A 57,671-nucleotide genomic window follows, 5' to 3' on the forward strand; every position below is an offset into this window, starting at 1 on the left:
GCACCCCCGAGCGGGCTGGATCGTATCGCGTTCGCGCCCTCGGCGGGCACCTCTCACGCCGCCACGGCCGTGGCAACAGCCGGATCTCGCGATTCGGCGGGCACCCGGGCTCAGCTCAGCAGGGGACCCAGCGCGTCCAGGACGCGACTGGCCAGCAGCGCCTTGGATCCGTGGTCGAGCGCCTGTTCGCTGCCGTCCGCGCGCAGCAGCCAGCCGTCGTTGGTGTCGACCTCGAACGCCTTACCGTCGCCCACCGCGTTCACCACCAGCAGATCGCAGCCCTTACGGGCCAGTTTCGCCCGTGCGTGGGTGATCACGTCGCCGTCCGCGTCGCCGGTCTCGGCGGCGAATCCGACGATGGCCGTTCCGGGCAACCGGCCCTCCCGGCGCTCCTGGACCAGACCGGCGAGGATGTCCTCGTTCTTGGCCAGGGCGATGGTGGCGGGTTCGTCCTTGCCCTTCTTGATCTTGGCGGCGGCCACCGTGGCGGGCCGGAAATCGGCGACCGCGGCGGCCATGATCACCGCGTCCGCGCCGACCGCATGCTTGTCGACCGCGGTCTTCAGCTGTTCGGCCGTGGTGATGTGGACCAGCTCGACCGCGGCCGGCGGTGCCATCTCGATGGTGTTGCCGGCGATGAGCGTGACCTGGGCGCCGCGCTGGGCGGCGACCCTGGCGAGCGCGTACCCCTGCTTACCGGAGCTGCGGTTGCCGAGGAAACGGACCGGGTCCAGCGGTTCGCGGGTGCCGCCCGCGGTGATCACCACCCGCCTGCCCACCAGGTCCCGCGGTATGGCGTCGGGGCGTTCGAGCAGCAGTGACGCGAGGCCGAAGATCTCCTCGGGTTCGGGCAGGCGGCCCGGGCCGGTATCGGTACCGGTGAGCCGGCCGGACGCGGGCTCCATCACGGTGGCGCCGTGCGCGCGCAGAGCCGCCACATTCGCGACGGTCGCCGCGTGCTCCCACATCTCGGTGTGCATGGCGGGCGCGAACAGCACGGGACATCGGGCCGTGAGCAGGGTCGCGGTGAGCAGATCGTCGGCGCGCCCGTGGGCGGCCCGCGCCATGAGGTCCGCGGTGGCGGGCGCGATGACGACGAGCTCCGCCTCCTGGCCCAGCCGCACATGCGGCACCTCCGGCACATCCGAGAAGACCCCGGTGTGCACGGGATGGCCGGACAGCGCCTCGAAGGTCGCCGTGCCCACGAACTGCAGTGCCGCCTCGGTGGGGATCACCCGGACGGTATGACCGGTCTCGGTGAACCGCCGCACCAGCGCGCACGCCTTGTACGCGGCGATTCCGCCGCCCACCCCGACAACTACCCGCGCCATCGCGCGCCTCCTGCCCTATCGGCCCATCACCGGCCGGCGGTCATTCGCCTTCGGTGTGCTCGAGCAGATCGCTGTGGATCTCCCGCATCGCCACCGACAGCGGCTTCTCCTGCGGCAGCGGCTCCACCAGCGGGCCGACGTATTCGAGGATGCCGTCACCCAGCTGGTTGTAGTAGTCGTTGATCTGGCGGGCCCGTTTGGCCGCGTAGATCACCAGGCTGTACTTGGACGAGGTGCGGTCGAGCAGCTCGTCGATCGGCGGATTGGTGAGGCCGACCGGGGTGTCGTAGGCGGGCGTAGCGGTATCCGTACTGCTCACTGAGGAAGCTCCTGCGGGGTCGGTGGCTCGGCTGCGCGGCGGCTCTCCGGCCGCGCAACTGGCTACGAATTGGAATTCGTGCTGACGAACAACGATACCAACTGCGCGCAGGCGCTGGTCACGGTGTCGTTCACGATCACAGTGTCGAACTCGTCACGTGCGGCCAGTTCCACCCGTGCCGTCGCCAGGCGGCGTTCGATGACCTCCGGCGATTCGGTGCCGCGGCTGCGCAGCCGGTCCACCAGTTCCTCCCAGCTGGGCGGCGCGAGGAACACCAGCACGGCCTCCGGCATCACCCGCCGGATCGAGCGTGCTCCTTCGAGATCGACCTCGATCAGTACCGGCAGCCCCTCCGACAATGCGGCGCGCACCGGCGCGGCCGGCGTACCGGACCGCTGCAACCCGCCGTGGATATCCGCCCATTCGAGCAGATCGCCGGACTCGATCATCGCGTCGAACTCGGCCCGGCTGACGAACCGGTAATCACGACCGTCGACTTCACCGGGACGCGGGTCCCGGGTCGTCGCCGAGACACTGAAAACCAGTTCCGGCAGCCGTTCGCGGACACATCGCACCACGGTGGATTTGCCCACGGCCGAGGGGCCGACCAGTACAACCAGCCGACCCTTCGTCATGTTCTCGATCACCGAGGGTGTCAGGCGCCGAGATCGAATTTGGCGAGCAGCGCCTTGCGCTGCCGGTCACCGAGACCACGCAGCCGGCGGGTCGGCGCGATCTCGAGCTCGTTCATGATCTCCTCGGCCTTGACCTTGCCGACCTTGGGCAGGGCTTCCAGCAGTGCGCGCACCTTCATCTTGCCGATGATCTCATTGCTCTCGGCCTGGCCGAGGACCTCTTTGAGGTCGGTGCCGCCGCGCTTCAGGCGATCCTTGAGTTCTGCCCGCTCACGGCGAGCGGCAGCCGCCTTCTCCAGAGCAGCGGCGCGCTGCTCATCAGTCAGCTGGGGAAGGGCCACGGTTCCTCCGTCTCATCATTCCTGCATCAAAACCTGCCGAACTACCCGGCAGTCTCAGCGACCGTACCCACGACGCCCCCGGATTGCGAACCCACCCCCCAGGTCAGGGCATGAATCGGACCCGGTATCGCCCCCTTGCCGACCCGCCCGCATCCCTGCTTGCCGTAACTGCGGCCCGCACCCCCTTGCGCACGAAACAGCCTGCCATCAGCGGCTTTTCGAGCAAGAACCGGAGTTGCGGCGCGATAACCACACGTGCGATCGACCTGCTGGCTACCGCCCAGCCGCCCTACCAGGAATTTTCTGGGAAATTTTCGCCCGAGCCCCTGCTGAGCGAGCGGAAGCGGCTCCGGCAACAAGAAACGAGCCCTCCCGGACCCCGCGAGACAACCCATGAGGCGCCCGTATCGTCCGTATATGTACAGCGTACAGCGGACGGCCGGGTGGGCATATGTGAATGATCCGGATCGAAGGCGAGTACCAGATGCCGGCCCCCTCCGGCGTCTGTCGACATCCGATCCAGCCCTCGAGTGCCGACGCAACCCGCATGCGTCGAGTTTTACGAGACACCTCGAAGGGTTGAGGCCCGTCTCGCCCCTTGGCCGAAGGTGCTCAACGGTCGCCCGCTATGGACGGCCCACCGCACATCGCATGAGCCGAAGGCTCGAGTCCCGAGGCCGAAACGGCGAGATCGAGGGGGCCTCGACCCCGCGCCGCCGCAGGCGGCGCCAAAAACACAGCACCTTCACAAACAAGCCCACACATCTGCCTCCCCGTGCGAGCCCACTTCTCCCCTACGAAACGGCCGCCACGCCGTCACAAAGCAAGCCCACGCCGCCGCCTGCACGGGCAAGCCCGTTTCGCACCCTCGCGCGAAGCCCACAGCCCGTCTCGAGCACGCACGGCACCCCCTTCACCGGAGGAAGGCGAACTCCTCCTGAAACTCGGCCAGGCGGCCGCGTAGCGCTTCGACCGAGGGTCCCGCCCGGAGCACGTCCCGGGACACATTGGGTACCGCCGCCCGCCACAGCGGACGCGGCAGCAGTGCCCGGACCTTCTCCGCGGTGCCGCCCTGCGCCCCGACTCCGGGGAGCAGGATCGGCCCGTTGAGCATGGTGAGATCCGGGGTCTCGGTGAGTGTGGCGCCGACCACCACCCCCACCGAACCCGGCTGCCCGGCCGGATTGAGCTGGGCGGCGTCGTCGACCACCGTCTGCGCGACGGTGCGGCCGCCGACCGTCGCCTGCTGGATCTGGGCGGCTTCCGGGTTGGAGGTGGCGGCCAGGACGAACACGCCGCGGTGGTTGGCGTGGGCCAGCTCCAGGGCCGGGCGGAGGGCGCCGAAGCCCAGGTAGGGCGATACGGTGACCGCGTCCGCGCCCAGCGGGCCGTCGGCGAGCCAGGTGCGGGCGTAGGCGTCCATGGTGGAGCCGATATCGCCGCGTTTGGCGTCGGCCAGGACCAGGGTGCCCGAGGCGCGCAGCACCTCGATGGTGCGTTCGAGCACCCCGATCCCCGCGGCGCCGCAGGCCTCGAAGAAGGCGACCTGTGGTTTGACCAGCGCCACCGTTCCGTCGAAGGCTTCGACGCAGCGCTCGGCGAAGGCCTCGAGCCCGTCGGCGTCCTCGGACATACCCCAGGCCGCGAGGAGGGCGGGATGGGGATCGATCCCGACACAGATCGGCCCGTGGGTGTTCATGGCGGCGGCCAGCCGCTCACCGAACGTCGTGGTCGTCATCGCCCGCGCCCTCAGCCGCGCAACGCCGAGTGCAGTTCCTGCAGCGACCGCACGCCCAGCCCGCCGTTGATACTGGCCTCGATGCCCTGCACGGCTGCCGCGGCGCCCTGGACCGTGGTGATACAGGGGATGTTGACCCCGACCGCGGCACTGCGGATCTCGTAACCGTCCACCCGGGGCCCGGAGTTGCCGTAGGGGGTGTTGATGACCATATCGACCTCCCCGTCGCGGATCTGGTCCACGATGGACGGCTGCGGGGGTGTATGGCTGCCACCCGCGGGGGAGACCGGATCCGAATGCTTACGGACCTGCTCGCAGGGGATTCCGTTGCGGCGCAGCATTTCCGCGGTTCCGGCGGTTGCCAGGATACGGAAACCGAGATCGTGGAGGCGTTTCACCGGGAACACCATGGCGCGTTTGTCCCGATTGGCGACGGAGACGAACACGGTGCCCTCGGTGGGCAGCGACCCGTACGCCGCGGATTGGCTCTTGGCGAACGCGGTACCGAAGTCGGCGTCGATGCCCATGACCTCACCGGTGGATTTCATCTCCGGTGAGAGCAGCGAATCCACCTGGCTGCCGTCGGCACTGCGGAAGCGGTGGAACGGCAGTACCGCTTCCTTGACCGCCACCGGAGCGTCCAGCGGGACATGCCCGCCGTCGCCCTCGGGCAGCATGCCCTCGGCGCGGAGTTCGGCGATGGTGGTGCCGAGCATGATCCGGGCGGCCGCCTTGGCCAGCGGTACGGCGGTGGCCTTGGAGACGAACGGTACGGTGCGGCTGGCGCGCGGATTCGCCTCGAGGACGTAGAGGACGTCGTCCTTGAGCGCGTACTGCACGTTCAGCAGACCTTTGACGCCGATCCCCTTGGCCAGCGCGACGGTGGAGCGGCGCACCGCCTCGATATCGCTGCGCCCCAACGTGATCGGCGGCAGCGCGCAGGCGGAGTCACCGGAGTGGATACCGGCTTCCTCGATATGTTCCATGACGCCGCCCAGGAAGACCTCGTGGCCGTCGCAGAGCGCGTCCACGTCGATTTCGATGGCGTCTTCCAGGAACCGGTCCACCAGCACCGGATGTTCGGGACTGAGTTCGGTGGCCCGGGAGATGTAGCCCTCGAGGGACTGCTCGTCGTAGACGATCTCCATACCGCGACCGCCCAGTACGTACGAGGGGCGCACCAGGACCGGGTAACCGATATCGGCCGCGATCTTGCGGGCCTGCTCGAAAGTGGTGGCGGTGCCGTACTTGGGCGCGGGCAGCCCGGCGGCGATCAGGACGTCACCGAATTCGCCACGGTCCTCGGCGAGATCGATGGCGGCGGCGCTGGTGCCGACCACCGGCACCCCGGCGGCGGTGAGCCGTTCCGCGAGCCCCAGCGGGGTCTGCCCGCCGAGCTGCACGATGACCCCGGCGACCGTGCCGGACTCGGATTCGGCGTGGTAGACCTCGAGCACGTCCTCGAAGGTGAGGGGTTCGAAGTAGAGGCGGTCGGCGGTGTCGTAGTCGGTGGACACCGTTTCCGGGTTGCAATTGACCATGACGGTCTCGTAGCCGGCCGCCGACAGCGTCTGCGCGGCATGGACGCACGAGTAGTCGAACTCGATGCCCTGGCCGATACGGTTGGGCCCGGAACCCAGGATGATCACCTTGTCGCGATCGGGCTGCGGGGCGACCTCGGATTCGGCCGCGGGGTCGAGTTCGTAGGCCGAATAGTGATACGGCGTCTTGGCCTCGAATTCGGCGGCACAGGTATCGACCGTTTTGAACACCGGCCGCACCCCGAGCCGGTGCCGCAGGGCGCGCACACCGCTCTCACCGGCCAGTTCCGGCCGCAGTGCGGCGATCTGGCGATCGGAGAGGCCGTGGTACTTCGCCCGCCGCAGCAGCGATTCGTCCAGGACCGGGGTCTCCAGCAGTTCCGCGCGCAGGTCCACCAGTCCGGCGATCTCGGCGACGAACCACGGGTCGATCCCGGAGGCGGCGGCGACGTCCTCGATACTCGCCCCGAACCGCAGGGCGCGCTCCACCTGGTAGATCCGGCCCTCGGTGGGGGTGCGCAGATCCGCCAGGATCTCCGCGATCACGGCGTCGATATCGGCCTGATCCGTGGAGGCCGGTGCCCACCTGCCGTCCGCGGCGGTCCAGAACCCGGCCGCTTTGGTTTCCAGCGAGCGCAGCACCTTACCGAGCGCCTCGGCGAAATTGCGGCCCAGCGACATGGCCTCGCCCACCGATTTCATGGTGGTGGTCAGGGTGGGATCGGCGCCGGGGAACTTCTCGAACGCGAACCGCGGCGCCTTCACCACGACATAGTCGAGGGTGGGTTCGAAACAGGCCGGGGTCTCCTTGGTGATGTCGTTGACGATCTCGTCGAGCGTGTAACCGATGGCCAGTTTGGCCGCGATCTTGGCGATCGGGAAACCGGTGGCCTTGGACGCCAGCGCCGAGGACCGCGAGACACGCGGGTTCATCTCGATGACGATGAGCCGGCCGTCGGCCGGGTCCACCGCGAACTGGATATTGCAGCCGCCGGTGTCCACCCCGACCTCACGCAGAATCGCGATACCCAGATCACGCATCTTCTGGTACTCGCGGTCGGTGAGGGTGAGGGCGGGGGCGACGGTCATGGAGTCGCCGGTATGCACACCCATGGGGTCGACGTTCTCGATCGAGCAGACGATCACGACATTGTCGCGCCCGTCACGCATCAGCTCGAGTTCGTATTCCTTCCAGCCGAGGATGGACTCCTCGATCAGCACGTTCGCGGTCGGCGAGGCGGCCAGGCCGCCACCGGCGATCCGGTCGAGATCGGTATCGTCGTAAGCCATCCCGGACCCGAGCCCGCCCATGGTGAACGAGGGCCGCACCACGACCGGGAAGCCCAGTTCCGCGACGGTGTCGCGGACCTCGTCCATGGTGTAGCAGACCCGGGAGCGGGCACTCTCCCCGCCGACCCGCGCCACGATGTCCTTGAATTTCTGCCGATCCTCACCGCGCTGGATCGCCTCGAAATCGGCGCCGATCAGCTCGACCCCGTACTTCTCCAGCACCCCGCGCTCGTGCAGCGCGACCGCGGTGTTCAGCGCGGTCTGCCCACCGAGGGTGGCCAGCAGCGCGTCGGGACGTTCCTTCTCGATGACCTTTTCGACGAATTCCGGGGTGATCGGCTCCACATAGGTGGAATCGGCGAACTCCGGGTCGGTCATGATGGTCGCCGGATTCGAGTTGACCAGCGAGACGCGCAGCCCCTCGGCGCGCAGCACCCGGCACGCCTGGGTGCCCGAGTAGTCGAACTCGCACGCCTGACCGATGACGATCGGGCCCGAACCGATGACCAGAATATGTTCGAGGTCGGTACGGCGTGGCATCAGGCTCCCTCCATAAGACCGGAGAACCGGTCGAACAAGTACGCGGCGTCATGGGGCCCGGCGGCCGCTTCCGGGTGGTATTGCACGGAGAAGGCGCGGCCGTCGATCAGGCGCACCCCCTCGACGACGCCGTCGTTGGCGCAGACATGGCTGACCTCGGCTTTGCCGAACGGGGTGTCGAACTGCTCGCCGCGCTCCCCCTCCAGCGCGAACCCGTGGTTCTGCGCGGTGATGGAGATACGGCCGGTGTCGTGTTCGACGACCGGGATATTGATCCCCCGGTGCCCGAATTTCATCTTGTAGGTGCCGCGGCCCAGCGCCCGACCCAGGATCTGGTTACCGAAGCAGATACCGAACAGCGGCAGCCCCTTGTCGAGGATGCCCTGGGTCAGGGCGACGGCGGTATCGGCGGTGGCCGGGTCACCCGGACCGTTGGACAGGAACGCGCCGTCGGGTTTCAGTTCCAGGATCTTGTCCAGGCTCGTCGAGGACGGCACCACGTGCACCCGCATACCGCGCGCGGCGAACATCCGCGGAGTGTTGGATTTGATCCCGAGGTCGACGGCGACCACGGTGAACCGGGGAGTGCCTTCCGGTTCCACGGTGTAGATCCGCTCGGTGCTGACCTCACCGGCGAGATCGGCGCCCAGCATGGACGGCTGGCCGGTGACCCGGGCGAGCAGTTCCTCGGTCTCGGCGAGCGCCGGGCCGGAGAAGATCCCCGCCTTCATCGAGCCGCGGCTGCGCAGATGCCGCACCACCGCGCGGGTGTCGATACCGGCGATGCCGACGATGTTCTGCTGTTCCAGCTGTCCCGGCAGGGTGCCGCTGGACCGCCAGTTCGAGGCGCGGCGCGCGGGATCACGGACCGCGTAGCCCGCGACCCAGATCTGCTGCGATTCGTCGTCCTCGTCGTTCCAGCCGGTATTGCCGATCTGCGGGGCGGTGGCCACCACGATCTGCCGGTGATAGCTGGGATCGGTGAGGGTTTCCTGATATCCGGTCATCGCGGTGCAGAACACCGCTTCGCCGAGGGTCTGGCCCACCGCGCCGTAGGCGGTGCCGCGGAAGACCCGTCCGTCTTCCAGAACCAGGGCTGCGGCCGTTGTTGTCGTCATTTCTCGTCGTCTCCCGTCGTTGCCCGCGCCCAGGCCGGATACACCGTTTTGTCGTCGCCGCGGAACCCGGTGTCGATCTCGGTCCCGGACGGCAGCGTCCAGCGGATCACCAGGACGCCGCCCTCGCTCATGACCTTGCCCGCGTGTCCGCGTTCGGTGCGGATCACGGAGATGGACTCCTCCGGGATCCAGATCGCGGACGCACCCTGCCGTTCCAGCAGGATTCCGTGTTCGAAGCGGGTGAGCTCCGCGGTCGCGCGGAAGCCGAGGTCGCCGACCGCGATCCGGTCCTGCCAGCTCGGCGCGATGGTGCTGCCGAGGTAGAGGCCGGTGGTCGGATCCAGGACCTGCGCGCCCGTCTCCTCCGGTACCGGCGGCAGGTCGCCGATGCGGTCGGCCTGCCGGGCGGCGCGGTTACGCCAGCCCCGGTACATCAGGTAGACGAACAGCGCCCACAGCAGAACGCAGCCGATAACCCACAGTGTCCGCTCCATCAGCGCTCTCCTACTCGTACACCCGCGGGTGCGGCGGCCACCCCGTCGCGCGCGGTGATCCGGCCGCGCAGCAGTGTCGTGGTGACCCGTCCCGGCAGCGTCATCGCCTGATACGGGGTGTTGCTCGCAATACTCGCGAGATCGCCGCCCTCCACGGTCCAGGTGGTCTCCGGGTCGACCAGCACCAGGTTGGCGGGCTCGCCCTCGGCGATCGGGCGGCCCTGGTCGTCGAGGCCGACGATCTCGGCGGGCCGTTCGCTCATCACCCGGGCGACCCCGCGCCAGTCCAGCAGACCGGGCCGCACCATGGTCTCCACCACGACGGACAACGCGGTCTCCAGACCCAGCATCCCGGGCCGCGCCGCAGCGAATTCGCAGCATTTGTCCTGTTCGGCGTGCGGGGCGTGATCGGTGGCGACACAGTCCACGATGCCGTCCGCCAGCGCCTGCCGCAGGGCCTCGGTATCGGAGCCCTCGCGGAGCGGCGGGTTCACCTTGTTCACCGCGTCATAGGTTTCCAGGCGGGCGTCGGTCAGCAGCAGATGATGCGGCGTGACCTCGGCGGTGATCGAAATACCTTGCGCTTTTGCCCATTTCACCAATTCCACGGTGCCGGCCGTGGAAGCGTGGCAGATGTGGACCCGTGCGCCCGCGTCCCGGGCCAGCAGCGCGTCACGCGCGACGATGGATTCCTCCGCGGCCCGCGGCCACCCCGCCAGCCCCAGCCTGGCCGCGGTCGGTCCTTCGTGCGCCACCGCCCCGGAGGTGAGCCGGGGCTCCTCCGCGTGCTGCGCGATGAGTACGCCCAGCGAGCGGGCGTACTCCAGCGCGCGCCGCATGATGAGCGGGTCGTGCACGCAGTGCCCGTCGTCGGAGAACATGCGGACCGCGCCCGCGCCGGTGGCCATGGTGCCCATCTCGGCGAGCTGCGCGCCGGCCAGGCCCACCGTCACCGCGCCCACCGGGTACACGTCGACCAGCCCGACTTCCTGCCCGCGCCGCCAGACATGGTCGGTGACCACCTGGGTATCGGCGACCGGCGAGGTGTTGGCCATGGCGAAGACCGCGGTGTAGCCGCCCAGCGCCGCGGCGGCGGACCCCGATTCGATGGTCTCGGTGTCCTCGCGGCCGGGTTCGCGCAGGTGGGTATGCAGATCCACGAATCCGGGCAGCAGCACCTGCCCGGTGCCGTCGACGATCTCCGCGCCCTCGGCCTGCAGGCCGGTCCCGATCTGCCGGATCACGCCGCCGGCGATCAGCACATCCACCGGCTCGCCCTCACCGTAGGGCCGCACCCCGGTGATCAGCACGTTATCGCTCACATGCTTTCCGGGCGTGCGCGAGGACCCTCCGTGGTTACGCTCCGCTGCCGACTCCGTCACGCCGCGGCCTCCTGCACTCCGACCAGGAGGCGGAACAGCACCGCCATCCGCATATGGACTCCATTCGTCACCTGTTGCAATACGGCGGCGCGCGGCGAATCGGCCACCGACGACGCGATCTCCATACCGCGCAGCATCGGGCCGGGGTGCAGCACTACCGCCTGTTCGTCGAGCAGCGCCAGCCGGCGTTCCGAGAGGCCGTAGCGGATCGAGTACTCGCGGGCCGACGGGAAGAATCCGCCGTTCATCCGCTCCGCCTGGACCCGCAGCATGAGGACGGCGTCGGCGCCGGGCAGTTCGGAATCCAGATCCGTCGAGACCCGCACCGGCCAGCCCTCGACGCCCACCGGCAGCAGCGTGCGCGGCGCGACGAGCACCACCTCCGCCCCGAGCGTGGACAGCAGGAACGCATTGGACCGGGCCACCCGGCTGTGCAGGATATCGCCGACGATCACCACCCGTTTACCGGCGATATCGCCGAGCCGCTGCCGCAGGGTCAAGGCGTCGAGCAGTGCCTGGGTGGGATGCTGATGGGTACCGTCACCGGCGTTGATCACCGCGGGGACCGAACTGCCCGACTGCCGCGACCAGTCCTCGAACCAGCGGGTGATCTGATGGGCCGCACCGGAAGCGGGATGCCGCACGATGAGCGCGTCGGCACCCGCGGCGTGCAGGGTGAGCGCGGTATCGCGCAGCGACTCCCCCTTGGCGACCGAGGAGCTGCTCGCGCTCACATTGATCACATCGGCGCTCATCCATTTGCCCGCGACCTCGAAGGAGACCCGGGTACGGGTGGAGTTCTCGAAGAACACCGTCATCACCGTGCGACCGCGCAGGGTGGGGAGTTTGCGCACTTCGCGGCCCAGCAGCGCCTGTTCGAATCGTTCGGCCTCGTCGAGCAGTTCGGTGGCGGTGTCGCGATCCAGATCGGTCACCGTCAGCAGATGTCTCACTGTCCCTCCCCCTGATGCAGGAAAACCCCGTCGCGGCCGTCGTGTTCGGACAGCAGCACCGACACGTCCTCGGTGCGCGCGGTGGGCACGTTCTTGCCGACGAAATCGGCGCGGATCGGTAGTTCGCGGTGGCCGCGGTCCACCAGGACCGCCAGCTGGACGGCGCGCGGCCGGCCCAGATCCCGCAGTGCGTCCAGCGCCGAGCGCACCGTGCGTCCGGAGAAGAGCACATCGTCGACGAGGACGACCAGCGCGTCCTCGATTCCGCCCTCGGGGACCGACGTGCGTTCCAGCGGACGATGCGGTTTGGTGCGCAGATCGTCGCGGTAGAGCGTGATGTCGAGCGAACCGAGCGCGGGCCGGACTCCGGAGAATTCCTCGATCTTGTCGGTGAGCCGATGCGCGAGAGTGGTGCCGCGGGTCGGGATACCGATGAGCACAACCCGGGGCGTGCCGGGATCGCCCGAATCCAGGGCGGTGCGTTCGATGATCTGGTGTGCGATCCGCGCGATGGTGCGGCCGACATCGGAGGCGGAGAGCAGTTCGCGCCCTGTCGCGACCCATTCCGGGGTGTGCCGCTCGGGAGGTGACGTCGCCTCGGCAGCACCGCGTTCTTCGGGCACGGCCATACCGACCTCCTTCCCCGCCTCACTGGACGGTCCGTTAAAGGATGTCTTACGCCGAGCAGCCTATCAGCCGCCGAACGGGGACTTTCACCAGGTGAGGACGGGCCTGTGAGTGTGAACGGGGCCACGCCCGGCGGCGGGGCCGCGGGATGTGACCGCGGTTACCGGCAGCGGTGACCGATCATTCCCGCACAGCGAGCACCGTGCCCATTCCGGGAACCTCACCGAGACCGGGGCGCCCGTAGGGGGCGACGAGGTCGTTCCAGGCGCGGAAGGTGGTGCGCCAGCCGTGCGCGGTGAACCACGATTCCGCGTCCGGGCCCAGGCCGTTGACCGGCCGCGCGGCGTCCGAGTCGGCGGATACCAGCTCCCGGAGGTCCCGGTACCGCGCCGCGGCGCTGTCGACCCGGAACCGGCCGATACCGAAGCGGCTTCCCGGCGCCGACAACTCGGTCACCGTTTCGATCACCGCGTGCGCGTCCCGCCGGGGGAGGTAGTCGAGGACCCCTTCGTCCACCCACAGCGTCGCCGCATCCCGGCGAAACCCGCCCGCCGTCAGAGCCCGCGCCCAGTCGGCGCGCAGATCGGCCGCGACCACCCGGCGGACACATTCCGGCCGGGCCCGGTACGCGGCCAGGACCGGCTCCTTGAAAGCGAACAGTTCGGGGAGGTCCACCTCGAAGAACACCGTCTCGGCGGGCAACCCGAGCCGGAACGCCCGGGTGTCCAGTCCGGCACCGAGCAGGACGATCTGCCCGCACCCCGCGGCCACCGCCGCACCGAAGCTCTCGTCCACGACCTTCACCGCGAGGGACCGGCCTTCGTAGAACTGGTCGGCCAGTACCTCGAGCCGCGCCCAGCGATCGTCGTCGAATGCCGGACGGGCCGCCGCGACGAAGGCCGCCGCGAGGGGGTCGTCGTAGAGCCGGTCCGGCCGGGCACTCTCGCGGGCCCGGATGACCGCGACCCCGATCGCGGTCATGGCCACCCCGGCGGTCGGTACCCGGACGGAAGGATCTGTCATCCGAACTCCCCTGCGAACTCACCTGTCGCCCGGCTGGTAACCGGTTACAGCGGAGACGATAGCGGTTTCGGGTGAGCCTGCGCTATCGGTTCCGGCTGCTCGCGGATCCGATGACCGAACCCGCGCGGGATCCGGACCCGAGACGTCCGACAGCCCGTTGCCGGCGGAGCCGGTCGGCGAAAACCGATGATCCTCATTCCTCCGTCTGCGCGAGGACGGCGGCGGCCAGTTCCTCGTGAACCTCCGGCGGCAGCGTATGACCCATACCCGCCACGATCAGCAGCCGTGCCCCGGGGATCTGTTCGGCGATGAGCGCGCCGTGGCCCGGTTTGGCCGGCTCGTGGCTGCCCTCGACGACCAGCGTGGGCGCCTCCACCTGGTGCAGCACGCCCACCGGCTCGAAGTCCGGCTGCGCCGCGGCGGCCAGCCGGTGGTTGGCCACGGCCGACAGATCGCGGGCGCGGTCGTGGATCCGCTCCTGAAGCCGGCGGGCCGCGTCCTCGTCGAACGGCAGCCCGGTGCCGTGCAATACGCGCTGCTCGGCGACCATGCCGTCGATTCGGTCGTGCCGGTCGTCCGGTGGCGCGGCGGCCATCAGCGCGCGGTAGAACGCGACGAACTCCGGCGTCGGCTCCGGCAGGCTCCCCTCGGGCTGCGGCTCCCCCAGCAGCGCCCGCATGAGGACCATGCCTTCGCCGCCGCCGAGCGGCGAGGAACCGATCACGGTCAGCGAGCGCACCCGCTCCGGCCGCTCCACGGCAATGAACTGGCCGAGCAGCCCACCCGCCGAGTGGCAGACCAGGTGCGCGCTCCGCAGGCCGTGCGCGTCCAGCACGCGATAGACGTCGTCCTTGATATCGCTCCACGTGTACGGATGCGCCGCGAAGTCGACGGTGTCCGACCGGCCGGTGTCGCGGTGGTCGTACCGGATCACCCGGCGACCCCCGGCAACGAGGCGGCCGACGAACTCGTCCGGCCACAGAATGCCCTGCGACATCGACCCCATGATCAACAAGATCGGCGTATCCGTCGCGGTGCCGAATTCTTCACTCCAGAGATTCACGTCGTGCATGGGGCGGGGTGTCCTCTTCTGTAGACGCACCGGTCGCGCCGGTGGTATTTCCTGCTGTGTTCCGCTCCGTCCGGCCCGGAGGGCCCGAACGGAGCGGGCGGGCTTCCGACTCCGCACTCAGCGGGGGCCACGCCGGCCGGTCCGGGACCCTCCGTTGCGGGTGGCGGCCACCCGCGGAGGGACGGGACGAGCCACAAAACGCTGCTGGTTGTTGCGAATGGGGTAGGTGCCGTGCTGCTTTCGCATATCTGTTGCGCCTTTCGTGTACCGGTGCGTACCGGGCCTTCGAGGGGACGGCGGGGGCTACACACCCTTACCGCTTCAGATGTAGTACTCTGTTCGAAGTGGTTTGAACCGTAGTACTACAGATGGAGTGGTGTCAAGTGGTCCGCACGAATCCTGAACGCCGCCAGGCGTTGCTGGACGCATCTATCGAGGTCCTGGCCCGAGACGGCGCCCGGGGACTGACCTTCCGCGCAGTGGACAAAGCGGCGGCGGTACCTGCCGGAACGGCATCCAACTACTTCAGCAACCGCGACGATCTCCTCGTCCAGGTTGGCCACCGGTACTACGAACGCTTGATCCCCGACGAGTCCGCCATGGCCGCCCTCCACGGACCACGCACCCGCGAGACCGTCACGGAGATGATGACCGAGGTCGTCGGCCGCGTCACCCGTTTCCGGACCGGCTACCTGGCCCTGCTGGAACTCCGATTGGAAGCCACTCGGCGACCCGAACTACAGGCCCTGCTCACCGAGCGGGTGCGCGCCGATCTCGACTTCAATATCCGTAACCACCTGGACTTCGGAATGCCCGGCGACGAGGACACCGTCGTGCTGCTGTTCCTCGCCCTGAACTGGCTGATCCTCGAGCGACTCACCCTGCCCGGCGTCTTCACCGAGGAACGGGCCCGCGAACTGGTAAGGATGGCCGTGGAACGCGCGATCCCCGCCGCCGATTCCTGACGTTCGCCCGCCGGGTTCTCGGTTCCATCCGGCCGGGACCACCGCATGCGGGCGCGCGCCACAGAACGCCGGATCGTGTGCACGGTTCACACAGCAGCGGGCCGCGCCGAGCTCGAAAGCTCGGCGCGGCCGCGGATTGGCGTGCTATCGCCCGCACCACCGGAGCAGGTCGGTTCGCAGAGGCGCATGGAGCCTTGCGCTCATTCCGCCGGCAGAGCCGGATCGGCCCACCCGCCGTCGAATATTTCGCCGACGAGCCGCCGCGTCGCCTCCTGGAACGCCGCGGAGAGCGACAGCGCGGCATCGTCCACATAGTTCAGCGTGCCGGTCAGCGTCGCCGTGCCGTCGGGGGTGCTGTACATCAGCGCCGCATGACCCCCGGCGCCGCCGTTGTGCATGACGAGGGTGCCGCCGCCGTCCATCTCCTGGACGAAGACCCCCAGCCCGTAGCCCATCCCGGGGATACCCGTCGGGCGCGGGGTGCGCATCTCGGCCAGCAGGTCGTCCGGCAGGAGCTTGCCGCTGTTCAGCGCCGAAATGAAGACGTGCAGGTCCCGGCTGGTCGAGATCATGTCACCGCCGCTGGAGATCCAGGAGGGGTTGTGTTCGGTGACGTCGATCGTCAGCTCCTCGCCGGCGTCCTCGTAGCGGTAATAGGCGTGGGCATGCGGCTCGGGGATCCCGGTCTGGGTGGTCGGCGCGACGGTGCCCGTCAGTCCCAGCGGTCCCAGGATCAGGCGCTGCATCTCCTGGGCGACCGGGCGTCCGGTGACCTTCTCGACCAGCAGCCGCGCCACCACGTAATTGGTGTTGGAATAGCTCCAATCCGTCCCCGGCTCGAATCGCGCCGGTTTCGACAGCGCCAGCCGGACCAGTTCCTGCGGCTCGTAGCTGTGGAACCGGTTGTCCACCCACGCCTTACCCGAGATGGTGCAGGGAATCCCCGCCACAACCGTCCCGTCGCCGTAGTACTCCCCGGTGAAGTTGAACAGGCCACTGGTGTGCTGCAACAGCATCCGCACCGTGATCCGCGCATCGAACCCGAACTCCGGCAGATACTCCACCACCGGGACGTCCAGCCCGATCCTGCCCTCACCCACCAGCTGCAACACCAGGGTCGCGGTGAAAGTCTTGGTATTGCTGCCGATACGGACATGCCCGTCGATCGGCGGCGGCACCGAACCACCCAACTCGGCCACTCCCGCACTACCGGCCCACTCGCCCCGCTCGTCGTGCACCCGCACGGTGATCCCGGTGAGACCGGACGCGACGATCTCCTCGAGCGCTTTCTGCAACTCCGGGCGATCCCGTTCACCGGCCGCCGGCTCGGTCCGGCCGTCCACGGAGCCCGGCCCGGCGAGGGCGGCGGTGATCTTGCGGGCCATCTCGACCATCGCCGGGCCGGGCTCACCCCGGCGGGGCCGGGCGGCGGCGCCGACAGCGAGGCCGACCGTGCCGCGGAAGTTCTCGGCCTCGGCCGGATTCTTGTTCTCCAGCAGGTGCACCGCGGCACGCAGAGCCGGGAACACTTGGTCGGCGATTTCGGCGACGGTCTTTCCGGTGAGTTCCATGTCCGCGTACCGCGCGGCGAGCACATGGCCGACCACGCCGGTCGCCGAGGCGAGGGCGAGGGACCCGTTCGCCACGGCCGAGTGGTCCGCACCGGTGGCGGCCATCAACGTCACGGCGCCGTAGGCGGCGGTCCGCAGGGTGGCTTGTTCCCGATCGGTCAGGGTGACGGACATGGTGGCGTACTCCTTCGAAGATGCTGCGGCGGAATCCGACCGAACGGATACCGCGTCCGTCCGAGGCGTGCTGTGCGCTGTGCTGCTCATGGGAATACTGTCGCCGGATCCGCTGACACCGCCCTGATGCCGGCCTGACACAGCCGCTGATACGGGTATCGGCGCCGTTCGGCGGACGTAGTACCAGCCGGAGCAGTCATCGTTCTTCTCCGGTGCCCACCCGCGGGTGCTGCGGGAGCGCGGGCCCCGGCGATCGCCGAGCCGAGGCCCTGCGGCCGACCCATGAGAACATATGTTCGAATACCGGGGTACCCTGACGGCATGGCACTGCAGGGCTCACTCTTCGACGGCTTCGGGGCGGCGGAACTCGCCCCGCTGACCGACGTCGGGCGTACCCCGCTCACCCACGGCGCCTGGGTCGATCTGCGCCCCGGCTGGCTCCGCGGCGCCGACGACCTGTTCGAACAACTGGCCGCGACGGTGCCGTGGCAGGCCGAGCGGCGGCAGATGTACGACCGGGTCGTCGATGTACCGCGACTGCTCTGCTTCTACGGCGAATCCGACCCGTTACCGGACCCCGTCCTGGACGAGGCCCGCGCGGCACTCAGCACCTACTACGGACCCGAACTCGGCGAACCGTTCCGCACCGCGGGGTTCTGCTACTACCGCGACGGCCGCGACAGCGTGGCCTGGCACGGCGACACCATCGGACGCGGCGCCGCGCACGACACCATGGTCGCCATCCTCACTCTGGGAGCGCCGCGGCCACTGCTGCTGCGACCCCGCACCGGCGGGCCGAGCCTGCGCTTCCACCCGGGTCACGGCGATCTGCTGGTCATGGGCGGCTCCTGCCAGCGCACCTGGGAGCACGCGGTGCCCAAGACCCGGCGGGCGACCGGGCCGCGGATCAGCATCCAGTTCCGGCCGCGCAACGTGCGCTGAATCTCGATGCGCTACGGCGTATGCAGTACCGCGCGCACCTGCTGATCGACCGCCGCCAGCAACCGATCGGTCGATCCCGCGCGGACCATATCCGGCACGGTTTGGCCCGCCAGACCGTCCAGCAGCAGCCGCCCGACCGTCTCCGCGTCCAGATCCGGGCGTGCTTCGCTCAGCAGGGCGGTGATGTGGGCACGCCAGAACCGGTGGAACTCCTCGGTGCGCGGATGTGGCGGGACCACCCGGTAGACCTCCATAAGCGCCAGGTTGTCGATCACCAACCGGGCCATGGCGTCGAAAAAGGCGAGCAGCCGGTCACCGGCCGGCGCACCGGGACCCAGCGGCGGAGGGCCGTCGGCCACCGCGGACATCAGGGTGACCGCGCTTTCGGCGACCATCTCGTGCAGCAATCCGGCACGGTTGCCGAAACGATGGAAGATCGTCCCCTTGCCCACGCCGGCGGCCGCCGCGACCCGGTCCATGGTGACCGCCTCCGGGCCGTGCTCGGCGAGTAGCGCCGCGGTCGCGTCCAGGATGGCGCGCCGGTTGCGGGCGGCGTCCGCGCGTTCCTTCGGAATTATCGCACCACCTTCGTTGACAACTTGACCGACGGTCCATATCTTGAAGAAGTTATCTGGACCGTCAGTCAACTTATGGAGTTCCAATGCAGGCAATCGTAATGACGAATACCGGCGGGCCCGAGGTGCTGGTACCCCGGGAAATCCCGGAGCCGGCCCCCGGCCCGGGCGAAGTAGTGATCAGGACCGAGGCGATTCCCGTCCTGTACCCCGAAACCCAGCTGCGTGCCGGCGCGTTTCCGATGGCGTCGCCCCCGCCGGTCGTCTTCGGCTTCCAGGCGGCCGGCGAAGTGATCGCCGTGGGCGAGGGCGTCGGATCCGAGCACCTCGGACAACGGGTGGTGGCCGCCACGGACGGCACGGGGTCGTACGCCGAACTGGTCCGCGCGCGAGCGGAAGCCATGACCCCGATTCCCGCGGGCGTCACGGCCGCCGACGCGGCGGCGGTGATGATGAGCGGTTCGGTGGCGCTGGCGCTGCTCGAAGCCGCGGCGCTGACCGGATCCGAAACAGTGCTGATCGAGGCCGGTGCCACCGGCGTGGGTGCCCACCTGGTCCAATTGGCCCGCGAATTCGGCGCGGCCCGGGTGATCGCGACCGCCGGCGGTCCGGACAAGGTCCGGCGCGCGCGGGAATTGGGCGCCGACGAGGTGATCGACCACCGCCACGCGCACTGGCCCGAGGAACTTCGCGGGGAACCGGGCCACACGATCGATATCGTGTTCGACTCACTCGGCGGTACCTCGGCGGCCGCGCTGCTCGATACCATGACGCCCGGCTCCGGGCGGATGCTCAGCTACGGCTGGCTTTCCGGGGAACCCGCCCGCGTCTCGGCGGCCGACCTCATCCCGCACGGGCTGACACTCACCGGATGCTCAGGCCCCGCCTGGCACGGCCGGGTGGACCACGCCCGTGCCGCGATACTCGAGCGAGTACCGGCCCTGGCGGCACCGGTGGAAACGATCCTGCCGCTCGACCGCGCCGCCGCGGCCCACGAACTGCTGGAATCCCGGGCGCCACTCGGCAAGATCATCCTGCGGCCGGGCCCGGCGGCACGCTGATCAGCGCGTCAGGACGAAGAAGTACGGTTCGGCCAGACCGCGCATATCCATGACACCGAGCAGCCTGTCGTCGCCGAGCCGGCGAAAATGGTCGATGATCGGCAGATGGTCGTAGACCATGGCGGCGCTGACCACGCCGCGGTACTCGATATCGCGCAGCCGGGCCGTCGCCTTGCGGGTACGCAGCAGCGGGCCGAGGGTGCGCAGGTTCTTGCGGACCGGGCGCAGCCAGTGCGCCGGAATCCGGCCCGCCAGCGAGAGCGGGACCCGGCGCGGATCCACCGCGAACACGGTGCCGCGCTCATCGGTGAACAGCAGCGGATGCACCTGATCGGGCGCATCGAACTGCTTTCCGTACCACCCGCTTTCGGACAGGGTGCCGTCCATCGGGTGACCGGTGGGCAGTTCCGAACCGCGCCAGCGGCCGGTGGTCACCTCGTCCACCCGCGCGGCCGGCAACCGGTCGAAGATCTCCCAGGCCTCCGCGGCGGTGCAACCGCCCTCGGGCAGGGTGATACCCGCGTTCTCGGTCATGGTCCGCACTCCTCGACATCATGGGACGTTGCGATGAACAGCCTATCGCCCTCTCATCGAGTCGCGCGGCGGACCGGAGCCGGAAAGATCCGGCATGGGCTCAGCCGGTGATCTCCCACTCGTGGACCGTGATCGCGGACGAGCCGGTGGTGTGCAGCGGATCGGTGTACACCACCGTCTCGGCGGCCGCGAGCGAATCCGCGAGCACGAGGTACGCCCCACCACTGCCGTCGGTGAACGGACCACTCTCCTGCAGCATGTCCTTCGCACGCAGCTCGGCGAGGAACCGGCGGTGCGGTTCGGCCACCGCCGGGTCGTAGGCCGGAGTACGGCGGGCCAGCACAAGGTACTTGCGCATCTCAGTCCTCCGATTCCGGATCACCGGCACGCCCGGCGGCCGCGGCGGCCGCGCGGATCTGCGGAGCCACCAGCACCACCTGGCCGAGCACCCCGTTCACAAACCCCGGGGAATCATCGGTGGACAGTTCCTTGGCCAGTTCCACCGCCTCGTCCACCGCGACGATCGGCGGGACATCGGGCGCGTAGAGCAGTTCCCATACCGCGACCCGCAGAATGGCGCGATCCACCGCGGGCAACCGGGGCAGCGTCCAATCCTGCAGATACGACTCGATGGTCCCGTCCACCCGGTCGAGTTCCTCGGCGATACCGTCCACCAGGGTGCGGGTATAGGCGTGGACCGGCGCCACCCCCTGATCGCGGGCCGCGAGCTCGATCCGCTCGTCGGCCAGATCGGCGGGATCGACATCGCGGGCCTCGGCCTCGAAGAGCAGGTCCACCGCCCGGCGGCGCGCCTTGTGGCGGGCGCCGAGCTTCTTGTATGCGGATTTCTTGTCCGCGGGCTGATCGGGCACGTCAGGAGTTGACGCGGCCCAGGTAGCTGCCGTCGCGGGTGTCGATGCGGAGTTTGTCGCCGGTGTTGATGAACAGCGGGACCTGGACCTCGGCGCCGGTCTCCAGGGTGGCGGGCTTGGTGCCGCCGGTGGAGCGATCGCCCTGCAGACCGATATCGGTGTGGGTGACCTCGAGCTCGGCGGTGACCGGGAGCTCCACGTACAGCGGCGCACCTTCGTGCGTGGCGACCTGCACGGTCATGTTCTCCAGCAGGAACCGGGCCTGCTCGCCGATGATGCTCTCCGCGATGGCGATCTGGTCGAAGGTCTCGCCGTCCATGAAGACGTAATCGGAGCCGTCATGGTAGAGGTAGGTCATATCGCGGCGGTCGACCGTGGCGGTCTCCACCTTCACGCCCGCGTTGAAGGTTTTGTCGACGGTCTTGCCCGACAGCACGTTCTTCAGCTTCGTCCGCACGAACGCGGGACCCTTACCCGGCTTCACGTGCTGGAACTCGACGATCTGCTGGAGATTACCGTCGATCTTCAGCACGAGGCCGTTCTTGAAGTCGCTGGTGTCCGCCACTGTCTTCGGGTCTCCTCGGTTCTCGGGCGACCGTCGTCATCCGACGACGATCAGATCTTTGCTGGTGTTGGTGAGCAGCTCCGGGCCCCCTTCGCGCACCACGAGCGTGTCCTCGATCCGGACCCCGCCGCGGCCGGGAAAGTACACCCCTGGTTCGACGGTCACCGCCACGCCAGACTGGAGTGTACCCGTGCCCGTTTTGGCGATTCCGGGCGCTTCGTGGATGCGCAACCCCACCCCGTGCCCCAGACCGTGCACGAACAGCGGCCCGTGACCGGCGGCGGCGATGACCTCGCGGGCGGCCGCGTCCACATCGGCACACGGCACGCCGGGCCGCAGCGCCTCACGACCGGCCCGCTGCGCGGCATACACCAGGTCGTAGACCTCGCGCTGCCAGGACGTGGGTTCGCCCAGCACGAAGGTCCGGGTCATATCCGAGTGGTAGCCGTCCACCACAGCGCCGAAATCGATCTTCACGAAATCACCGGCGGCCAGTACCGCCTCGGTGGGCCGGTGATGCGGGACGGCGGAATTCGCCCCGGACGCGACGATGGTCTCGAAGGCGATGCCGGCCGCCCCGCGCTCGAACATCGCCCATTCCAGATCCCGGGCGACCTGACGCTCGGTGCGCCCCGGCCGCAGCGCCCCGGACTCCAGCAGTGCCGCCAGGGCTCCGTCGCCGACGGCGCAGGCGGTGCGCAGCAGCTCGATCTCGTACTCGTCCTTGACCATGCGCAGCTGCTCGACCAGGCCCGGTGTCGCCACGAACTCCAGGCCCGAGCCGAGTTCGAGCAGCGCCCGGTGCTGATCGACGGTGACAATATGGCTCTCGTAACCCAGCCGGCCGAATTGCCACTCCCCCGCCAGTTCCACCACCCGGCGCGACACCGCCCGGGCGATCTCGGCGCGCAGATCGGGTACCTGCTCGGCGACCTGGGTGTCGTAGCGGCCGTCGGTCGCGATCACGGTGCGGTCCTCCGCGCCCGGGGTGTCCCACGAGTGCACCAGCAACGCGGCATTCGACCCGGTGAATCCGGTGAGATAGCGGATGTTCACCAGATCGGTGACCAGGAGGCCGTCGATCTCGTTCTGGACCAGCAGGTTGCGCAGGGCACCGCGCCGGGCAGCGTAATCGGGCCGGACCCGCGGGCCCCGACCGGCATCAGCAGACATGGCATAAAAGTACCGCCGACCCGGCCTCGGCACACGGGTCGGCCGGGCGACGGACAGCCCGAAAATGAGGATCACTCGCTGTTCACATATCGACCCGGCGGCCCGGCTTGTCCACAGATCGCGTGCACCGCCACCGGTACGGCCCGCCGGCGGCGATCGTTGACGGCATGACGACCCTCGGCTTCCTCACTTTGACCGTCTGGTGCGTGGCGCTGAGCCTCGGCGATATCCGTTCCCGGCGCCTACCGAACCTGCTCACGGTGCCCGGAGCCGTCGGCGTGCTCGGTTATGCGACGCTGACCGGGCGCTTCCACACCGCCGCCTGGGGCGCGGCACTGCTGGCGACCCCTTATCTGCTGATACACCTGACGCGCCCGGCCGCACTCGGGGCCGGTGACGTGAAACTGGCCGTGGGGCTGGGTGCGGCCGCCGGGCTCGGTGGCGGGCAGGTCTGGGTCTGGTCGGCCGTTGCGGCACCCGTGTGTAGCGCGATCGCCGGAGTCGGCGCGCTGCTCGGTTCTCGGGCGGGTCGGCGGATATACGGCGGCCGGTACCACGGCCCCGCCCCGCGGGCGCCCGCACCGGAAGGCCCCGGACCCACGATCCCGCACGGTCCGTCGATGTGTGCGGCGACACTTCTCGGACTCGCCCTGTGGTGACCCCGCGGCAATCCCGGACACCACGCACGTCCCGAGGCGATGAGCACCGCCGACCGCATCCCCCGTCCGTCGCGCCGACATGGGAAGATGGTCGGCGTGCTGCGCTGGATAACTGCTGGAGAATCCCATGGACCCGCTCTCGTCGCCATCCTGGAAGGGATGGTCGCCGGTGTCGAGGTGACCTCGGAGGAGATCTCCGCACAGCTGGCGCGCCGACGGCTGGGCTACGGCCGCGGCGCCCGGATGAAGTTCGAGGCCGACAAGGTCACCGTGATCGGCGGGGTCCGCCACGGCCGCACCATGGGTGGGCCGGTCGCCATCGAGATCGCCAATTCCGAATGGCCCAAGTGGACCACCGTCATGTCCGCCGATCCTGTCGACGAGGCCGAACTGGCCGAACTGGCCCGCAACGCTCCGCTCACCCGCCCCCGCCCCGGCCATGCCGACTACTCGGGCATGCTCAAATACGGTTTCGACGATGCCCGCCCGGTGCTGGAACGCGCCAGCGCCCGCGAGACGGCGGCCCGGGTCGCGGCCGGGACGGTGGCGCGCGCCTTCCTGCGCCAGGCCCTCGGGGTGGAAGTCGTCTCCCATGTGGTCTCCATCGGTACGGCCGCGAACACCACCGGGGTGGTCCCCACCGGCGCCGATCTGGCAGCGATCGACGAGAGCCCGGTGCGCGCGTTCGATGCCGGCGCCGAGGCGGCCATGATCGCCGAGATCGAGGCGGCGAAGAAGGACGGCGACACGCTGGGCGGGGTGGTCGAGGTGGTCGTCACCGGGCTCCCGATCGGACTCGGCTCCTTCACCAGCGGCGAGAACCGGCTGGACTCGCGGCTCGCGGCGGCGCTCATGGGTATCCAGGCCATCAAGGGCGTCGAGGTCGGCGACGGTTTCGAGACGGCGCGGCGCCGCGGTAGCCAGGCCCACGACGAGATGCGCCCCGGCAGTGACGGCGTACTGCGGTCCACCAACCGCGCCGGCGGTCTCGAGGGCGGGATGACCAACGGGGAGGCCCTGCGCGTACGCGCGGCCATGAAGCCCATCTCCACGGTGCCGCGCGCGCTGGCCACGGTCGATATGTCCACCGGCGAAGAGGCCGTGGCGATCCACCAGCGTTCCGATGTCTGTGCCGTTCCGGCGGCCGGCGTGGTCGCCGAATCGATGGTCGCGCTGGTAGTGGCCCAGGCCGCGCTGGAGAAGTTCGGTGGCGATTCGCTCGCCGAGACGGTGGGCAACCTCGACGGCTATGTGAAGCGGATCAGCGGGCGCCCCCATCTGAACCCGGGCGATACCATCGCCGACCCGGCGTAATGACCGAGCAGACCGGTCCGCACGGCCCACTGGTAGTGCTGATCGGCCCGCCCGGGGCGGGCAAGACCACCATCGGCCGCAAACTCGCCCGGGAACTCGGCGTCGAGCTCTACGACACCGACGCCGGGATCGAGGAGGTGACCGGCCGCACCATTCCGGAGATCTTCGCCGAGGACGGGGAAACCGAATTCCGCCGGATCGAGGAAGAGGTGGTCGGCGACGCGCTCGCCACGCGCAGCGGTGTCGTCTCCCTCGGTGGCGGCGCGGTGCTCTCGGAACGCACCCGCGTCCTGCTCCGCGACCGGACCGTGGTGTATCTGGAGATCAGCATCGCCGAGGGGCTGCGCCGCACGGGCGCCGGCACGCACCGGCCGCTGCTGGGTGGCGCCGACCCGGGGACGAAATACCGGGAACTCATGCGGACCCGGCGGCCGCTCTACCGGGAAGTGACGTCGGTCCGCGTGCGCACCGACGGCCGCAGTCCCGGCCGTGTGGTTCGTTCGATTCTGGGGAAACTCGCACTGGAATCGGTCCGGGTGGCCGCCGACACCCCAGATACGGATCTGCCCGAAGGCTCCGGAACCCAGCGCACCAGCAGGTCCCGGGCCCGCCGGCGGGCCCGGGCGCGGGCGCGCCGCACCGCGGTGCAACGTGCGGCGGCCTCCGGGGAGCCCGATACTGCGGCCGCTTCCGGCGGCGATGCCGCGGCATCGGGCAGCCCGGGAAGCGACACCGGAACATCACCCGCCACCGAGCTCGCGCAGGCCGCCGACAACGGCCTGCGCACTCCGGGCCGGTCCCGGCGGGCGCGCGCCAGACGGGCCCGGGCCCGGCGGCAGCAACGAGAACAGGCCGAACAGACACAGACAGGATCGGAGCAGCACACGTGACAGAACCGACGCGTATCGAGGTCCGCACCGCACAGCCCTATCCGGTGATCATCGGCCGCGGTCTGCTCGGGGACCTCGTCGAGGTGGTCACCGGCGCGGGCGGCGTACGGACCGTCGCCTTGTTCCATCAGCCGTCGCTGGTCGAAACCGCCGAGGTGGTGCGCACTACGCTGGCCGAGGCCGGCCTCGACGCCCACCGCATCGAGATCCCGGACGCCGAGGCGGGCAAGGAACTCGCCGTGGCCGGCTTCTGCTGGGAGGTGCTGGGCCGGATCGGTCTCACCCGCAACGATGTGGTGGTGAGCCTCGGCGGTGGCGCGGCCACCGATCTCGCCGGATTCGTCGCCGCCACCTGGATGCGCGGGGTGAAGGTCGTCCACGTACCCACCACGCTGCTGGCCATGGTGGACGCCGCGGTGGGCGGTAAGACCGGTATCAACACCGAAGCGGGGAAGAACCTCGTCGGCTGCTTCCACGAGCCGTCCGCCGTGCTGGTCGACCTGGTGACCCTGGAAACCGTGCCGCGCAACGAGATCGTGGCGGGGATGGCGGAGATCATCAAGGCCGGGTTCATCGCCGACCCGGTGATTCTCGACCTGGTCGAACGCGACCCGCAGGCCGCGCTGGACCCGACCGGCGAAGTACTGCCGGAGCTCATTCGCCGGGCAGTGGCGGTGAAGGCGGAGGTGGTCGCGGCCGATCTCAAGGAGTCCGCGCTGCGCGAGATCCTCAATTACGGTCATACGCTGGGCCATGCGATCGAACGCCGGGAGCGCTACCGCTGGCGGCACGGCGCGGCGGTGTCGGTGGGCCTGGTCTTCGCCGCGGAACTGGGCCGGCTGGCCGGCCGGCTCGACGACGCCACCGCCGACCGGCACCGCAGCATCCTGGAGAGCGTCGGACTGCCCACCACCTACGATCCCGATGCCCTGCCGCAGCTGCTGGAGAGTATGCAGACCGACAAGAAGACCCGCTCCGGCGTGCTGCGGTTCGTGGTGCTCGACGGACTGGCCAAACCCGGCCGGCTGGAAGGCCCCGACCCCGCCCTGCTCGCCGCCGCGTATTCGGCGGTCGCCGGCTCCGGGTCCACCGGAGGCGGCGCGATCCTGCTGTGAGACCGGCCGTGAGACCGGGCGCGGGCCGCGATCGCTTCGATCGCGGCCCGCACTCTTTCCGGGAGCTCACACCCCGGTCCACGGATATTCCGCCTGTCCGAGCCCGTCCTGCCCACCGCCGGCGGACCGGTGATGGCATTCCGGCCCGGTCAGGCGCAACGGACCGTCAGGCGGGCGAACCGAGCGCGGGGGTGACACCACCCGCCGACCGCTCGTTGTCGCGGCTGCCCAGCCGCCGTCCGACGGCCACCCCGACGAGTCCGGGCACGAAGACCAGCAGGACGATGAACGACGAGGCGGCGGTGGCCTCGAACAGCAGCCCGCCGTCGCCGAGGTCGACCTTCGGCAGGAAATCGAGCAGCCAGGACACCAGTCCGCTGCCCACACCGGCGACCACCGCGGTCTGCAGCCACCGGATCGTCAGATCCGCGCCGTGCTCGGGGTTCGGGTGCTCGTGGCGGTCGGCCCGGCCGTCGCGCACGCCCCAGGCCACTGCGGTACCGATCAGCACCACCAGGCACAGCAGCCGCAACCACACCCCATAGGTCGGGATGTAGCCCATCGCGAACCCGAGGAGCACCCGCAGGACGACGGCCAGCCCACCGAGCGCCAGTGCCCGCAACAACCACGCAGTCATGCCGATCACCATAGCTCCCCCGCGCACCGGACTAGAACCCGTTACAGATATTCGCCGGGATCCGATGCGCTACCGGCGACATCAGCCGAGGTCGGCGAGCGCGGCGGCCATCGCTTCCCGGGGGGCGGGGCGGCCGGTGAACTGCTCGACCTGACCGTAGGCCTGTTCGAGCAGCATCTGCAGACCGCCGATCACCGTGTGCCCGGCGGCGGCGACCACTTCGGCCAGCGGGGTGGGCCACGGGTCGTACAACGCGTCGAGCACCACAGGAGCCGCGGCCACCGATCCGGCGACCGCCGCGGCCGCCGCGGCCGGCACGGTGCTCACCACGGCGCCCGCACGGCCACAGACACCGGCCAGCTCCGGCGCGTCGAATCCGATCACCCGGACGGCCGCGCCGAGCCGCTCGGCGAGTTCGCGCGCGCCCACCGCGCGGCCGGCATCGCGGGCGACGATGGTGATGGTCGTGGCCCCGAGTTCGGTCAGCGCCAGCAGCGCGGGACGGGCGGTGCCCCCGGCCCCCAGCACCACCGCCTCGGACAGTTCCCGCACCCCGCCGCCACGCAGTGCGCCCAGCACCCCGTCGACATCGGTGCAGTCGGCACGCCAGCCGGACGCCGTCCGCACCAGGGTGTTGGCCGAACCGACCAGTACCGCGCGTTCGGTGCGTACCTGCGCGTACGCGAGGGCCGCTTCCTTGCCCGGCATGGTCACCGACAATCCGGCCCATTCCGGGCCGAGCCCCTCCACCAGACCGGGCAACCGGTCGGCGGTGCATTCGATCCGCTCGTAGGTCCAGTCCAGGCCGAGCGCGCGGTAGGCCGCCAGATGCAGCTGCGGAGATTTCGAATGGGTGATGGGGCTGCCGAGCACAGCGGCGCGGCGCGGGCCCGCCGGTTCAGCGCCCACTGTCCAGGATCCCGCTCTCCAACGCCAATTCGATGTTCTGCAGATGTTCGGAGTAGCTCTCGGTGAACAGCGTGGTCCCCTCTTTATCGACCGTCACGAAGTACAGCCACGTGCCGGGCTCGGGTTCCTCCATGGCCTCCAGCGCCGCGATCGAGGGCGAGGAGATCGGGGTCGCGGGCAACCCGGGCATGGCGTAGGTGTTCCACGGGGTGGTCTGCCCGCGGTCGGCGTCGGTGGTCGCCACCTCGGTTTTGTCGAGCGCGTAGTTGACGGTGGAATCGAACTGCAGCGGCTGGTCGATATCCAGCCGGTTCACGATCACCCGGGCCACCTTGCTCATATCCTGCGGCAGTGCTTCACGCTCCACGAGGGACGCGCCGATCAAGGTTTCGTACGGGCTGAGCCCGTTGACTCGGCCGGATTCCAGGATCCCGGTGGACTCGTAGCTGCGGGCGCTCTCGGTCACCAGCTGCCGCAGAATGTCCAGCGCGGAACCGCTCGGATCGAAATCCCAGCTGCCGGCGGCGATCAGGCCCTCGAGCTGGCGGGCACGGTCGGGCACCGTGCGGACCGACTCCACCGCCCATTCCGGGACGCCGAGCGCGGCCAGATCAGTGGTGGCGCCGGCCTGAGCCAGCTGGTCGTAGGTGACACAGCGGCGTTCGGGCTCGGCACCCACGCAGCTGGCGGCGGCGATCTTGGTGTAGATGCCCTCCTTGCGCGCACCGGTGTTCACATCGTGCTGATCGTGCAGCTGCCGGCCTTCGGAGACGACGACATTTCCGACCCGCGACCCGGGCGCGACGAGCGCCGCGACCGCGTCCGCGGCCGGACTGTGCACCGGAATCGCGTAGTAGCCGGGCTGGAGCGAATTCATCCCCTCGTTCTGCACGGCGGCCTCGTAGAAGGCGGCGGAACTGGCGACGATTCCCGCTTCCGCCATTGTCGAGGCGACCTCGGTGGCGGTATCGCCGGATTTCACCTGGACCACCACGGGCGCACCGGCGGGACCGGCGAAATCCTCGGCCGGGGTGTACCGATTGACCAGCTTGTACACCCCTGCCCCGACGACCAGCACCAGCAGGACCCCGGCGGCCACCCAGATCAGCCGGCGGCGGCCGCCCTCCTGTTTACGGGCGGCTTTCCGCGCCGCCGCGCGGCCCCCACGAGCGGGCGCGGTCCGCGCACCGGCGCGGCGTCGAGGGCGCGGTCGCGGCTCGGGTTCGGGCTCGTCGTCGAAATCGTCGTCGTATTCGTCCTCGTCGACATAGCGGGGAATGACGGCGGTGTCGTCGTCCTCGTAGGGGTCCCAGCCGTCCGCGGGCTCGTCCTCCCATTCCGGCTCGTCGGCCACCGGCGTGGCGGCGGCCCGGCGGGACCGCTCCCATGCCTTGTCGTCGCGACGATATTTTCGCTCGGCCTCACGCTGCCGGAATTGCGCCTCCGCCCGCGCCCATCGATCCGTCATTCATCGTCTCCGGACAACGCGGTACGTGCCGCGTCCTCGGCCGACCTCATCACAGAACTCCGTTCGTCCAACCAGCTCTGCAGGATCGACACAGCAGCAGCCTGGTCGATCACCTGCCGCTGTCCGCGCGCTCGAACACCACTGTCCCGCAGAGCGCGTGCAGCAGACACCGTAGTCAAACGTTCGTCGGAAAGCCGGATCGGCACTTCGGGCAGCGAGTCGCGCAACCTTCCGGCGAATTCCGTTGCCATGCGCGCCGAGGTCCCCTTCTCGCCGCGCAGCGTGCGAGGCAACCCGACGATGATCTCCACCGCCTCGTACTCGTCCGCGATCGCCGCGATCCGCGCGATATCCGCGCCCGCCCCGGGCGCGGAACCGCCGGCGTGGGCAGCCCGCGGCCGCCCGGCGCGCCGGGAGCCGGTATCGCGGGGCACGGTCTCCACCGGGGTCGCGAGGATCCCGTCGGGATCACTCGCGGCGACCCCGATCCGCACACTGCCCACATCGATGCCCAGCCGCCTGCCCCGGCCCGGATCCGTGGCAGGATCGGGCCGGTCGACGGGCGGGTCGTCCAGCGAGCCCACCGTCATCAGCCGGCGTGCGCGCCGATGTGAGCGCGTACCGCCGCCAGACCCGCGTCGATACCGGACGGGTCCGAGCCCGCGCCCTGCGCCATCTCCGGCTTGCCGCCGCCGCGGCCGGAGATCCGCGGCCCGAAGACGGCCACCAGATCACCGGCGGCGAAGCCCAGCGCCTGGGCGGGCTTGTTCACGGTCACCACGAACGGCACCTTGCCCTCGTTATTTCCGAGCAACACCACGACAGCGGGGGTGGAACCCAGCCGGCCACGGATATCGGTGGCCAGGGTGCGCAGATCACCCGCCGATACTCCGGCCGGTGCGGCGGCCGCGACCAGCAGCACGTCCCCGAGCCGTTCGGCGGCATCGGCATAGGAACCCGCCGACGACAGCACGGCCGCGATCTTGGTCCGCTCGAGTTCCTTCTCCGCGACGCGGAGCCGGTCCACCAGCTGCTCGACCCGCCCCGGTACCTCGTCCGAGGGCACCTTCAGCATCGAGGCGACCCCCGCCAGCAACGCACGTTCCTTGGCCAGATATTGGTACGAATCCAACCCGACGAAGGCCTCCACCCGGCGTACGCCCGAACCCACCGACGACTCGCCGAGCAGGGTGATCGGGCCGATCTGCGAGGAGTGACCCACGTGGGTGCCACCGCAGAGCTCCATGGAGAACGGCCCGCCGATCTCGACCACGCGGACCCGGTCGCCGTAGTTCTCCCCGAACAGCGCCAGCGCGCCCATTTCCTTGGCCTTGGGCAGATCGGTGACGAAGGTGTTCACCGAGAAGTCCGCGCCGACCCCGTCGTTGGACACCGCCTCGATATCGGCCTTCTGCTGCTCGCTGAGCTGACCCTGCCAGTTGAAATCGAACCGCAGGTAGCCCGGTTTGTTGAGCGAACCGGCCTGGACCGCGTTCGGTCCCAGCACCTGGCGCAGTGCCGCGTGCACCATATGGGTGCCCGAATGTCCCTGGGTGGCGCCGCGCCGCCAGCCCGGGTCGACCTGGGCCAGCACCACATCGCCTTCGGTGATCTGTCCCTGTTCGACGGTGCACCGATGCACCCAGAGCTTCTTCGCGATCTTCTGCACATCGTTGACGACGAGCTTCGTCCCCGCCGCGGTGATCGTGCCGCGGTCGGCGATCTGACCACCGGATTCCGCGTAGAGCGGGCTACGGTCCAGGATCACCTCGATATCGGTGCCCGCCGGCGCGGTCGGCACCCGGACTCCCTCGGAGATCAGCGCCAGTACATGGGCCTCCGAGGTCAGCTCGTCGAAACCGGTGAATTCGGTATCGCCGCGATCGACCAGGTCCTTGTACACCGAGAGATCGGCGTGCGCGTGCTTGCGGGCGTGCGCGTCCTCCTTCGCCCGCCGCCGCTGTTCGGCCATGAGCGTGCGGAACCCGTCCTCGTCCACCGAGAGGCCGGCTTCCGCGGCCATCTCCAGGGTCAGGTCGATCGGGAAACCGTAGGTGTCGTGCAGGGTGAAGGCGTCGGCGCCGGAGATGGTGCCGGCGCCGCCGCGCGAGGTCGCCGCCTTGACCTGCTCCGCTGTTTCGTCGAACAGCTTGGAACCCGTGCTCAAGGTCTTACGGAACGCCGTCTCCTCGCCGACCGCGACGGTTTCGATCCGCGCGTAGTCGGTGGACAGTTCGGGATACGAGGGCGCCATAAGCGCGCTCACGACCCGCATGAACTCGCTCATCACCGGCTGTTCGGCGCCGAGCAGCCGGGCCGAGCGCACGATCCGGCGCAGCAACCGGCGCAGCACGTAGCCGCGGCCGTCGTTGCCGGGGTTGACGCCGTCGGCGATCAGCATGGCCGAGGTGCGCGCGTGGTCGGCGATCACCCGGAACCGGACGTCGTCGGCGTGTTCGACACCGTAGGAGCGGCCGGTCAATTCCTCGGCCTTGTCGATGATGGGACGCAGCAGATCGGTTTCGTAGACGTTGTCGACGCCCTGCAGCAGCAGTGCGATGCGCTCGACGCCCATACCGGTATCGATGTTCTTCTTCGGCAGCACGCCCACCGGCGGAAAGCCCAGCTTCGGGCTGTCCTCGCCGCGGATGTCCTGCATGAAGACCAGGTTCCAGATCTCCAGGTAACGGTCCTCGTCGGCGACCGGGCCACCGTCGCGGCCGTACTCGGGCCCGCGGTCGTAGTAGATCTCCGAACAGGGGCCGCCGGGACCGGGCACGCCCATATCCCAGTAGTTGTCCTTACCGTCGCGGAACTGGATCCGCTCCTCGGGGATACCGGCCACCCGGCGCCAGATCTCGGCGGCCTCGGGGTCGTCCTGGTAAGCGGTGACCCAGATCCGCTCCGGGTCGAACCCGTACCCGCCGTCCTCCTGCGAGTTGGTGATCAGCTCCCAGGCGAAGCGGATAGCGCCTTCCTTGAAGTAGTCACCGAACGAGAAATTACCCGCCATCTGGAAGAACGTATTGTGCCGAGTGGTGACGCCGACTTCCTCGATATCACCGGTACGCACACATTTCTGCACGCTGGTCGCACGCGGGAACGGCGGCGTCTGCTGACCGAGGAAATACGGCTTGAACTGCACCATGCCCGCGTTCACGAACAGCAGGTTCGGGTCGTCGAGAATCAGCGATGCACTGGACACCTCTGTATGCCCGGCACTTACGAAATGGTCCAGGAACCGCCGTCTGATCTCGTGGGTCTGCACGAATATCCAGCCTACCGGTGCCGCGCACCCGAATTATCACCGAGCCGGGTTTCCGGGGCGCAGACCCCGCACGATCCGGCGCAGCGTGCTCACCCGGGGCCCGACCGCCCGCTCGTGGCCGTGGTCGGTCGGGTGGTAATAGTCCACCCCGACGAGTTCGTCCGGCGGGTACTGCTGGGCGAGGACCCCGTCCGGGTCGTCGTGCGGGTAGCGGTAGCCCTGGGCGTTGCCGAGCCGCTCCGCACCCGCGTAGTGCCCGTCCCGCAGATGCGGCGGCACCGTGCCCGCCTTCCCGGCGGCCACATCGGCCATGGCCGCGCCGATCGCCGCGACCACCGCGCCCGATTTCGGCGCGGTCGCCAGATGGATGGTGGCCTGTGCCAGCGCCAGCCGGGCCTCCGGTAGCCCGACCAGCTGCACCACCTGGGCCGCCGCGGTCGCCGTCTGCAGCGCGGTCGGGTCGGCCATACCGATGTCCTCACTGGCGTGGATCATCAGGCGGCGGGCGATGAAGCGCGGGTCCTCCCCCGCGGTCAGCATGCGGGCCAGATAGTGCAGCGCCGCGTCCACGTCGGAGCCGCGGATCGATTTGATGAACGCGCTGATCACGTCGTAGTGCTGGTCACCGGCCCGGTCGTACCGGACGGCCGCCTTGTCGATACTGGCGGCCACCAGGTCGAGATCCACCGTCCCGTCCAGCGAGGATTCCGCCGAGGCCTCCAGCGCGGTGAGGGCCCGCCGGGCATCACCGCCGGCGATCCGCACGATGTGGTCGAGGGCCTCGCCGGTCACCGTGTACTGCCCGTCCAGACCGCGCGGATCGGCGATGGCCCGGGTGAGCACTGCCCGGATATCGTCGGGCCCGAGCGAGTGCAGCTGCAGTACCAGCGACCGCGACAGCAGCGGCGCCACCACCGAGAACGACGGGTTCTCCGTGGTCGCGCCGACCAGTAGCACGATGCGGTTCTCCACCGCGGCCAGCAGCGCGTCCTGCTGGGTTTTGGAAAAGCGGTGTACCTCGTCGATGAACAGCACGGTCTGTTCGCCCGCGGTGAGCCGCCGACGTGAGATATCGATGACCGCCCGCACCTCTTTGACGCCGGCGGACAGGGCCGACAGGGCCTCGAACCGGCGCCCGGTGGCATACGAGATCAGCGACGCGAGCGTCGTCTTCCCGGTACCGGGCGGCCCGTACAGCAGCACCGACGCCGCACCCGACCCCTCCACCAGCCGCCGCAGCGGCGACCCGGGGCCCAGCAGATGCTGCTGCCCGACGACCTCGTCGAGCGAGGCGGGCCGCATCCGCACCGCGAGCGGGGCACGCGCCCCACCGTCCCGTGCGGCCTCGCCCGCGAAGGCGATCTCCGGTGCGCCCGCCCCCGCACCGGGCAGATCGAACAGACCGTCCATGCCTGCGACCGTACCGCCCGGCGCCGACACGGAGGCCGGGCGCGGCCACCGGAGACCGCACGGGCGGCCTCTCGGCTCGTCACGCGACAGGTGGGTCGGTCGGCGAAGTGGGAGGCGGGCTCACACGCCGACCGACAGGCAGACCCACACGCGAAGGTGGCAGGCAGACTCGCCCGCGAAGGTTCTGTGTTTTTCGGCGGCGCCTTCGGAGCCGCCGAAAAACACAGCTCAGCTGAAGTGTTCGTCGAGGACCGCGCAGACGGCTTCGGCGAAATCGCCGACGGCGTCGTTGCCGAGGCACCGCGCGTCCTCGGCCAGACCGGCCCACCGGTTGAGCAGCGCATCCGAGCGCGGCACCGACAGGCCGTGTTCGCGGGCGGCGGCGATACGCGCGTGATCGGCCGGGAGGAACCAGTAGGTGCTCAGCCATACCCAGATCAGCCGGGCTTCGAGGATCTTGTCCGCGAGCAGCGCGTCGTCGGCGAGCGCCGGCCAGACGCCGACCACTTCGGCGCGCCACGCCTCCACCATCTGCAGGGCGCGTTCGCGGGAGAGTTCGATATCGCAGAGGCAGCCGGGGAAGGAGACCAGCGCGTAGGCGATATCGAGGGTGGCGTCCCGGAATCCGCCCCATTCGTAGTCGAGGATGCGGGCGCCTTCGTCGTTGAGGATCACATTGTCGGGGCACAGGTCCGACGGGCTGAACGCCCGGAACCGGCCGCCGGTGAACAGGCGCGCGCCGTGCGCGATCTGTTCACTCACCTCGTCGGGGACCTCCATACCGAGTTCGCGCCGCAGCACCGCGGGCATCTCCGCGACCGCGGCCTCCGCCTGCTGGGCGATTCCGTCGACCCGGTGCACGACATCGACACGGCGCAGCAGTGCCACGAAATCGGGTTCGCGGCCCACCGTGGCGGCGTGCATCCGGCCGAGCGCCTGCGCGAACGCCATCATGGCATTGCGGGTGGCCGGTTCGATCCCGGAACTCAGCACATCGGTGAGTTTGGTGTTCTCCCCGAGATCGCTGAGGACGAGCAACCGGTCGGGCAGGCTGTGCGCGATCAGATAGGCGCCGGGGCGTTCCCCCCGGCTCAGCGCGGTGGTGAACTGGTAGGACACCGCCTCCCGGAGGAAGGCCGAATCGACGCTCGCGACACCCGGGGTGATGGTGACGTTCTTCGGGTCCGACACCGACCCGCGCACCTGCTTGATGATCAGGGTGCGGGGTAGCGAGAAAGCGTTTTCGGCGACCCGGACGCGGAGGACGGTCGTCCGTCCACTGCCGCTGAGTTCGGTGGGGTCGCTCAGCTTCACCGGAGCACCCATTCGCTTTGTGAGCAACTGCTGTGCTGCGGATACGACTTCGGTGGCTCGTTCGGCCAGTAGTGCAGTCATCGCATCTCAAGTTACTCGCATCCGGTCACTTCTAGCGAGCGGTTGAACAACCTTTCCGTGTCGTTCGGCGTGTCCGCCGCGCTCCCCGCCGCGTGACCGGCCTGCTTGACACCGCTGTGCCGGTCGGGTTTTCTCGATCTGAACTGCTGTGCGCCACACCGGAAACCAGCTGCGTCGAAAGGTATGCCAGCGTGACCGACACACCGCGTTCCGCCCCGGTCTCTCCCGGCGATCCGGCAGGTGAGCAGCCCCCCGCACCCGGCGGCCCGCGGCCCGCCGCCGCGCCCCAGGGCGGCAGTGCCGTGGTGAGCAGCGACACTCCGCTCCCCGGCGCCCCACCACCGGCGGGCAAACCACCCGCGACCCGGCCGGGCACCGTGGACGAGACGCCCGGTGTGCCGCGCGACGCCCCACCGCCCGATGCCGCCGGGGCCGGCGCTCCGGGGCCTGCGGGCACCACACCGTACGGCACCGCGGAGCCCGGCGGCGTCCCCGGTCGGCCGGTGTACGGGCCGACCGGCACGGGACCGGACCCCAACACCGGGACCTACGGCTACCAGGCCTACGGCACCGGGATCCCGGGTCGGCTCGATATCGGCCACGCGCTCAGCTACGGCTTGGAGAAGTTCAAGCGCAATCCGGGACCGTGGGTCGCGGTCACCTCGCTCGGCCTGATCATCTATCTGCTGGTCTGTCTGGTCGTCCGGGTGGTGGAGCCGCGCTCGGCGCTCGGCCTGTTCGTGATATTCGCCGCCGTCATGGCCGGGTTGTGGCTGCTACAAGCCGCCATGGTGCGGGGTGCGCTGTACGAAACCGACGGTTACCGGCCGGGTTTCGGTTCCTACTTCTATCTGGGCAGTATGGCGAACGCGTTCCTGACCGCGCTGCTCGCCTTCCTCGCGACCACCCTGGCCTCCGCGCTGTGCCTGCTCCCGGGGATCGCGGTGGGGATCGGCTGTATGTTCTCGCTGCACTTCGCCATCGAACAGGGGCAGAGCCCGGTGGAAGCCATCAAGTCCAGCTTCCTGCTGGTGCTACGGGACCCGGTCAGGGTGCTGCTCCTGGTGCTCACAGTGGTCGTGGTCACGGCACTCGGCCTGCTGGCCTGCGGGCTCGGCCTGCTGGTCGCGGGCCCGGTGGCGACGATCGCGGTCACCTACGCGTATCGCACGCTCACCGGGGGCCCGGTGTCACCCGTGTAGCGGGAACCTAGGCGCTACCACCTGCCGGGGCCGCGGCCTGCACCGCGCCGTTGCTCTCCGACCCCTTCCCCTTGGGCTGGGGCGCCGCGTCCAGACCGGCTTCCTTGCGCTGCAGGGCGGTGATCGGCGCCGGCGCGTCGGTGAGCGGGTCGACCCCGCCCCCGGTCTTCGGGAAGGCGATCACCTCGCGGATGGAATCCAGGCCGGCCAGCAGGGCGACGATACGGTCCCAGCCGAAGGCGATACCGCCGTGCGGTGGGGCGCCGAAGGCGAATGCGTCCAGCAGGAAGCCGAACTTCTCCTGCGCTTCGGCTTCGCTGATCCCCATCACCTTGAATACGCGCTCCTGCACGTCCTTGCGATGGATACGGATACTGCCGCCGCCGATCTCGTTGCCGTTGCAGACGATGTCGTAGGCGTAGGCCAGCGCGGCGCCGGGGTCGGTGTCGAAGGTGTCCACCGATTCCGGCTTCGGCGAGGTGAACGCGTGGTGCACCGCCGTCCAGGCCGAATGTCCGAGCGCTACATCGCCGCTGGCGGTGGCGTCGGCGGCCGGTTCGAACAGCGGGGCGTCCACGATCCAGACGAACGACCAGGCGTTCTCGTCGATCAGCCCCACCCGGTGCGCGATCTCGGAACGGGCCGCGCCCAGCAGTGCCCGCTGCGCCTTGGCCGGCCCGGCGGCGAAGAACACACAGTCACCCGGCTCGGCGCCGACGTGCGCGGCCAGGCCGGCGCGCTCGTCCTCGGTGAGATTCTTGGCGACCGGCCCGGTGAGGGTCCCGTCCTCGCCGACCAGTACATAGGCCAGGCCCTTGGCGCCGCGCTGTTTGGCCCAGTCCTGCCAGGCGTCGAGCTGCCGCCGCGGCTGGCTCGCGCCGCCCGGCATGACGACCGCACCGACGTAGGGCGCCTGGAACACCCGGAACGGGGTGTTCGCGAAGTATTCGGTGCACTCGGTGATCTCGACCCCGAAGCGGAGGTCCGGTTTGTCGCTGCCGAACCGCCGCATCGCCTCGGCGTAGGTCATATGCGGGATCGGCGTGGGAATCCGGTAACCGACGAGGTCCCACAGCGCCACCAGGATGTCCTCGGCGAGCAGGATGACATCCTCCTGCCGGACGAAGCTCATCTCCAGGTCGAGCTGGGTGAACTCGGGCTGGCGGTCGGCGCGGAAGTCCTCGTCGCGGTAGCAGCGCGCGATCTGGAAGTAGCGTTCGATTCCGCCCACCATGAGCAACTGCTTGAACAGCTGCGGGCTCTGCGGCAGGGCGTAGAAGTTACCGGGCTGCAGCCGGGCGGGCACCAGGAAGTCGCGGGCGCCCTCGGGGGTCGAACGGGTGAGCGTCGGAGTTTCGACCTCGACGAACTCGTGCCGGGCCAGCACCGCGCGGGCGGCGGCGTTCACCTTGGACCGCAGCCGGATGGCATGGGCGGGGCCCTCGCGGCGCAGGTCCAGGTAGCGGTACCGGAGCCGGGCCTCCTCACCGGGCTGTTCGTCGAGCTGGAACGGCAGCGGCGCGCTCTCGTTGAGCACCTCGAGTTCCTTGACATCGACCTCGACCGCGCCGGTCGGGAGTTCCGGGTTCTCGTTGCCCGCGGGCCGCTGTTCCACCACGCCGACGATCCGCACGCAGTATTCCGCCCGCAACCGGTGCGCCTGCTCCGCCGCCGGACCTTCGCGGAACACGACCTGCGCCACCCCGGACGCATCACGCAGATCGATGAAGATCACGCCACCGTGGTCCCGCCGCCGTGCCACCCAACCGGAGAGGGTAACGGTCTGACCGGCCTGTTCACTTCGCAATGAACCGGCCAAGTGGGTGCGCAGCACGGTATTCCTTTCGACGGTCGGAGCACACCGGGACGGCCTCCGGATGCGGTTGCCATCGTAGTGGGCCCCGCCGAGCGGACGTAAACGGATATATTGCGAGCACCCGAGCACGCCGCGGTGAACACGTTCACAGACGGGATCAGCCATGACCTTCAACGAGGGATCACAGATCGACCCCGGTCGCGCCTCGTCGGGCCCGGGCCCGGGGCGGGGTGGGAAAATCGCCCTCGGCGGCGGCGCCGGCGGCCTGATCGTTCTGGTACTGGCCCTGCTGCTGGGTGGGGATCCGGGTTCGATGCTGGGCCAGTTCACCGGGGTCGAGGATGCACAGCAGGGCACCGGCGAGACCGCTGGTACGCCCGAGCACTGCCGGACCGGCGCCGACGCCAACAAATACGTGGACTGCCGGGTGGTGCTGACCGCACAGAGCCTGGACTCGGTCTGGTCGGCGGAACTGCCGGGACAGACCGGGGTCGCCTATACCGAACCCGGTATCCGCCTGTTCACGGGCGGCATTTCCACGGGCTGCGGGTACGCGAGCAGTGAAGTGGGCCCGTTCTACTGCCCCGGCGACCGGACCGCCTATTTCGATGTCGGTTTCTTCCAGGAACTGGTGGACCGGTTCGGTGCGAGCGGTGGGCCGCTCGCCCAGGAGTATGTGGTGGCGCACGAGGTGGGCCACCACATCCAGAACCTGCTCGGCGATATCGGCCGGGCGCAGCAGGATCCCCGGGGCCCGGAGTCCGGTGCGGTGCGCACCGAGCTGCAGGCCGACTGCTACGCGGGTATCTGGGCCCACTACGCGGACAAGACGCCCGCGCCGGGATCGGATACGCCGCTGCTGATGCCGCTGGCCGATACCGATATCAAGGATGCCCTGTCGGCCGCCTCCGCGGTCGGTGACGACCGGATCCAAGAAGCCGCGACGGGCCGGGTGAATCCGGAGGCGTGGACGCACGGCGCCTCCGATCAGCGCCAGAAGTGGTTTCTCACCGGATACCGCACCGGCGAGGTGGCGGCCTGCGACACCTATTCGGCCGGCGATCTGAGCAACCCGGCGGGCCTGCGCTGACCCGCCGGGACGGCCGGCTCAGAACTGGTTGTCGTAGCCCGCGTCCTCATCGGCGTCCACCGCGCCGATGACCTCCGGCGCGGATTCCCCGAGCGGCCCGGTGAGATCGTCGTTACCGGTGGGACTCCGGTAGGGATCGACTGTGCGGGAGTGTTCGTCGTCGTTGTTGCGCTGCCCGGCGGCGCCGCCGGGCGAACCCATGAACGAACTCGACGCGGGTGTGGTGGCGGCGGAGGGCATACCTGTCACCGGCAGACCGGGACGGACCACACCCGTCAGCGGTGTCTGGCTCGCTCCGGGCACTCCGGGCACTCCGGGCAGCGCGGGCGAACCGGGCGTACCCGGGGTGCCGCCGGGCGAACCGGTGGACAGGCCGGGGCTTCCCGTGGTGAGTCCGGGGCTGCCGGACGTGGTGCTCGGGCTCCCGGAGTTCAGGCCGGCCAGGGTGGTGGCGGCGGGATCGTCGCCGGAGCCCAGTGCCGATTCGAGTGCCGAGGTATCGGAGGCCATGCTCTGCGCCTGCTGCATGATCGGCTCGCCGACACTCTGGGCCACACTCTGCGCGGCCTCGGCGGCCTTCTGCGGGTCCACACCGAGCAGGTTCTGCACCATTCCGCCCAGCTCCGCCGTCTTCCCGGCGAGATCACCGCGGGTGCCGTTGGCCACGATCACGGCCTGCCCCAGATGCTCGGTCGCCGAGGCGATGAGAGCGGTCTGGGCGGGCGGCGTCATAACCACCGGGGCGAGTGCGACCGCCTGTCCCAGAAACGATGTCGCGATGGTACTGAGCTGGGCATTGCCCTGTTGTACGACCGCGGCGGCCGCCTGGGTGAGGGCCGCGATATCGATACCGCGCTGACTGGTCTGGAGCCCGGAGTTGTTCGCCTCCTGCCCGGCGGTCTGGGCGGTCTGCGCGGCGTCGCTCTCCCAGACCTGGCCCATGGCGGTCAGGCTGCTCTTGCCCACGCTCATGGCGACCTCGATGACCTGGGAGGACTGGCTCAGGATCGCGGTCGGGTCCAGGGCTCCGATGACCCCGGTGCCGAAACTGCTCAGCAGGTCGCGGATCGGCTGGAACAGCACATCGATACCGGGCAGGGCGGGCAGGGCGGCGCCATTGAGCAGTGCTCCCACCGGATCGGCGGGCAGTGCCGGAGCGGCCGCCGCAGGCGTGGCTCCGGCCGCGGCGGCGCCGGTGCCGGAGGGGAGGCCACCGCCGGCGGCCGTGTTCAGCACCTGCCCGAGGACACCCTCGGCGGTTTCCAGCACCGGCGCCGCGGCCTCGTTGACGACGCCCAGCAGCTCGTTCGCCTGAGCGTTGGCCTCCTCGGCCGCACCGGAAAGGATGTCCTGCGCTCCGGCCGGTTCCCCGCCCGGCCCGGACAACCCGGGCAGACCCGCCGCGGGTACGCCGGTCTGCGGTGCGTCGTCGGAGATCCGCCGCGAGAGCACGAATTCCGGTGCCTCCACCGGCAGCTCACCCTCGGGCAGCTGGGCGAGCGGAACATCCTGGATGGCGGCGGCCGGGTCCGGTGCGGCCGCGGGGGCGGCGGTTTCCGGAACATGCACCGGGACGGCCGGCGCCGCCTGCTGGAGCTCGGGGGCGATGAGGCCCGCGGAGGCGGTGGTGTCGAGCGGTTTCACAGGCCACCCCCGGCCACACCGAGCACACCGGCCGTACCGTCGTCGGTGGCGTCGTAGTTGAACGCGGAGGTGAAGGCGGCCTCCGACAGTTTCTGGTATTTGGCCGACAGATCGTTGATATCGCGCGCCTGCAGGACCTGGGCGGCGGCGAACATGGCCAGATAGTCGGCGCCGATCAAACCGAAAACCGGTGTCAGTGCGGCCACATTGGCCACGGCGTCGATATTGCCGGCTGCCGCGATCTCGGTCCCGATTCCGGAATTCGTGATTCCGAACGCCCGCAGCGCTTCGGTCGCTACCGAGAGATCACTCATCGAGCTCCCCCCTGATTCTTCGTGAACATCCTCGTGGCCACCGCGTGGAACGCGCCCTATGCCGCAACGACGCACACCCCTTGTGGCACCAAATGGTTGCCGCCCGAATATAGCCCACTCGCCCTGCCGCACACGAGACGCGACGGAGCCGTAAAACTAGAACCTGTTGCAAATTAGAACAAGTTCTATATTCTCGTCTCCATGAAGGTCGCAGTGACCGGCGCAGCCGGCTACCTGGGTACGAATCTGCTCCCGTTGCTCGCCGAGCGGGGTGACGAGATCGTCGCCATCGACCGGGTGGCACCCCGGCAGCCCGGCGCGGCGAACATCTCCTGGGTGAGCGCCGACGTCCTGGACCCCGAATCCATGCGCGCCGCACTCGAGGGCGCCGAGATCGTCTACCACCTGGTCGCCGTGATCACTCTCGCCGACAAGCACGATCTGGCCTGGCGGGTGAACACCGAGGGCGTCCGCGTGGTCGCCGAGGCCGCCCATGCCGTCGGAGTACGGCGGTTCGTGCACGCCAGCTCGATCCACGCCTTCGACCAGTACAGCTGCGGCGGGAACATCGACGAGACGACGCTGCGGTCCACCGACGCGGGCCTGCCGGTGTACGACCGCTCCAAATGGGCCGGCGAGCTCGCACTGCGCACGGTGGTCGAGGCCGGTCTGGACGCGGTGATCTGCAATCCCACCGGGGTTTTCGGGCCGGCCGATCACGGCACCCCGCTGTCGCGCATCAACCGTTCGCTGCGCGACGCCGCGCGCGGCCGCATCCCGGCCATGATCGACGGCGGTTTCGACCTGGTGGACGTCCGCGATGTCGCGCGCGGTCTCGTCCTGGCCGGTGAGCACGGCCGGACCGGGGAGAACTATCTGATCGGCGGCGAGATGATCTCCATGCTCGACCTGTGCCGGATGGCCGCGCGGCACGGCGGGAAGAAGGGGCCACGCTTCTCCATCTCCCCGAAACTGGTCTCTGGTCTCATCCCCGTGATGGAGCCGATCGGTAAGCGGCTCGGCACCGACATCGTCTCCAAGGCCGCGCTCGGCGCGCTGGTCTCGGCGCCGCTGGTGGACCACGGCAAGGCCACCCGGGAACTCGGCTACCGACCACGTCCCATCGACGACACGGTGCGCGACCTGGTCGCCTTCTTCGCCGACCCGCACGCCCCGCTGCCGGATTTCACCCCGACTGCTTGACAGCACATAGAACGCGTGTTCGACTGGTCCGGTGCGGTGGCAGAACCAAACCCTGGATGCCGACGACGGCGCGCTGCCCGGGCTGGACCGGGCCGGATTCGCCCGCACCGTACAGACTCCCGAATTCGACGGGATCACCTTCCACGAAGTGCTCTGCAAGAGCGCGCTGAACAAGGTGCCCGACGAATCGACTCTGCCGTTCCGGTGGACGGTCAATCCGATGCGCGGTTGTTCGCACGCCTGCCGCTACTGTTTCGCGCGCGGTTCGCACGAATACCTGGACCTCGACGCCGGAACGGATTTCGACACCCAGATCGTCGTGAAGACCAATATCGCCGCCGTGCTGCGGCGCGAGCTCACCCGCCGGTCCTGGCACCGGGAGCAGGTGGCGCTCGGCACCAACACCGATCCCTACCAGCGCGCGGAGGGCCGGTACCGGCTGATGCCCGGAATCATCCGCGCTCTCACCGATTCCGGGACGCCGTTCTCCCTCCTCACCAAGGGCACCCTGCTGCACCGGGATCTGCCGCTGCTCACCCTGGCCGCGCGGGAGGTGCCGGTGCACATCGGTATCTCGCTGGCCCTGCTGGAACCCGAACTGCATCGCGGACTGGAACCGGGCACCCCGTCGCCGCGCGCCCGGCTGGACCTGGTGCGCGCCTGTAGTGACGCCGGTTTCGCGGTGAACATCATGGTGGCGCCGGTGATCCCGTACCTCACCGACGGCCGGTCCCAGCTCGACGAGTTGTTCGGTGAACTGGCCGCGGCCGGTGCGGCGTCGGCGGTCGTGCTGCCCCTGCACCTGCGCGGCAGCACCCGGGACTGGTTCCTGGGCTGGCTGGCCGAACACCATCCGGCACTGCTGCGCCGCTACCGCCAGCTGTATCGGCGCGGTGCGGTGGTCGCCCCCGAGTACGCCGGCTGGTTGCGCGAACGTATCGATCCGCTGCTGGAGCAGCACGGTCTGCTCCCCGAACGCGAGGCCGAACCCCGCGCCCCACTCCCTGCCGAGCCTCGACCGGCCCCCCAGCTCGAGCTCTTCGCCTGACCGGATCCCCGCGGAGTACCCGGCGGAGGTCACGCCCGGCGCCGGCCGATCCGCCGCGCGATCCCGGCCACCGGCACGATGTCCTCCGAACCGTCGTGGAACGGCGAGTTCCAGGTCATAGGGCCCGGCACGCCCGGCGCACTACCCTGGTAGGTACCACACAAGTACGACGCAGGAACACCTCGTTCCGCTTCCGCCGCCGACCCGGCCGTGTGCTTTTCCGGCGCGGCGACCCCGCCCCGGGGTAGGTTGGCGACCGGCAGCTCATTTCGACGAGGAAGTGAAGCACGCGTATGGTTTCGCACCACGACAATATCGGCCGCCCCGACACCGCTTCCGCCGGGAACGACTCCGGCACAGCGGTATTGGACCGTGTCGTCATTCGCTTCGCGGGCGACTCGGGCGACGGTATGCAACTCACCGGCGACCGGTTCACCCACGAGGCGGCCGCCTTCGGCAACGATCTGGCCACCCAGCCCAATTTCCCGGCCGAGATCCGGGCACCGCAGGGGACGCTGCCGGGTGTGTCGTCGTTCCAGATCCAGATCGCCGACCACGATATCCTCACCGCCGGCGATCAGCCGGATGTGCTGGTCGCGATGAACCCGGCGGCGCTGAAGGCCAATCTGGGCGAGTTACCGCGTGGCGGCACCGTCATCGTCAACACCGACGAGTTCACCAAACGCAACCTCACCAAGGTCGGCTACGCGGCCGATCCGCTGGCCGACGACAGCCTCGGCGAGTTCGTGGTCCACCAGGTGCCGATGACCTCGCTCACGCTGGCCGCCACCGAGTCCACCGGGGTCGGCAAGAAGGACGGCCAACGCGCCAAGAACATGTTCGCGCTGGGCCTGCTGTCCTGGATGTACGGGCGCCCCCTCGGCGGTACCGAAAAGTTCCTGCGGGAAAAGTTCGCCGCGAAACCGGATATCGCCGAGGCCAATATTCTCGCCTTCCGGGCGGGCTGGAACTACGGCGAGACCACCGAGGCCTTCGCCACCACCTACAGCATCGCCCCGGCGGTCCTGCCCACCGGTACCTACCGGCAGATCACCGGTAACACGGCATTGGCATATGGGCTGATCACAGCCGGTTCGCTGGCGGGCCTGCCCGTGTTCCTGGGGACCTATCCGATCACCCCGGCCTCCGATATCCTGCACGAGCTGAGCAAACACAAGAACTTCGGCGTCACCACCTTCCAGGCCGAGGACGAGATCGCCGGGATCGGCGCGGCGCTGGGGGCGTCCCTCGGCGGCGCGCTCGGGGTCACCAGCACCTCGGGCCCCGGTTTGGCGCTCAAGAGCGAGACCATCGGTCTGGCCGTGATGACCGAGCTGCCGCTGTTGATCATCGATGTACAGCGCGGCGGCCCGTCGACCGGGCTGCCCACCAAGACCGAACAGGCCGACCTGCTGCAGGCCCTGTACGGACGCAACGGCGAATCCCCGGTGGCCGTGCTGGCGCCGCGCTCACCCGCCGACTGTTTCGCCACCGCGGTGGAGGCCGCGCGGATCGCCCTCACCTACCGGACGCCGGTGCTGTTGCTGTCCGACGGTTCGATCGCCAACGGTTCCGAACCGTGGGCCATCCCGTCGGTGGCCGACCTCGATCCCATCGATCCGGGCTTCGAGTCCGGCGCGGAGGGCGAGTTCCTGCCCTATGCCCGCGATCGGGAAACGCTGGCGCGCCCGCTGGCGGTCCCGGGCACCGCGGGCCGGGCCCACCGGATCGGTGGGCTGGAGAAGGCCGACGGCAGCGGCGATATCTCCTACGATCCGGCCAATCACGACCTGATGGTGCGGTTGCGGCAGGCCAAGATCGACGGGATCACCGTGCCGCCGGCCGAGGTGGACGATCCCGACGGCGCGGCCGAAATCCTGCTGGTCGGCTGGGGCAGCTCCTACGGACCGATCGGTGAGGCGTGCCGGCGGGTACGGCGCCGGGGCGGGCGAGTGGCCCAGCTGCATCTGCGGCATCTCAATCCGCTGCCGCCCGATCTGGGCGAGGTCCTGCGCCGGTACCCCACCGTGGTCGCCCCCGAGATGAACGGCGGCCAGCTGGCCCTGCTGCTGCGCGCGAAGTACCTGGTGGACGTCCAACCGTGGACCAAGGTCGCCGGTACGGCGTTCTCCGCCCAGGAACTGGTGGGCGTCATCGACGCGGCACGGGACGGAACCCTGGCCGGACTCGAGCACGACAAGGCCCGCGCCGCGCGGGCCCGGGCCACGTATCGCACGAACGGGGGCGCATCATGACCATCGTCGAAACATCGCTGACCGGGACCGAGCTCGGGCTCACACCGGTCTCCGGCCTGTCCGGGGTGCCGACGGCCGACGGGCCGCAGAAGGCCAAGGACTACACCTCCGACCAGGAGGTGCGCTGGTGCCCCGGGTGTGGCGACTATGTCATCCTCGCCACCGTGCGCGGCTTCCTGGCCGATCTCGGCCTGCGCCGGGAGAACCTGATGTTCGTCTCCGGAATCGGCTGCTCGAGCCGCTTCCCCTACTACCTCGACGCCTACGGTATCCACTCCATCCACGGCCGCGCGCCGGCCATCGCCACCGGGCTGGCGGTGACCCGCCCGGATCTGTCGGTCTGGGTGGTCACCGGCGACGGCGACGCCCTCTCCATCGGCGGCAACCATCTGATCCACGCGCTGCGCCGCAATGTCAATATGACGATCCTGCTGTTCAACAATCGGATCTACGGCCTGACCAAGGGCCAGTACTCCCCCACCTCGGAACCGGGCAAGGTGACCAAATCGACCCCGATGGGTTCGGTGGACCACCCGTTCAACACCCTGTCGGTGGCGCTGGGCGCCGAAGCGACCTTCGCCGCCCGCGCCCTGGACTCCGACCGCACCGGCCTGAACGAGGTACTGCGCGCCGCCGCCGAACATCGCGGCACCTCCTTCGTAGAGATCCTCCAGGACTGCCCGATCTTCAATGACGGATCCTTCGATGTGCTGCGCCGCGGGGACAGCGAGTCCCGGCTCATCCGCCTGCGCCACGGTGAACCGCTACGGTTCGGCGCCGACGGTGAATACGCCGTGGTGCGAAGGGGCTTCGGTCTCGCCGCGGTGCCGGCGGCGAATGTTCCCGACGACGAGATCGTGGTGCACGACGCGCATACCGACGACCCCGAGTACGCCTACGCGCTGTCCCGGCTCTCCGATCAGGACCTCGACCATGTGGTCACGGGTGTCTTCCGGGCGGTGGACCGACCCACCTACGACGACGGAGTCCGGGCCCAGACCGCCGCGGCCCGGGAACGGTTCCCGGTGGCCGAAGACTCACTGCAGAATCTGCTCACCGGCTCCGAGACCTGGACGGTGCGCTGAGCGGCTCGTCGGCGCGCGGGCGGTCGCCGGCCGACGCCGGTTCCGCGGTCAGTACAGGGTCGCGATCTCCTCGTCGGTGAGCACGATCGGAGCGACATAGTCCTTGGCCCGGGTCAACGTCACCGCGCGATACAGCGGCCGCTGCGGAAGCGGCGCGTCGCGGGCCTCGGCACGTAGCTGATGGACGAGTAGATCCGCCACCGCGAGCGCCGCGGGAAGGTCACTGCGCACCAGGGCGTCCGCCAACCGCCGCAGTCCCAGCAGATGCAGCTCACGGCCGCTCCCCGCGTCGGTGTACATGGCCAGCGGGACGACCTGCCGGTCGGGGCCGGCGGTCAGCCGCAGCACCAGGCGGCTGAGCCGGCCCGGATATATCAGCAGCTCGACACCGGTAACGGCCGCGATATCGAGGGACCGGGTGCCGAGCAGGGTGCGTGCGTTGATCGAGGTCCCGCGTAGCCACAGCCGGCGCCGGGGTACCGCCAGGGCATAGCCCACGGCCGGTACGGCCACGACCAGTGCCGCCACCAGCCCCGCCGGCGGGCCGAACAGGAGTCCGGCGATCACACCGACCGCGAGAGCGAGCGCGAGGGCGATCGACGCCAGTCGTCGGAGCACCGGCCCGTAGATCTCCGGGGCGACCAGGTCCAGCCCGATTCGCTGGGCGTCGTCGGGCACGGGTAAATCGGTCACGGCAGGCGCATTTCGATCAGGGGGACAGGGTCGCACCGGACAGTACTACGCCACGTCGGACAGCGCCCAGCACACGGCCGCACGATTCGTCTGCCCGATCGCCGGTCTGCCCGATCGCCGCATCGTCGGCCAGACCCACGATGCGGCGGCCGAGGCGACTACTGCGCGGCCAGGGTGGCGACGATCTCGTCGAGCGGGATCTGCCGCTGGTCCCCGGTCTGCATATCCTTCAGCCCGATGGTCCCCTCGGCCAGATCGCGATCGCCCAGGATCAGCGTGGCCCGCGCACCCGACCGGTCCGCGGCCTTCATGGCGCCCTTCACCCCGCGGCCGCCGTAGGCCAGATCCACCCGGACCCCCGCGGCGCGCAGCTCACCGGCCAGGACCACCATGCGCTGGGTGGCGGCCTCGCCGAGCGGGACACCGAACACCTCACAGCGGGCCGGGTCGCCCGCCGTGACGCCCTCGGCGGCCAGCGCCAGAACCGTGCGGTCGACACCGAGACCGAAACCGATTCCGGACAGGGCCTGCCCGCCCAGCTCGGCCATGAGTCCGTCGTAGCGGCCGCCGCCGCCGATCCCGGACTGGGCACCCAATCCGTCGTGCACGAACTCGAAGGTCGTCTTCGTATAGTAGTCCAGCCCACGCACCATGCGCGGATTCGGCACATACGGCACGCCGAGTGCGTCGAGGTACGCGAGAACCTGGTCGAAGTGGGTTTTGGCGGATTCGGAGAGGTGGTCGATCATCAGGGGCGCCGTCGCGGTCATCTCCCGCACCTCGGGCCGCTTGTCGTCGAGTACACGCAGCGGGTTGATCTCGGCCCGCCGCCGGGTCTCGGCGTCCAGGTCCAGCCCGAACAGGAACTCCTGCAGCCGCTCGCGGTACTGCGGGCGGCACGTCTCGTCACCGAGCGAGGTGATCTCCAGCCGGAACCCGGTCAGGCCCAGGCTCCGGAACCCGGCATCGGCAACCGCGATGACCTCGGCGTCCAGCGCCGGATCGTCGACGCCGATGGCCTCCACACCGACCTGTTGCAACTGCCGGTACCGGCCCTTCTGCGGCCGCTCGTAGCGGAAGAAGGGGCCGGCGTAGCTCAGCTTGACCGGCAGCTGGCCGCGGTCGAGGCCGTGTTCGATCACCGCCCGCATCACCCCGGCGGTGCCCTCGGGACGCAGGGTGACGCTGCGATCGCTGCGATCGGAGAAGGTGAACATCTCCTTGCTCACCACATCGGTGGACTCGCCGACACCCCGGGCGAACAGTTCGGTGTCCTCGAAGACCGGCAGCTCGATATGCCCGTACCCGGCGAGTCGGGCGGCGCGGAGCAGACCGTCGCGTACCGCGACGAACTCGGCCGAACCGGGCGGAACGTAATCCGGCACCCCCTTCGGGGCGGAGAAGCTGCTGGTCTTGGTCACGGTGAACCAGTTTCCCCCACCCGCCCCGGTCGAGTCCAACCGGTTCCGCCCTATCCGGGCCCCGAGGCGGCCGGTCCGGTCGATATCCGGGTGCCGGGCGCCGGAGATGGCAGACTCTAGTGCCGGAAGCAACAGACCAGCCGCGACCGGCCGGGCCGGCAGGCCCGGCCGCCGCACGGGAGGAACGTGGTAGTGCCCAGCAACGAACAACGCCGAGCGGCGGCGAAACGCAAGCTGGAACGACAGCTCGCCAACCGGGCCGAACGCGCGCGCAAGCGTAAACAACTGACCATCGCCGGATCGGCGCTCGGGGTCGTCGTGGTGATCGCCGCGGTGACCGGGGTGTACTTTCTGACCCGCGGCGGCGAGAGCGCCGATACGGCCTCCAATGCCTCGCAGACGCCGGACGCCTCGCTGTCCAGCACGCCGGGCGCGGCCCCGCCCCCGCCCGCGGCCGCCAAACCGGCCAGCGTGAACTGCACCTACCGGGACAGCGCGGAACCCGCGTCCAAGCCGGTGCAGAAGCCGCGCGCGGAGGGCATCCAGACCGGGGACGGCAACTCCTCGCTGAGCATCAGCGTGGACTCCAACCAGGGTCCGCTGGGACTGACGCTGAACAACGCCGAGTCGCCGTGCACGGTGAACAGCTTCGCCAGCCTGGCCGGCCAGGGCTATTTCGACGGCACCAACTGCCACCGGCTCACCCAGGGTGAGGGCCTCAAGGTGCTGCAGTGCGGTGACCCGACCGGTACCGGCACCGGTGGCCCGGGGTACGAATTCGACAACGAGTACCCGACCGATCAGTTCGCGCCGAACGATCCGGCGCTGCAGCAGCCGATCAGTTACGGACGCGGTGTGCTGGCCATGGCCAATGCCGGACCGGGCACCAACGGTAGCCAGTTCTTCATCGTGTACGGCGATTCGATGCTCCCGCCGAACTACACGATCTTCGGCACCGTGGACGAGGGCGGCCTGGCGACCCTGGACAAGATCGCCGGTCAGGGTCAGGACGAATCCAACGGTCCCGGCGACGGTAAACCCACACAGCCGGTGACGCTGAACTCGGTCCGGATCGACTGATCCCGGCGGCCCCGCCCTCGGGCGCGTTCCGCTCACCTCGGTTTCCGGCGATATATGCTGGTCGGCGCAACGTTGCGAAGACTGAGCCCCCATCTCTCGGGTAATCTCGAAAAAGGGAGTGCGCGTGACCAAGTCGTGCTCTCCGGCCGCAGTTCCGGGCCGGGGCGCCGCTCGCGAGTTCTCCCGGTGTTCGCGTCGCGCCGGGCGTACCTTCGCCGGGCGGTTCCGCGGGCCGGCCGGCGGATCCCGATCCGCCGGCCCGGCCCGTGCCGCCGGGGCACCACAACATCCAATAGTGCACACCGCAGTATCGGGGAGCAGCCATGTCCGAGGAACTGGACGACATCGGCCGGGAAACCGCGGCCATGATGAAGACGATGTTGCAGATCGCGACATTGGTCGCACTCAAGGCCCGGGAACGCGGCCAGCGTGAAGCCGAGATGCGGGTCAAGATGACCGAGGCCCGGGTGAAAGAGGCGCGAGAGCTGCAGATCCGCGAGGCGCGCGACGCCAAGGCCAAGGATCCGCGCAATCTCGCCCTGAGCCAGACCATTTCGCGGTCGGTCGCGGAGGTCGGGCCACCGGGCACCTCGGTACCGCATCGGGAAACGCCCGGCTATCGCGGCGTCCAGCTCGAGAAGGACCGCTTCTCGATGAGCTCGTTCGCCGAGAAATCCGATCAGGTGAGCAGCGCGGCGGACGCGGTGCGCTACGACTCGGTGGAGCGGCGGGCGGCCCTGGCCGCGCATCTCGCCAAGATCGGTGTCGCACCCGAATTGGCCGCGGCCCGGATGCTGGTCGAGGTCGGGCAGGCCACCCCGCCGAGCGAGGCGGTGCGCAACCGGCCCGATCGGGCGCCGTCGGTCCAGCGTGCCCGGGAGCAGGAACTCGCCCGCGGTCTCGAACGTAGTCGCTAGGCCGCGGTTCCGGCCGGAGTACGAAGAACGCCCGTCCAGGAGGACGGGCGTTCTTCGTATTCCGGGGCCGTCGGCGGGGGTCGTCAGCTCTTGACTTCGCTAGCCGCCGGACGGACCGGGGCTTCGGCTTCTTCGGTGCTGTCGAACGGATCGCTGAACATGCCGTCGGGTGGAGCCGTCAGCGGCAGCGGCACCAGCATGTCCTTGTGCCCGTTGCGCACGCTGCAATATTTGAACGGGCCCTTCGGGTCGAGGAGTACGGCCATATGCTGGTCGGCGTGGTCGAGGAACCAGACGCTCATTCCCGTGGCGCCGTCCTGCCGCAGATGCTCCCAGGCCCGCCACATCGCGTCCAGGCGCGCGATGGCCTCCGTATGCTTCCACCACTCGGGGCACCACACGGTATCGCTGAGATCGCTGACCTGCCGCCGATAGACGACGCTGAGGTAGTTCTCGACGAACTCCACCACGTTCTTGTAGGTCGGTATCTGCTGCTCTCGGGAAATCTCGGTCACAGCGGTCGAACCTCCTGCCTCTCTCCCGGCCCGTTCTCCGGACCCGGTGGTGTTCCGCCCGGACCGTTATCCGGTTCCGTCTGTGCTCCCGCCGGCTTCTTGTCCAAGATCGTCGGCGCGCCCGCCGGGCCGTGGTCCGGCTCGGTGGGCTTCTCCTTGATCAGCGCGGGGGAACCGATGAGATCGGTGACCAATGTCTTGCGCTGCGGGTCGTGCTGTTCGATGGACTTCTTCACCGCGGACGCGTAATCGCCCTCCCACCAGGGCACCGTGCGCACCAGCACCGGGGGTGCACCGGAGGAGAACACGATGGCGCGGCCTCGCGGCAGCGTCGCCAGCGCCTGCACGGTGAAGGTCTTGGAGGAACCCAGCGACCGCGAATAACTCTTACCGCCCTTGGATTCGGAGACCGAGGCGGAGATGGCGGAGTGCTCGCCGATGGCCTCGGACCGTTCCCGCAGGAAGTTGGTGTCGTCGACGCCGCTGCCGAGCACCTTGATATTGGCCGCCGACCACAATGCGTTCATCCCGTCGTCACCCCAGCACCGGGCGCCCTGCGCCCAGGACTGCAGCACGGTCATGACCACGATGCCGCGCGAGCCGAAGTGGCTGTACTGCTTGGGCAGATCCTTCCACCGGACCACGTTCGCGGCCTCGTCCAGCACCGCCAGCAGCGGAATCGGCAGGCGCCCGTAGGCCGAACGCGACGCCTTGCGCATGGCCACATCGATCACGGCCTCGGTGAGCGCGCTCACCAGCGGGGCCGCCGAACCGCGACCCTCCAGCGACAAACTGTAGAGGGTGCCGTTCTTCTCGATGAACTCCAGTTCGTCGAACTGGGCCCGGGCCGGCTCGTGTCGGTCCGCGCTGTGCGGGGTGACCCACTTGTGCACATTGCGCAGTTTCAGGCAGCGCACCATCTTCTTGGCGGTGCCGAAGATACCGCTGCGGGTCCGCGGGTCGGCGTTGTACTGTGCCGCCAGACCGGAGGCGGAGAAATCGTGGCCCGCGTCGCGCAGGAACTTGATCGGTTCGATGTTCTGCGAATCGGTCACCCATTCCCAGATCTGGGTGATCGGCTTCTTCGCGATCGCGGCGGCCAGGAAGAGCCCGGCCAGCAGATCCTCGGCCTCCGGATCGAAGAAGGCGTCGTTGCGGGAATCGGAACCGCTGTCGCTGTCGGCGAAATGACCGGCCAGGCGAGCGGCCCGCATCTCACAGCCGTCGCTGTTCGCGTCCACCCAGGCCAGCGGATTCCAGTACCAGGTGGGCTCTTCGGCGGCCACGCCCTGCGGGTCGAAGACGAAGGTGCGGCTACCCTTGGCCTCGCGGACATCGCGGGTCGCGTCCACCACATCGCGTTTGTTCGAGGTGGCCAGGACCGGTCCGATGGCGGTGAGGATCGCCGGGATGACCCGGGAGGTCGATTTACCCTGCCGCGGGCCCCAGATGTCCAGGTGCAGATCCTCGTACGAGCCGTACAGCATCGTGCCGTCGGCGACGGCGACGCCGATCGGCACTCCGGGCGCGTCGTTGTAACCGAGCTTGACGCCCATGTTCTGGGCCTTCTCCCGGACCCCGGCCTCGGTCAAGGCGGCGATGGCGCCGCCGTTGCCCATCACATCGGCCTTGTCGTCCACGGCGAGGCGGCCCACCAGCCGTCTGGCCGTGGCCCGCCGCCGGTACAGCACGAAAAGGGCCAGCGCGAGCAGTACGAGCAGCAGGATCACCGTCGTACCGGTGGGCCAGTGCAGCTCGCCCTTGACCATCCCGGCCACGATATCGATCGGGTTGATCGGCATGTCCTGCTTCTGCAGCGAGAGCATATTGCCCAGGTGCAGGGCCACCCATACGGTTCCCAGGACGGCGCCGCCGACGTAGATCGCGATGAGGGTCAGATCCGGCCCGACCGCGGCCGGGTCCTTCACCGGTTTCTTCTTGGCCATTACTGCCTCCTGAATGATGCCTGCCGGGTCACCGGTAGCCGTCCAGACGCCAGCCCTGCGGCGTACGAACAACGGTCGCGATGACGGTGGACGGCGCCAGGGGTTCCTCGCGGCCGTCCGGATAGACGACGGTCTGCTCGATTCCGATCTTGAATTGCTGCACACCGGGATCCGGCCCGGCGGGCGGCCGGTCACCGGAGGCGAAGGTGAACGCCTCCACCCGGGCCCCGGCCGCCGCCCAGTCACCCCACTGCAGCGACACCGCCGGAGCGCCGGCGGTGGCCGTCGACGCATCCAGCACCCGGGTCAGGCTGGGGCCCAGCCATTTCCGCGCGCGTTCCAGCGAAGCGCCCGGAACCTCGGTGGCGGGCTCCCACTGATAGATCTCACGCAGCGCCGCCACCGCGACCCCATCCGGGGTCACCGGATCCGGGGCGGGTACGGCCTCGAGCCGCCGGGTGGTCGAGGTGGCCACGGTGCCACCCGATCCCACGTCCTCGCCACTGCCGCCGCATCCGCTCAGTACCGTGATGCCCAGCATCAGCACCACCACCAGTCCCGCACCAGCACTCGTCTCCTCGTTCCAGGCTAACCGCCCGGACCTCGTAAACGCCGCCGATCCGCGCGTGTTCACAGCACCCTCCTCGCCCGGGCGTCGCCGGGTACGGCAGTTTCGGCCACCCCGCCGGGAGAGTCCGCGGTCAGCGCGGGCGCCGCCTGGATCATCTGCCCGTTCCCGCTGTAGATTCCGACCCGCGCGGGTCCACGCGGCCCGAATTCGCTGAACACCAGATCCCCCGGCTGCACCTTGGCGAGCGGCACCTCGATACCGGCCTCCCACTGCTGCTCGGCGGTACGCGGCAGCGAGACCGCACCGGCCGAGGCGGCGAACACCGCCGCCGAGGTCAAGCCCGGTCCGTCGAGCCCGCCACCGCTGGGTCCCTGCGGGCCACCGCCACCCCATACGTACGGGGTGCCCAGCCATTCGTGCGCGGCCTGTACGACCTGGTCCCCGGCCGCTCCCGCACTGTCGGGGGCGAAACGCCCGGTGGCTCCCGGATCGCGGTATTCCGCTTCCATCGCCAAGATGTTCGTGACGTAGGGCTGGGTCTCGGAGTAGTGCGCGGCCACCTGATTCGGCATACCGCCCGACGCCAGCACCGCGCCCTCGCCCGCGTTGTAGGCGGCCAGCGTCAGCGCCACCACATCACCCTGGACCCGCCCCTCGCCGATCCAGCCGGTGATCTTGTGCGCGATCGCGCACATGTACCGGCCCTGCCCGACGATGGCGTCACCGTCGTCCCATACGCTGGCCACTCCATTACCGTCGGCATCGATCACGTACGGCTGACCGTCGTCGGGATTGATACTCGCGGCGGTGCCGGGCAGGAACTGCGCGAGCCCCTGCGCGCCCGCGGGCGAGGTGAGCCCACGCCGGAAACCGGATTCCTGCCGTCCCTGCGCGGCCAGCAGGGATGGGGTGACCTCGGGGCACAGCGATCCCGCGCGGCGGTACCAGATCTCCAGTTCCGGTGGCACTTTCCCATTGGCCAATGCCCCACCCGGTGTACCGAAACCGCGCACACACGCCGGATCGGTGGAATACGCGCGGGCACCACCCAGATCCGGGGTGGGCGCCCCGTCGAGCCAGGGCAGCGGGTCGATCTGCCGGCCGCCGGTGAACCGGCCGCCCGGCACGATCTCGAAATGCAGATGGGGCCCGCTGGATTCCCCGGCCGATCCCACCGCGCCGATATGCTGGCCGGCCTGCACGACCTGGCCGACCCGCACCAGTACTCCGCTGTCCCACATATGCCCGTACACCGCGGAATACGCGCGCCCGTTGCCCGCATCCACCGAATCCACCACGATCCAGTTACCGAAACCCGAGGCCGGGCCCGCGGCCACCACGATTCCGTCGGCCACCGAGAAGATCGGGGTGCCGTCCGGCGCGGCCAGGTCGACACCCTTGTGCCCCCCGCCACGCGAACCGAAGACATCCGAGACCGAATAGGTGCCGGCGGCCATCGGCCAACTACGACCCAGCGGTCCCGCCCCGGCGGCCAGCGACGGAGTCGCGACCGCGGTGGGGTTGGCGGTGGAGCCGTCCGGGATTCCCGTCTCGCCGGCCGCGCGCGGATCACCCGGTGGGTATCCGCCCAGCGGCGGCAGCGTCGCCTGGCTCGGGTCGAGCACCGACCCGCCCTCGCACGGATCGTCCACAGCGGGCATCACGATGACGAGGATGACCGTCATCAGGCCGAGCACCAGACCGAGGCAGGTCCACAGCACCGATTTCGCGTTCACCGCGCTCCCGCGGGGTTCACGTCTCGCGCCGGGATTCGTTGAGAGTGTCGGCCAGGGCGCGGTTCACCTCCGCGGCGGCCGCAAGTTGCTGCTGCAGCGCGGCGACCTTGCGGCGCAGGGCGGCCGCGTCCATCCGCTCCAGGCTCGGTCCCTCCGCCGCGCGCACCCAGTTGCGTACCGAATTGGTGTGCACCCCGATCTGTTCGGCGACCAGCCGGCACGCCTCCGATTCGCTGCGCAGTTTGCTGGTGAGCGCGAGCACCTGTTCCACCGCGGCGGCCCGGACCTCCGGCGAGACCCGGCGATAGGACCGATGCGGCATCATGAATTGCTCCCGCCTACCGGATTTGAACTGTCCGGCGCCGCGACCTGTTCGGCCGCATAGCGCCCCGGGTAGGAGGTGAATTCCTCGAAACGCTGGTTGGTGTCGTGGATCCCGCTGATCCTCTCGGCCGCGGTGAATTCCATATGGAAGGGAATGCCCGGCCGCCGGTCCTCACCGATTTTCAGCAGGAACTTGCCGGTACCCGGCGGGGACGGTCTGACCTGACCCGGTCTGAGGGCCTCACCGGTCAGCGCCTGGGGCGCCGACCAGCTGGTCACCATCTCCTCCTCGGCCGCGGTGAAGGGCACTGTGCTGTCCAGTCGTTTGATCTCCTCGCCGGGCAGGGCGCCGAAGATCTTGGCGCGGGCCCGTTCCAGGAAACCGAGGGCCTTGGCGATGGCGGCTTCCGAACCCAGCGACTGCAGGTCCTTGATGGTGTGGCTGATCATGATCAGGGCGGTGGCGATACCGCGCTGCAGACGGGTGAGTTCATCGACCCGGTCGACCATGAAATCACCCAGGCCCAGCACCTGCCACAGCTCGTCCATCACCACCTGGAAGTACCGCTGGGGGGCCATCCCCGCGTCGGTGAGCGTATGCGCTGCCTCCACGGCGGCGAATCCGTCGGCCCAGCAGGCCAGCATGACGGCGGCCTTGAGCTTCTTGTCCCCGTTGGGGATATGGGACACATCGATGCACACCGCGACCGAGTCGGTATCGATCGGTACCGAGGTCTGCCCGTTGAACACCGCGCCGAACGGACCCTGGGTGAGGGCACGCAGCGAGCGCCGCAACCCGCGGATCGCCTCGTGGTACTCGGTGGGGCTGTCGGCGCCGGCATCGAGCATCATCTCCTCGCCACCGGCGACGATGACCTCGAGCAGATTCTCCATGATGGGCGGCTGGTCC

General features: G+C 69.4%; 52 protein-coding genes and 1 pseudogene (1 of these 53 running past the window's edge). 15 read left to right on the forward strand and 38 right to left on the reverse strand.

Annotated features, from left to right (window positions below; all coding sequences use genetic code 11):
- Positions 1–110: 110 nt before the first annotated feature.
- The 13 genes from coaBC to IG75_RS0112920 form a co-directional block, all read right to left on the reverse strand.
- A complete protein-coding gene (coaBC, locus tag IG75_RS0112860) occupies positions 111–1,331 on the reverse strand; it encodes a bifunctional phosphopantothenoylcysteine decarboxylase/phosphopantothenate--cysteine ligase CoaBC (protein ID WP_030521474.1) in 1,221 nt (406 codons plus the stop codon).
- A gap of 40 nt (positions 1,332–1,371) precedes the next feature.
- Entirely contained in the window at positions 1,372–1,650 is a 279-nt protein-coding gene (gene rpoZ, locus IG75_RS0112865; RefSeq protein ID WP_030521475.1) for a DNA-directed RNA polymerase subunit omega, read from the reverse strand.
- Positions 1,651–1,712: 62 nt separating this feature from the next.
- Entirely contained in the window at positions 1,713–2,285 is a 573-nt protein-coding gene (gene gmk, locus IG75_RS0112870) for a guanylate kinase (protein ID WP_051714602.1), read from the reverse strand.
- Positions 2,286–2,305: 20 nt separating this feature from the next.
- A complete protein-coding gene (gene mihF, locus IG75_RS0112875; RefSeq protein WP_030521477.1) occupies positions 2,306–2,626 on the reverse strand; it encodes an integration host factor, actinobacterial type in 321 nt (106 codons plus the stop codon).
- A gap of 913 nt (positions 2,627–3,539) precedes the next feature.
- Entirely contained in the window at positions 3,540–4,364 is an 825-nt protein-coding gene (gene pyrF / locus IG75_RS0112880) for an orotidine-5'-phosphate decarboxylase (RefSeq protein WP_030521478.1), read from the reverse strand.
- An 11-nt stretch (positions 4,365–4,375) separates the two neighbouring features.
- Positions 4,376–7,735 carry a carbamoyl-phosphate synthase large subunit gene (gene carB / locus IG75_RS0112885; protein WP_030521479.1) on the reverse strand — a complete coding sequence of 1,120 codons (3,360 nt, stop codon included), beginning with the start codon at positions 7,733–7,735 and terminating at the stop codon, positions 4,376–4,378.
- Complete coding sequence (gene carA, locus IG75_RS0112890) at positions 7,735–8,853, reverse strand: glutamine-hydrolyzing carbamoyl-phosphate synthase small subunit (RefSeq protein ID WP_030521480.1); 1,119 nt, start codon at positions 8,851–8,853, stop codon at positions 7,735–7,737. Before carA ends, carB begins: the two co-directional genes overlap by 1 nt.
- Positions 8,850–9,347, reverse strand: a complete 498-nt coding sequence (locus IG75_RS0112895) for a PH-like domain-containing protein (protein WP_030521481.1) — start codon at positions 9,345–9,347, stop codon at positions 8,850–8,852. The genes carA and IG75_RS0112895 overlap by 4 nt, the downstream gene beginning before the upstream one ends.
- Positions 9,347–10,669 (reverse strand): dihydroorotase, encoded by a 1,323-nt coding sequence (locus IG75_RS0112900; protein WP_030521482.1) that lies wholly within the window; start codon positions 10,667–10,669, stop codon positions 9,347–9,349. Before IG75_RS0112900 ends, IG75_RS0112895 begins: the two co-directional genes overlap by 1 nt.
- A gap of 56 nt (positions 10,670–10,725) precedes the next feature.
- Positions 10,726–11,682, reverse strand: coding sequence for an aspartate carbamoyltransferase catalytic subunit (locus tag IG75_RS0112905; RefSeq protein WP_030521483.1), 957 nt, complete (start codon positions 11,680–11,682; stop codon positions 10,726–10,728).
- Positions 11,679–12,311, reverse strand: a complete 633-nt coding sequence (pyrR, locus tag IG75_RS0112910) for a bifunctional pyr operon transcriptional regulator/uracil phosphoribosyltransferase PyrR (protein WP_030521484.1) — start codon at positions 12,309–12,311, stop codon at positions 11,679–11,681. The genes IG75_RS0112905 and pyrR overlap by 4 nt, the downstream gene beginning before the upstream one ends.
- A 178-nt stretch (positions 12,312–12,489) precedes the next feature.
- Positions 12,490–13,332 (reverse strand): SAM-dependent methyltransferase, encoded by an 843-nt coding sequence (locus tag IG75_RS0112915; RefSeq protein ID WP_036513700.1) that lies wholly within the window; start codon positions 13,330–13,332, stop codon positions 12,490–12,492.
- 193 nt (positions 13,333–13,525) lie between these two features.
- Positions 13,526–14,404, reverse strand: a complete 879-nt coding sequence (locus IG75_RS0112920; RefSeq protein WP_030521486.1) for an alpha/beta fold hydrolase — start codon at positions 14,402–14,404, stop codon at positions 13,526–13,528.
- A gap of 383 nt (positions 14,405–14,787) precedes the next feature.
- Here IG75_RS0112920 and IG75_RS0112925 point away from each other — a divergent pair, with 383 nt between their 5' ends.
- Entirely contained in the window at positions 14,788–15,369 is a 582-nt protein-coding gene (locus tag IG75_RS0112925; protein WP_036513869.1) for a TetR/AcrR family transcriptional regulator, read from the forward strand.
- Positions 15,370–15,569: 200 nt separating this feature from the next.
- Here IG75_RS0112925 and IG75_RS0112930 read toward each other — a convergent pair whose 3' ends face one another.
- A complete protein-coding gene (locus tag IG75_RS0112930; RefSeq protein WP_245713183.1) occupies positions 15,570–17,114 on the reverse strand; it encodes a serine hydrolase domain-containing protein in 1,545 nt (514 codons plus the stop codon).
- Positions 17,115–17,435: 321 nt separating this feature from the next.
- On the opposite strand from IG75_RS0112930, the gene IG75_RS0112940 reads away from it, so the two are divergent.
- Entirely contained in the window at positions 17,436–18,056 is a 621-nt protein-coding gene (locus tag IG75_RS0112940) for an alpha-ketoglutarate-dependent dioxygenase AlkB (RefSeq protein ID WP_030521489.1), read from the forward strand.
- Positions 18,057–18,067: 11 nt separating this feature from the next.
- On the opposite strand, the gene IG75_RS0112945 is transcribed toward IG75_RS0112940, so the two are convergent.
- Positions 18,068–18,703, reverse strand: a complete 636-nt coding sequence (locus IG75_RS0112945; RefSeq protein WP_373863740.1) for a TetR/AcrR family transcriptional regulator — start codon at positions 18,701–18,703, stop codon at positions 18,068–18,070.
- Between the two features lie 14 nt (positions 18,704–18,717).
- Between IG75_RS0112945 and IG75_RS0112950 the strand changes: the two genes are divergently transcribed.
- Entirely contained in the window at positions 18,718–19,692 is a 975-nt protein-coding gene (locus IG75_RS0112950) for a quinone oxidoreductase family protein (protein WP_030521491.1), read from the forward strand.
- Here IG75_RS0112950 and IG75_RS0112955 read toward each other — a convergent pair whose 3' ends face one another.
- The 5 genes from IG75_RS0112955 to IG75_RS0112975 form a co-directional block, all read right to left on the reverse strand.
- Entirely contained in the window at positions 19,693–20,226 is a 534-nt protein-coding gene (locus IG75_RS0112955) for a DUF4334 domain-containing protein (RefSeq protein WP_030521492.1), read from the reverse strand.
- Positions 20,227–20,326: 100 nt separating this feature from the next.
- A complete protein-coding gene (locus IG75_RS0112960; RefSeq protein ID WP_030521493.1) occupies positions 20,327–20,584 on the reverse strand; it encodes a YciI family protein in 258 nt (85 codons plus the stop codon).
- A 1-nt stretch (position 20,585) separates the two neighbouring features.
- Positions 20,586–21,098, reverse strand: coding sequence for a transcription antitermination factor NusB (gene nusB, locus IG75_RS0112965; RefSeq protein WP_030521494.1), 513 nt, complete (start codon positions 21,096–21,098; stop codon positions 20,586–20,588).
- A gap of 1 nt (position 21,099) precedes the next feature.
- A complete protein-coding gene (gene efp / locus IG75_RS0112970; RefSeq protein WP_030521495.1) occupies positions 21,100–21,663 on the reverse strand; it encodes an elongation factor P in 564 nt (187 codons plus the stop codon).
- 36 nt (positions 21,664–21,699) lie between these two features.
- The gene (locus tag IG75_RS0112975; RefSeq protein WP_051714603.1) at positions 21,700–22,836 is read right to left on the reverse strand and encodes a M24 family metallopeptidase; all 1,137 of its coding nucleotides are present in this window, start codon (positions 22,834–22,836) and stop codon (positions 21,700–21,702) included.
- A 167-nt stretch (positions 22,837–23,003) separates the two neighbouring features.
- Between IG75_RS0112975 and IG75_RS0112980 the strand changes: the two genes are divergently transcribed.
- The 4 genes and pseudogenes from IG75_RS0112980 to aroB all read left to right on the forward strand — a co-directional run bounded on the left by IG75_RS0112980 (position 23,004) and on the right by aroB (position 26,814).
- Positions 23,004–23,495 (forward strand): prepilin peptidase, encoded by a 492-nt coding sequence (locus IG75_RS0112980; protein WP_030521497.1) that lies wholly within the window; start codon positions 23,004–23,006, stop codon positions 23,493–23,495.
- A 96-nt stretch (positions 23,496–23,591) separates the two neighbouring features.
- A complete protein-coding gene (gene aroC / locus IG75_RS0112985) occupies positions 23,592–24,809 on the forward strand; it encodes a chorismate synthase (RefSeq protein ID WP_051714604.1) in 1,218 nt (405 codons plus the stop codon).
- Positions 24,809–25,327 (forward strand): annotated as a pseudogene (locus IG75_RS40225) (shikimate kinase); the annotation flags it as partial. The gene aroC and the pseudogene IG75_RS40225, both read left to right, overlap by 1 nt.
- A gap of 368 nt (positions 25,328–25,695) precedes the next feature.
- Complete coding sequence (aroB, locus tag IG75_RS0112995; RefSeq protein WP_030521500.1) at positions 25,696–26,814, forward strand: 3-dehydroquinate synthase; 1,119 nt, start codon at positions 25,696–25,698, stop codon at positions 26,812–26,814.
- 166 nt (positions 26,815–26,980) lie between these two features.
- On the opposite strand, the gene IG75_RS0113000 is transcribed toward aroB, so the two are convergent.
- The 7 genes from IG75_RS0113000 to IG75_RS0113030 all read right to left on the reverse strand — a co-directional run bounded on the left by IG75_RS0113000 (position 26,981) and on the right by IG75_RS0113030 (position 35,901).
- Complete coding sequence (locus IG75_RS0113000) at positions 26,981–27,451, reverse strand: B-4DMT family transporter (RefSeq protein ID WP_030521501.1); 471 nt, start codon at positions 27,449–27,451, stop codon at positions 26,981–26,983.
- An 81-nt stretch (positions 27,452–27,532) separates the two neighbouring features.
- Positions 27,533–28,360, reverse strand: a complete 828-nt coding sequence (locus tag IG75_RS0113005; RefSeq protein ID WP_030521502.1) for a shikimate dehydrogenase — start codon at positions 28,358–28,360, stop codon at positions 27,533–27,535.
- On the reverse strand, positions 28,350–29,828 hold the full coding sequence (locus IG75_RS0113010; protein ID WP_030521503.1) for an endolytic transglycosylase MltG: 1,479 nt from the start codon (positions 29,826–29,828) through the stop codon (positions 28,350–28,352). Before IG75_RS0113010 ends, IG75_RS0113005 begins: the two co-directional genes overlap by 11 nt.
- Positions 29,825–30,418: a Holliday junction resolvase RuvX gene (ruvX, locus tag IG75_RS0113015; protein WP_030521504.1), complete on the reverse strand. Its 594-nt coding sequence runs from the start codon at positions 30,416–30,418 to the stop codon at positions 29,825–29,827. Before ruvX ends, IG75_RS0113010 begins: the two co-directional genes overlap by 4 nt.
- Complete coding sequence (alaS, locus tag IG75_RS0113020) at positions 30,418–33,096, reverse strand: alanine--tRNA ligase (RefSeq protein WP_030521505.1); 2,679 nt, start codon at positions 33,094–33,096, stop codon at positions 30,418–30,420. Before alaS ends, ruvX begins: the two co-directional genes overlap by 1 nt.
- Before the next feature lie 36 nt (positions 33,097–33,132).
- A complete protein-coding gene (locus IG75_RS0113025) occupies positions 33,133–34,506 on the reverse strand; it encodes a replication-associated recombination protein A (protein ID WP_036513705.1) in 1,374 nt (457 codons plus the stop codon).
- A gap of 228 nt (positions 34,507–34,734) precedes the next feature.
- Positions 34,735–35,901 carry a protein kinase family protein gene (locus tag IG75_RS0113030; RefSeq protein ID WP_030521507.1) on the reverse strand — a complete coding sequence of 389 codons (1,167 nt, stop codon included), beginning with the start codon at positions 35,899–35,901 and terminating at the stop codon, positions 34,735–34,737.
- A 191-nt stretch (positions 35,902–36,092) separates the two neighbouring features.
- On the opposite strand from IG75_RS0113030, the gene IG75_RS0113035 reads away from it, so the two are divergent.
- Positions 36,093–37,103 (forward strand): hypothetical protein, encoded by a 1,011-nt coding sequence (locus tag IG75_RS0113035; RefSeq protein WP_030521508.1) that lies wholly within the window; start codon positions 36,093–36,095, stop codon positions 37,101–37,103.
- A gap of 7 nt (positions 37,104–37,110) precedes the next feature.
- On the opposite strand, the gene aspS is transcribed toward IG75_RS0113035, so the two are convergent.
- The gene (gene aspS / locus IG75_RS0113040) at positions 37,111–38,937 is read right to left on the reverse strand and encodes an aspartate--tRNA ligase (protein ID WP_030521509.1); all 1,827 of its coding nucleotides are present in this window, start codon (positions 38,935–38,937) and stop codon (positions 37,111–37,113) included.
- Between the two features lie 145 nt (positions 38,938–39,082).
- On the opposite strand from aspS, the gene ypfJ reads away from it, so the two are divergent.
- Entirely contained in the window at positions 39,083–40,009 is a 927-nt protein-coding gene (gene ypfJ, locus IG75_RS0113045) for a KPN_02809 family neutral zinc metallopeptidase (protein WP_030521510.1), read from the forward strand.
- 18 nt (positions 40,010–40,027) lie between these two features.
- Here the strand turns inward: ypfJ and IG75_RS0113050 are convergent, their stop codons facing one another.
- Together IG75_RS0113050 and IG75_RS0113055 are read right to left on the reverse strand one after the other, a co-directional pair.
- Positions 40,028–41,653 carry a hypothetical protein gene (locus tag IG75_RS0113050; RefSeq protein ID WP_030521511.1) on the reverse strand — a complete coding sequence of 542 codons (1,626 nt, stop codon included), beginning with the start codon at positions 41,651–41,653 and terminating at the stop codon, positions 40,028–40,030.
- Positions 41,650–41,967 carry a type VII secretion target gene (locus tag IG75_RS0113055; RefSeq protein WP_030521512.1) on the reverse strand — a complete coding sequence of 106 codons (318 nt, stop codon included), beginning with the start codon at positions 41,965–41,967 and terminating at the stop codon, positions 41,650–41,652. The genes IG75_RS0113050 and IG75_RS0113055 overlap by 4 nt, the downstream gene beginning before the upstream one ends.
- A gap of 201 nt (positions 41,968–42,168) precedes the next feature.
- Between IG75_RS0113055 and IG75_RS0113060 the strand changes: the two genes are divergently transcribed.
- The 4 genes from IG75_RS0113060 to IG75_RS0113080 all read left to right on the forward strand — a co-directional run bounded on the left by IG75_RS0113060 (position 42,169) and on the right by IG75_RS0113080 (position 47,558).
- Positions 42,169–43,170, forward strand: coding sequence for an NAD-dependent epimerase/dehydratase family protein (locus tag IG75_RS0113060; RefSeq protein WP_036513709.1), 1,002 nt, complete (start codon positions 42,169–42,171; stop codon positions 43,168–43,170).
- A gap of 31 nt (positions 43,171–43,201) precedes the next feature.
- Positions 43,202–44,218 (forward strand): Rv2578c family radical SAM protein, encoded by a 1,017-nt coding sequence (locus IG75_RS0113065; RefSeq protein WP_030521514.1) that lies wholly within the window; start codon positions 43,202–43,204, stop codon positions 44,216–44,218.
- Between the two features lie 293 nt (positions 44,219–44,511).
- On the forward strand, positions 44,512–46,473 hold the full coding sequence (locus IG75_RS0113075) for a 2-oxoacid:acceptor oxidoreductase subunit alpha (RefSeq protein ID WP_030521515.1): 1,962 nt from the start codon (positions 44,512–44,514) through the stop codon (positions 46,471–46,473).
- Complete coding sequence (locus tag IG75_RS0113080) at positions 46,470–47,558, forward strand: 2-oxoacid:ferredoxin oxidoreductase subunit beta (protein ID WP_030521516.1); 1,089 nt, start codon at positions 46,470–46,472, stop codon at positions 47,556–47,558. Before IG75_RS0113075 ends, IG75_RS0113080 begins: the two co-directional genes overlap by 4 nt.
- A gap of 48 nt (positions 47,559–47,606) precedes the next feature.
- Here the strand turns inward: IG75_RS0113080 and IG75_RS0113085 are convergent, their stop codons facing one another.
- A complete protein-coding gene (locus IG75_RS0113085; RefSeq protein WP_051714550.1) occupies positions 47,607–48,251 on the reverse strand; it encodes a hypothetical protein in 645 nt (214 codons plus the stop codon).
- A gap of 158 nt (positions 48,252–48,409) precedes the next feature.
- Entirely contained in the window at positions 48,410–49,672 is a 1,263-nt protein-coding gene (gene hisS, locus IG75_RS0113090; protein ID WP_030521518.1) for a histidine--tRNA ligase, read from the reverse strand.
- A gap of 192 nt (positions 49,673–49,864) precedes the next feature.
- Between hisS and IG75_RS0113095 the strand changes: the two genes are divergently transcribed.
- Both IG75_RS0113095 and IG75_RS0113100 read left to right on the forward strand, forming a co-directional pair.
- Positions 49,865–50,752 (forward strand): peptidylprolyl isomerase, encoded by an 888-nt coding sequence (locus tag IG75_RS0113095; protein WP_030521519.1) that lies wholly within the window; start codon positions 49,865–49,867, stop codon positions 50,750–50,752.
- 323 nt (positions 50,753–51,075) lie between these two features.
- Complete coding sequence (locus IG75_RS0113100) at positions 51,076–51,669, forward strand: hypothetical protein (protein ID WP_030521520.1); 594 nt, start codon at positions 51,076–51,078, stop codon at positions 51,667–51,669.
- 83 nt (positions 51,670–51,752) lie between these two features.
- Here the strand turns inward: IG75_RS0113100 and IG75_RS0113105 are convergent, their stop codons facing one another.
- The 6 genes in view from IG75_RS0113105 to IG75_RS36270 are tightly spaced (at most 28 nt apart) and all read right to left on the reverse strand, a layout consistent with a single transcriptional unit that may run on beyond the window.
- Positions 51,753–52,184 carry a DUF4913 domain-containing protein gene (locus IG75_RS0113105; RefSeq protein ID WP_245713182.1) on the reverse strand — a complete coding sequence of 144 codons (432 nt, stop codon included), beginning with the start codon at positions 52,182–52,184 and terminating at the stop codon, positions 51,753–51,755.
- Positions 52,181–54,130 carry a type IV secretory system conjugative DNA transfer family protein gene (locus IG75_RS0113110; RefSeq protein ID WP_081876844.1) on the reverse strand — a complete coding sequence of 650 codons (1,950 nt, stop codon included), beginning with the start codon at positions 54,128–54,130 and terminating at the stop codon, positions 52,181–52,183. Before IG75_RS0113110 ends, IG75_RS0113105 begins: the two co-directional genes overlap by 4 nt.
- A gap of 28 nt (positions 54,131–54,158) precedes the next feature.
- Positions 54,159–54,764 carry a hypothetical protein gene (locus tag IG75_RS0113115; RefSeq protein ID WP_245713181.1) on the reverse strand — a complete coding sequence of 202 codons (606 nt, stop codon included), beginning with the start codon at positions 54,762–54,764 and terminating at the stop codon, positions 54,159–54,161.
- Positions 54,761–56,437 (reverse strand): peptidoglycan DD-metalloendopeptidase family protein, encoded by a 1,677-nt coding sequence (locus IG75_RS0113120; protein ID WP_030521524.1) that lies wholly within the window; start codon positions 56,435–56,437, stop codon positions 54,761–54,763. The genes IG75_RS0113115 and IG75_RS0113120 overlap by 4 nt, the downstream gene beginning before the upstream one ends.
- A 16-nt stretch (positions 56,438–56,453) precedes the next feature.
- Positions 56,454–56,762 (reverse strand): transposase, encoded by a 309-nt coding sequence (locus IG75_RS0113125; RefSeq protein WP_030521525.1) that lies wholly within the window; start codon positions 56,760–56,762, stop codon positions 56,454–56,456.
- Positions 56,759–57,671 carry the 3' end of a hypothetical protein gene (locus IG75_RS36270; protein ID WP_245713180.1) on the reverse strand. 1,127 nt of this gene lie beyond the right edge of the window, so 913 of the gene's 2,040 nt are visible here — the last part of the coding sequence; the start codon falls outside the window, past its right edge; it ends in the stop codon at positions 56,759–56,761. Before IG75_RS36270 ends, IG75_RS0113125 begins: the two co-directional genes overlap by 4 nt.

Origin of the sequence: Nocardia rhamnosiphila NBRC 108938, assembly GCF_000720425.1 — a bacterium.
In the GTDB taxonomy this organism is placed as follows: domain Bacteria; phylum Actinomycetota; class Actinomycetes; order Mycobacteriales; family Mycobacteriaceae; genus Nocardia; species Nocardia rhamnosiphila.

Bases quoted from the DNA above. Each gene is read 5' to 3' on its own strand.
- IG75_RS0112955 (WP_030521492.1), bottom strand. From the start codon at position 20,226: ATGACCGAGAACGCGGGTATCACCCTGCCCGAGGGCGGTTGCACCGCC.
- IG75_RS0113125 (WP_030521525.1), bottom strand. From the start codon at position 56,762: ATGATGCCGCATCGGTCCTATCGCCGGGTCTCGCCGGAGGTCCGGGCC.
- IG75_RS0113000 (WP_030521501.1), bottom strand. From the start codon at position 27,451: ATGACTGCGTGGTTGTTGCGGGCACTGGCGCTCGGTGGGCTGGCCGTC.
- IG75_RS0113055 (WP_030521512.1), bottom strand. From the start codon at position 41,967: ATGAGTGATCTCTCGGTAGCGACCGAAGCGCTGCGGGCGTTCGGAATC.
- IG75_RS0112975 (WP_051714603.1), bottom strand. From the start codon at position 22,836: ATGTCTGCTGATGCCGGTCGGGGCCCGCGGGTCCGGCCCGATTACGCT.
- IG75_RS0113010 (WP_030521503.1), bottom strand. From the start codon at position 29,828: ATGACGGATCGATGGGCGCGGGCGGAGGCGCAATTCCGGCAGCGTGAG.
- IG75_RS0112950 (WP_030521491.1), top strand. From the start codon at position 18,718: ATGCAGGCAATCGTAATGACGAATACCGGCGGGCCCGAGGTGCTGGTA.
- IG75_RS0112940 (WP_030521489.1), top strand. From the start codon at position 17,436: ATGGCACTGCAGGGCTCACTCTTCGACGGCTTCGGGGCGGCGGAACTC.
- carB (WP_030521479.1), bottom strand. From the start codon at position 7,735: ATGCCACGCCGTACCGACCTCGAACATATTCTGGTCATCGGTTCGGGC.
- gmk (WP_051714602.1), bottom strand. From the start codon at position 2,285: ATGACGAAGGGTCGGCTGGTTGTACTGGTCGGCCCCTCGGCCGTGGGC.
- ypfJ (WP_030521510.1), top strand. From the start codon at position 39,083: ATGACCTTCAACGAGGGATCACAGATCGACCCCGGTCGCGCCTCGTCG.
- IG75_RS0112930 (WP_245713183.1), bottom strand. From the start codon at position 17,114: ATGTCCGTCACCCTGACCGATCGGGAACAAGCCACCCTGCGGACCGCC.
- coaBC (WP_030521474.1), bottom strand. From the start codon at position 1,331: ATGGCGCGGGTAGTTGTCGGGGTGGGCGGCGGAATCGCCGCGTACAAG.
- IG75_RS0113110 (WP_081876844.1), bottom strand. From the start codon at position 54,130: ATGGCCAAGAAGAAACCGGTGAAGGACCCGGCCGCGGTCGGGCCGGAT.
- carA (WP_030521480.1), bottom strand. From the start codon at position 8,853: ATGACGACAACAACGGCCGCAGCCCTGGTTCTGGAAGACGGACGGGTC.
- IG75_RS0112915 (WP_036513700.1), bottom strand. From the start codon at position 13,332: ATGACAGATCCTTCCGTCCGGGTACCGACCGCCGGGGTGGCCATGACC.
- IG75_RS0113030 (WP_030521507.1), bottom strand. From the start codon at position 35,901: ATGACTGCACTACTGGCCGAACGAGCCACCGAAGTCGTATCCGCAGCA.
- pyrF (WP_030521478.1), bottom strand. From the start codon at position 4,364: ATGACGACCACGACGTTCGGTGAGCGGCTGGCCGCCGCCATGAACACC.
- IG75_RS0113025 (WP_036513705.1), bottom strand. From the start codon at position 34,506: ATGGACGGTCTGTTCGATCTGCCCGGTGCGGGGGCGGGCGCACCGGAG.
- IG75_RS0112960 (WP_030521493.1), bottom strand. From the start codon at position 20,584: ATGCGCAAGTACCTTGTGCTGGCCCGCCGTACTCCGGCCTACGACCCG.
- IG75_RS0113080 (WP_030521516.1), top strand. From the start codon at position 46,470: ATGACCATCGTCGAAACATCGCTGACCGGGACCGAGCTCGGGCTCACA.
- IG75_RS0112920 (WP_030521486.1), bottom strand. From the start codon at position 14,404: ATGCACGACGTGAATCTCTGGAGTGAAGAATTCGGCACCGCGACGGAT.
- IG75_RS0113060 (WP_036513709.1), top strand. From the start codon at position 42,169: ATGAAGGTCGCAGTGACCGGCGCAGCCGGCTACCTGGGTACGAATCTG.
- pyrR (WP_030521484.1), bottom strand. From the start codon at position 12,311: ATGGCCGTGCCCGAAGAACGCGGTGCTGCCGAGGCGACGTCACCTCCC.
- IG75_RS0113100 (WP_030521520.1), top strand. From the start codon at position 51,076: ATGTCCGAGGAACTGGACGACATCGGCCGGGAAACCGCGGCCATGATG.
- ruvX (WP_030521504.1), bottom strand. From the start codon at position 30,418: ATGACGGTGGGCTCGCTGGACGACCCGCCCGTCGACCGGCCCGATCCT.
- IG75_RS0113075 (WP_030521515.1), top strand. From the start codon at position 44,512: ATGGTTTCGCACCACGACAATATCGGCCGCCCCGACACCGCTTCCGCC.
- IG75_RS0112895 (WP_030521481.1), bottom strand. From the start codon at position 9,347: ATGGAGCGGACACTGTGGGTTATCGGCTGCGTTCTGCTGTGGGCGCTG.
- IG75_RS0112980 (WP_030521497.1), top strand. From the start codon at position 23,004: ATGACGACCCTCGGCTTCCTCACTTTGACCGTCTGGTGCGTGGCGCTG.